Raw genomic sequence first — 49,835 nt, forward strand, 5'->3', positions numbered from 1 at the left:
TAATACCCACTAATCAAAACATTCCCGGCCTGGAGCCGACCGAGAACCGACGGCCGGCGTCGTGACGGCATTTGCGAGGCTGTGGGGAACTGGGGCGATCTCAGGGAGATCGCGGATATGAATGCCTGCACCGGAGCAGACGATCGCCCCGTCACCGGGACGTTGGCTTCAGCTCGCCCCCTCTCGATCCCCCCTGCGGAGGCGGGCTCCTCTCTCGCCGGGATCACGGCAGGGGAGCCGCCGGCCCATACTGGGCGATGGCGGTCTCCCGGACTCGCCAGAACGAGGAACGCTTGCCTCGCTTCTGCTCCAGCCAGCCGTCGGAATAGAGCTTCCGGAAGGTGCCGACCGTAAACCCGGGGATCGCCCTCGCCTCCCTGAAGGTGAAGGGGAGGGTGCCGAATCGGGCGATCAGGTCGCGGAGGAACTCCACCTTGTAGGCACCCCCGCCCCGGAAGGCAGTCCGCATCAGCAGCCACCCCCGGGAGCGATCTTCGCGAGGTTGGCCGGATCGATCTCCACCAACCGCCATTTACCGGTTCTGATAAGCGTTTCAGCGACTTTTCTGTGCAGATCTGGCAGATGTTCCAGCTGCTCTCGAGTGATGATCTGGATACTCATACTCATCCATGAAACGTCACATTTTCCTCAGATAAATTCGATTTTGGACGATTCTTAGGCAGTTTTATCCAGAACGGGGCAGGATCCTGGACGAACGAATCCAGAGTCTTTATCAATCCGGACGATCAGATCCCTCTCCTGACACGGGAGCCCCTCCACCGTCCAGGTGGGGGTGCCCTCCCGGACGGCAGGAGAAGATCGATGCCCGGCGAAACCAGCCTCACGAATAATAGGATTGCAGTACAGAATGCTTCCCGAGCGCGCCGCCATGCGGCCAGGGAAATCGAAATCATCCGCCACCTGCTCGCCAACCCGGAGCTCACCACCCTCGAGATCGCCGCCCTCTGTGGGTTTGGCGCCCTCCCGGACGGTGGCCGCGACAACGTCCGGCGCCAGATGGATCAACTGGAGGGGGAGGGATATCTGGAGGTCGAGGAGCGGCTGCAGTCGGAGACCCGGCGGGTGGGCTACTACTGGATCCGACGCGATATCGGCGTCATCCGCGACCTCGCTGCCCGTAGAGAGTATCAGAACTACGCCGACGCGTTCCGGGAGAGCGGCTGGGTGCGGGACATGATACTCGATCAGGGGATCGATTTCGACCTCGGGGACTGCCGGGAGGACGCGAGGGAGATGCTCCGGGTCTCCCGCCGGTTCTTCGACTACTGCCTCCACAACCCGGTCAGAGACGACGATATTCTCGACTGGACAGCCCGGATCGAGTTCCCGGTTCCCTCGGCGCTCTGGTTCTCAGAACGATTCGACGTCGAGGAGGCACATCAGCCACGGCCGCACCTGATCTACGACCTCTTCACCTTCTGCATGTTCGCCGATCAGATCGAGACTCCCCTCGACCTGGAGTCCTACGTCTTTCTCACGACAATGGCGAGGAAAGCCGCCTGCTACCGGCAGACGGCGCGGGGGTACCGGACGTCCGTCGCGGTCATCGACGCGATCCTCGCCGTCCGGGACGCCTGCGATGAGAACGAGGGCGCCTTCCCCGAGGCCCTGGCCGAGAATCTCGACACGTACGAGGAGTTCCGACGGGTGTTTCTGCGCACGAAACAGCCCCTGCCCGAGCTGCGAGAGGAGCTGGATGAGACCTACAATGCGATCGCCGCCGACCTCGGTCTCGCGACCGTCCGGGGTGAATGCGAGATTGCATTCGAGGATTTCCGGATCGATGCCCCCGACGGTGTCGTCATCACCTACAAGGATATCCTGGCGATCGTCGAGCGGGAGTACGATGCGGTGTTTGACGAGATCGAGCGGGAGAATGCCGCTGCCGCCGACCAAAAAGAGAAACCGTGAGCGAGCAGGCGCTCACCGCGCCTCGCCCAGCCGCTGCTCGATCATGCTCCAGACCGCCTTGAACTCAGGGGTCTGCTCGATCTCGCGGCGGACGCCCTCCAGGCCGATCCGGACCTCGTCGGAGAGCGGCTGGCCGCACTGCATGCAGAACTGGTGCGTGGGGGCGTTGATCGTCATGCAGTTTGCGCACTGGTGGGCGGTCATCGACCCGGTCTGCCGCTCCTCCTCCCGCCGGATCCCCATCCGGGTCAGGATCTCGGTGTCGATGTCCCGGTTGGTCAGGTGCATGTAGGTGTCGAGCATCGTCGTGTTGACATCGCCCCACATCACCTGCTTGATGATCGACTCGTTGTAGTTGCTCCGGACCATCTCGGTGATCCGGGAGTGGCGGAAGAGGTGCGGGGTGACGTGCTTCGGCACCCCAGCCCGGTGAGCGATCTTCCGGAGTTGCGCCGCCACCCCGGCGTAGCGCAGCGGGCGCCGCTGCTGGGAGAGGAAGACCAGCGCCTCGCCGGCCGGCTCGAAGGGGTAGTCGTTCCGCCAGGTGGCCAGATAGGAGGCGGTGGCGATCAGCCGGACGTAGCGGGGTTTCTCAGTCTTGACGTCGACGTTGACCACCACCCCGTAGTTGTCGAAGAGGACCTGCTCCCAGGTGAGCTCTCCCACCTCCTTGACCCGGAACCCGCCCTCGTAGAGCAGCGAGACTATTGCCCGGTCACGGGACGACTGGCACACTCCGATCATCGCCAGGACGTGATCCTCGGTGAGGAGCTGCTCGGCGGTCTTGGTCATCTTGTCGGTGCGGGGGACTTTAATCTGCTTAACCTTGTCGCGGGGCACCCGGGAGAGGTCGTTCTCGATCAGCCAGAGGTAGAACCGCTTCAGGAAATTCAGAAAATCCCGCATCGTGTTCTGCCGGTAGGGGTGGCCGTCGACCCGGTGGTTCCGTAGGGCCTCGATCCCGCGGTAGAGATCGTAGATCGAGTTCTCGGCATAGGGGCCGATGAACTGCCGCAGGCTGACCAGAGTGTAGGTGATCTTGTTCGCCCGCGAGGTGCCGATGCCTTTCGATGCCCGGATCTCGGTGATAAAGTCCCGGATCAGGTCGGCATCTTGCGCCGTGAGGGTGCCCTGCTCCACTCCCCGGCGTAGGGAGTTCTCGGCGTATTCGGGCTTAATGTTGTGGAATGCGCGATCGTGGACAGTCGGTGCTTTTGATCGTGATTTTACTGGCATAAAACAGTCTTTTTGCCGCGTACTTATAAGCGTGACGGCAGGGCTTTTGACCTCAGGAAAGGATGCTGCTAAGGGGATTCGAACCCCTGTCGTAGGAGTGAGAGTCCTACATGATTGGCCGGTCTACACTATAGCAGCGCATGCACACCATTGTGCTCTAAATTATTAGAGCTCATTTTACTTAAACCTATTCCAGGCCGTCCTCTCTCCGCTCCTGCTGGGAACCGGCTAATTGGAGCCTGATCCGGGTTCGGATCTCCTCTCCGCTCCACGATTTCCATCACAGACACCAATAAGTAGCTTCCCAGCATACGTGTACCGGCAGCAATGAGCAGTGTCGAAGAGCAGATACGGGAACTTGAGGACGAGCTCAAAAACACCCCGTACAACAAGGCGACCTCCAAGCATATCGGCCGCCTCAAGGCGAAACTCGCGAAGATCCGTGACGACGCAGTAACCCGGGCCATGGCCTCCTCCGGAGGGGGTGAAGGGTACTCCGTAAAGAAGTCGGGAGACGCCACTGTTGTTCTGGTCGGCTTCCCGTCCGTTGGAAAAAGCACGCTGCTCAACCAGCTCACCGGCACTAACCTGAGTGAGACGGCGGCCTATGCCTTCACGACCGTCTCCGTGATCCCGGGCTCGATGGAGCACCGGGGTGCAAAGATCCAGATTCTGGATATCCCCGGCCTGATCGCCGGTGCTGCCATGGGCAAAGGGCGCGGAAAAGAGGTGATCGCCGTCGTGCGGAGCGCCGACCTGATCCTCATCCTGCTCGATGTCTTCAACGAGAGGCATGCGGATGTTCTCCTCCGCGAGCTCCACGACGCCGGTATCCGGATCAACCGACGAAAACCCGATATCACCATAAAAAAGGCCGCAAACGGTGGTATCCGGCTGAACACCGTCGGCGCCACCGACCTTGATATCGAGGATGTCCGCTCAATCCTCGCAGAGAGCAAGATCGTCAACGCCGATGTCCTGCTCCGCGGCGGAGCAACTCAGGACGACCTCATCGACGCCATGATCGGCAACCGTGTCTACGTTCCTGCGTTCATCGCGGTCAACAAGGTCGATCTGGTGAGCGAGAATACAAGGGCAGAGATCGAGGGTGAGTTGACCGGGCGGTTCGGCGAGCCGCCCATCATGATATCGGCGCACAGCGGGTACCATGTTGAAGACCTCAAAGACGCCATATTCGATAACCTGGAGTTCATGCGGGTCTATTTAAAGCCCCTCGGCGGACCTGCGGATATGGACGAGCCGCTGATCATCCGGAGCCCCGCCACGGTCGAGGATGTCTGCAACCGCCTTCACCGGGAATTCGCGGATAAGTTCCGGTACGCAAAAGTCTGGGGCGAATCAGCCAAGCATGACGCACAGCGTGTCGGAATAACCCACACGCTCGCGGACGGGGACGTCCTCTCCATCGTCACCCGCCGCTGATCACTTTTTCAAGGACCGGGAGAGGAGCATCGGTCTTTATGGCCGTTCCGGAGTAGTGCGCGCGGCTTGCCCGGTATCCGAGGGCCGAGAGGCGCTCGATGACGGTCCCGATGCCGCCGGGGGAGACCCGCAGCGATTTTGCGATGACGTGGTAGTCGTAGTGACTCGATGTCTCCAGTTCCAGGCGACAGGTCTCAAGCAGCCGCGCGATCCGTGAGCCCGTCCCGGCCGTGACCGCGGTGAGCGCCTCCTGCATCTCCAGAAGTGTGCGGTCGTCGTTGATGCCCCCTGTCCAGAGGGGGCCGACCGGCACGAGGTCCGCGCCGCAGAGTGCGCACTCCTCCGGTTCAGGGAGCATCCCCGCCTGCTCTGAGCGGTAAAAGCAGTGCGGGCACTGCATCACGTAGCCGAGCCGCGCAAGCGTCCGGTCGGCCGCCGCCGCCCCGTCCCGGAGTCTGAGGTGCAGGCGGTGAAAGTGCTCGTGCGCGTAACAGAAGAGGGGTTCGACGCCCCGGTCATACTTGATCACCTCGCGCACAACAAATCCTAGAAGCGTCCGGAGGCCGACCTCGGCGTGGTATTCGGTGTTTCGGGGACGGGAGAAGTAGCGGCGCATACCGGCTTTCAGGTGCGCTCCACAGAGGGGCGCGGTGTCGGTGGCGGTGACGAAGAGGTAGGGCCCGGCGCTCCGGGCCGCAGAATCGACGAACGGTGCCGGTGTCCCGAATGGGTCGAGGTCGACGGCATCGAACTTTCTGCTGCTCATAAGAGCGTTCGCGTCCTCCCTGGTGATCTCGGCGGTGAGGCCCAGCGCCTCCACGTTCTGCCGGATCAGGTTGACCGCCGTTGCGCTACGGTCGTTGATCGTCACCGGTATGCCGACTTCATGTGCCACCCGGAGTCCCCGGACACCGGATGCTCCCATAGCGTCAAGGTAACTCCCCGGCCGCAGGACGGAGAGCAGGAGGACGGTAGCGTCCCGGTTCAACTCCATGCGCGAGTTGTAAAAGACCGGGCCGCTTCCCGGCGGGAACTGGAGGTGAGGATCCTGCCTCGGCACAAAAAACCGGGTCTTTCCTTCAGTAACCTCAACAACGTCCATGCTTCTGGAAAAGGTGGATGCTCGATACCCTTATACCTTCTCATGAGTAATACTCTTACTCCGATGTATGGGCTTGTGGCCTAGCCCGGACATGGCGTCAGCCTCCTAAGCTGAATGTCGGGGGTTCGAATCCCCCCAAGCCCGTTGTTTTTCAAATGCCGCCTTTCGGCTGACCCTCTGGTTATTTATCTTCACCGCTTCAACCTACCTCTTCAAGAATGAGCGCCTCCGCCTTCGTCAGGATTACCCGCCCGCATAACGCCGTCGTTGCCGGCCTTACGGCGCTCCTCGGGTACCTCATCGCCACAGGAACCCTCACGCCGCCGTCGCTCCTGCTTGCCGTGGTCGTCGTGCTCATCACCGCCGGCGGGAACGTAATAAACGACATCTATGACGTCGAGATCGACCGGATCAACCGGCCGGACCGGCCCATACCGTCAGGAGAGATCAGCCTCTCCGGTGCAAAGATGTACACAGTGGCGCTCTTTGCCGGCGGGATTGCCTTTGCGACCCTGACGACGGCGCTCTGCCTTGCAATCGCCCTCATCAACTCGGTTATTCTGGTCGCCTACGCCATCTGGCTGAAACGGATCCCTGGCCTGGGCAACGTGGCTGTCGCTTACCTGGCTGCCAGCGTATTCCTCTTCGGCGGGGCGTTTGCGGGCATCGGAGGACTCGTCCAGAACATATCGCTTGCGGCGATTACGTTCCTTGCCACCGTCGCGAGGGAGGTCTTGAAAGACGCAGAGGATGTGGACGGGGATGCGGCAGGGGGGGCACGCACCCTCCCGATGATCATCGGTATCCGGCGGGCAGGAATGCTGGCGTTCGCCTGTGCCTGCGGTGCCGTGCTCGCAAGCATACTCCCCGTCGGCGACTGGTGGGGTCCCTTCTACCTGACCGCCATAGCCGTCGTGGATATCGTCATCCTCTTCGGGGCCTCCCGGGGCCTCTGGTGCACGACATCGGACTGTGTCCGGGGGTCCGGTGCGACGTCGATCCTGCGGACGGGAATGTTCGCCGCCCTCGCAGTGTTTGCGGTTGCCGCGGTAATATAACCGAAACTCCGCCTGCTGAAGTGTCCTATCGAGACCCCCGTGGCAGATCCAGATTCGCCCCTGTGTCCTCATCGGCCGGGGCAAATGACCAACACCGCCTCGCGGCATTGAAAAATGCCACTGATAATTTTATCTGGTTACGGGCCGAGCTGTTATCCCGGGAGATCTTCATGAAAATTTACCGGCACGGGGACACATACATAGCACCGAAAGGTTCCTTTTTTGACGGAAACGTGAAGATAGATGGGAACTTCATCACCCCTGCGGAGACGCACATCTGGGGCAACATAATAGTTGGCGGCTGCCTTGAACTCGGGCCACACTCAACGGTCGGCGGTTACGTCGAGGCGGAGAGCATCGTCATCGGCCACGATGTCAGGATCAAAGGGCCGCTTCATGTCCTGGAGACCGCCACCGTCTGCGATAACGCGTGCCTCCACTCCATCCGGGCGGGAGGGAACATCACCCTCCGGCCGGGCGTCAGGGTCGGTGATGTGAACAGCGCCGAGACGATCTTCGTCTATGGAAAGGTCACCAGTGAGCGGTTATTCGGCAGGGCCGTGAAAGTCTACGGGATCTGATGGCAGCTCGATGCCGAGCAGGGCGGCATCCCTCACCGCGGTCCAGTCCGCGATCGTCTCCACGCACCCGTCTTTTAAGTTCACAACACCGAGAGCAGTAAGCCCTATCCGGTCACCCATATCGATCCCGTCCTTCACCTCCATGAGGCAGCCGACGCCGATGATCGCCCGCGGGCGATACTTTTTGACCATCCGCTTTATGAACGTCGAGCCCGGGACGATGAAGACGCGATACCCGATACCCTCCAGCCACGCTGCATTCTCACCGACCGAACAGCGGCCGCATTTCCGGCATTTCAGGCCTTCCGGCGTCAGGTGTGCCGGACACTGCGCCGACCGCAGGCACTGGGGCAGGAAGACCGCTCGCTGCTCCACCGGTGTCTCGGCGAAGGCCTTTGAGTTCATGGTGTTCCTGAGCGTTATGAAGAACGTTATGAGATCCTTGTCATCCAGCCCGAGGAGTTTGCAGAATGCTTTCACCAGCCCCTCCAGGAGGACCATACCGGGTATCAGGATCCGCGGGAGGTAAAACTTTCCTCTCGTGATCGAGGCGGTGGCGATGATTGCGAGGGCTACCGCCGCAAGCAGCATACCGAGGATGAGGAAGAACGTAACCTCGCCGATGAGGGTCATCAGCCCGACCCAGATCCCGGAGTCGAAGAACGTCACGGTCAGGCCCCCTGCCCCCGGCGATGAGCCGGATTCCCGACCAGCCGGAACGATTCGCTATACGGCGGCCGGAGCACCCCGATCTCGGTGATGATCGCATCGACGAGGTCGAGGGGGGTGGCGTCGAAGGCGTAGTTGAGCACGTTCACGCTGTCGGGCGCGAGCTGCCGGTCGCCGCAGTACGCGAGTTCGGCCCGGTCCCGCTCCTCGACAGTGATCTCCGACTCCGTCCGGGCAAGGTCGAACGTGGAGAGGGGTGCCGCGACATAGAACGGTATCCCATGGTGGCGGGCGGCAACGGCGTGCATGTAGGTCCCGATCTTGTTGAAGACCGCGTCCTTTGTTATCCGGTCCGCGCCGACGATGACGAGGTCGATCGCTCCCTTCCGCATAAGGTATGCGGCCGAAGAGTCGGGGATGAGGGTCACGTCGATACCGTCCCGGGCGAGTTCCCAGCAGGTGAGCCGGGACCCCTGGTTCAGCGGCCGGGTCTCGCAGGCGATCACCCGTACGTCCTTTCCGGCCGCAACCGCCGACCGAATGACCCCGAGCGCCGTTCCCCAGCACCGGCAGGCGAGCGCTCCCGCGTTGCAGTGGGTGAGCGCCGTGCACGCGGTCGGGAAGAGTTCTTCGCCGAACGCACCGAGCCTCCGGCAGGTCAGTTCGTCCTCTTCGGCGACGGCGTTTGCTTCCGCGACCGCGAGCGCCTTCGCCTCCACGACCGATGCGGCCATTGCAACCTTCCTTGCCACGCGGTCGATCCCCCAGGCGAGGTTCACCGCGGTCGGGCGAGTGCTCCTGAGCAGGTCCGCGGCCCGCCCGACATCTGCGAGGAACCGGCCGAGATCCGCCTCGGTGCTCCGGACGGCCGCGAGCGCCACGCCCATCGCACCGGCGATGCCGAGCGCCGGTGCCCCCCGGACCTCAAGCCTCCTGATCGCCCGGGCGAGGTCCTCGACGGTGGTGCACCGCATCTGCTCGCACCTGCCGGGGAGGAGGGTCTGGTCGATGTAGACGATGCTCCCGGTCTCTCTCTCCCAGGCGATGGTGCAGAGTTCTTCTCTCTCCGGCATGCTCATCCCACCCTGACTGCGTCGAGATACGCCCGCATCGCCGCCGCCCCGCCCATGGCGACCGAGTCCGGTATATCCCTCGGCGCGGTGGCAGTCCCCGCCACGTAGATCCCGGGCTTCACCGTGAGAACGGGACCGGTCTTCTGGTCGGCAACGCTGAAGAACCCGGTCTCATCTTGCGGGATGCCGAGCATCCGGCCGATCGCCTCCGCTCCTCCGGCAGGTTCAAGCCCAACGGAGAGCACCACCAGGTCCGGGTGAAACGTCTCCACCTCGCGTGTCTCGGTGTTCTCCGCGATCATCATCAGGTGGTCGTTCTCCTCAAGCACCTCGCCCGGGAACCCGCGGACGAACCTGACCCCAAGACTCCTCGCCCGCTCGTAATACTCCTCGTAACCCTTGCCGTATGCCCGGACGTCGTTATAGAATATAGTGACCTCGATACCGGGATTCTTCTCGCGGATGAGCATGGCGTTCTTCATCGCATACATGCAGCAGACCCCCGAGCAGTAAGGGCGGCCGGCGGCGATGTCCCGGGAGCCGACGCACTGTACGAACGCTATGCTCCGGGGCTGTTTGCCGTTCGAGAGGCGCTTCAGGTTACCGCCCGTCGGGCCGCTTGCGTTGATCATCCGCTCAAACTCAAGGCTCGTGATCACGTCGGGGATGGTGAGGTAGCGGAAGTGCGCCTTGTTTCGGGCATCAAACGTCCGGTAGCCGGTCGCGACAATGATGCTTGCTGCCGGGATATCGATCACTCGCTCCTCATCTTCGGCGAGGATCGCCTCCTTGCCGCAGACGTCGTAGCAGAGGCCGCACTCGATGCAGTGCTCTTTGTCCTTGATGACGATATCCGGGACTGCCTGGGCATGGGGTTTATAGATCGCCTTCCGGACCCCGATGCCGGCATCGAACTGGTTGTAGACCTCCACCGGGCAGATCCCTGTGCAGTCCCCACACCCGTTGCACTCGCTCTCGATGATATACCGGGGATGCTTCCTGATCCGGATCCGGAAGTTCCCCACCTCTCCCTCGACCGACTCGACCTCTGAGCAGGTGTGGATCGTGACGTTTGGGTGCCGGGCCACCTCCACCATCTTCGGCGAGAGGATGCACATCGAGCAGTCGTTGGTCGGGAACGTCTTGTCGAGTTGGGCCATATGCCCGCCGATGGTCGGTTCGCGCTCGATGAGGTGCACGTGGATGTTGTGGTCGGCGAGGTCGAGCGCTGCCTGGATGCCGGCAACCCCGGCGCCGATGACCGCGACGTCAGCCATGGCGGTACCTGCCTGCGAGTTTGACGTATTCGCGCGCGTTGTGGGCGATGCCCTCCTGCTGCTCGGGTGTCGTCTCCCTGACCACTTTACCGGGCACGCCGAGGACCAGCGAGTGCGGCGGGATCTCCTTCCCTTCGGTGACCACGGCGCCGGCGCCGATGATGGAGCCTTCCCCCACCACCGCGCCGTTCAGGACGACGGCGCCCATCCCGACGAGCACCCGATCACGGATGGTGCAGCCGTGCAGTATGGCGCCGTGGCCGACCGAGACCTCCGACCCGATACTGACCGGGAACCCGGGCGTGGTGTGGACGACGGCGTTGTCCTGGATGTTTGAGCCCGCTCCCACCGTGATTGTATCCCTGTCGGCCCGGACAACGGCGCCGAACCATATGCTCACATCGTCGGCGAGCGTCACGTCTCCGATGACTGTTGCGTTCTCCGCAGTAAAGACGCGGTCCCCCACAACTGATCCGCTCTCCATAGTATGTCTACTATTAGTCACGGCGATACAAAATGCTCTCCCTTGATGGCAGGGGAGGGGCTATATGCTCCCGGTCAGCGGGCCGGTGGGGCCCCGGGGGGAAGGGGAGATCGCTCCGGAGCCGGGCACCGGGTGCGCGGGCGCCCAGACCGGGATGCCCGCGGCATCCCGGGCCGATCACTACCCATAAAACCCCCCACAGCAAACCCCTCCTGATGAGAGTCATGGTCGGGGGGACGTTCGATCCCCTCCATGCCGGGCACAGGAAACTCCTCTCCCGTTCCTTTGAACTGGCAGGGCCTGACGGTGAAGTGATCATCGGGCTGACGACCGATGAGTTTGCCGGAGCAAAGGTGCACCCCGTCCGCCCGTACCAGGAGCGGCTCGCAAACGTCGCGTCTTTCATCAGGGAACGCGGCTACACTGCAGCCTGGAAGGTCGAGCCGCTCTCCGACCGCTACGGCAGTGCTCTTGACACGGACTTCGACATACTCGTCGTCTCCGAGGAGACCTTCCCGGTCGCCGTAGAGATCAACGAACTCCGGCGGAAGCGGGGAAGAAGAAGAGTGGATCTCCACGAGATATCATGTGTCCTTGCCGAAGACGGCCGGCGGATATCGAGCACACGGATCTGCCGGGGAGAGATCGACCGGCACGGACGCCTGATCAGATGATGTAGTTTGCTATATCATCCTTGATCAGCCAGTCGCAGTAGAGGCAGTGCAGCCCTTTTTCGAGCACCTCGAAGGTGCTCTCCACCGGCTCGCTCGTGTTCGTGATGCAGCCGGGGTTCGGGCACCTGACAACGCCTTTGAGGACCTTCGGGATCTTCACACCCTTCTTCTCCACCACCTGGTAGTCCCGGATGATGTTGATCTTAGCCTGCGGTGCAATCAGGGCGATCCGATCAACCTCCTCTTTGCAGAGTTCCCGGTTCTCTATCTTGACAATATCCTTCTTCCCGAGCCTCTTACTCTCGACGTTTGTCGCAATGCTCAGGCACTCCCGGGTCGACCCGGTGATGCCGAGTATCCGCAGAACGTTGAGCGCCTCACCTGCCGTGATGTGGTCGATGACGGTGCCGTTCCTGATAGGGCTGACGAGCAGCCCCCCTGACGGGTCTTTTCTGCTCATTTCATCACCTCGTGGAGGAGCGCCATCCTGACGGGCACACCGTTCCTTGCCTGCTCAAAGTAGCGTGCATGCGGCGTGCGGTCCACCGCCGGGTCGATCTCCCCGGCGCGTGGGAGGGGGTGGAGGATCATCATGTGTTCCTTGACGCCGGTAAGAAGATCGGGCGTGATCCGGTAACTGGACGCGACGTTGTAGTAGGACGCCGAGTCCGGGAACCGTTCGCGCTGGATCCTCGTGACATAGAGGACGTCGAGATCCCGGATCACTTCCTCGACATCCGCATGCTCGATCACCTCCGTGCCGCGCTCCCGGAGTTCGAGGGTGATATTCGCCGGCATCTCGAGCCCTCCTGGCGCGATCGTGTGGAGCGTGACGCCGTAGAGGGAGAGTGCAAGCGCCAGCGAGTGTGCGGTCCTCCCATAGCGCAGGTCCCCGAGGAGCCCGACGCTGATTCCGTCGATCGGCATCGACTGCCTGATGGTGTAGAGGTCGAGCAGCGTCTGGCTCGGGTGCTGCCCCGCGCCGTCGCCGGCGTTGATGACCGGCACCGTGGCGAACTCGCTTGCCAGCCGCGCGGCCCCCTCCTTTGGGTGGCGGAGCACGATGGCGTCCGCATAACCGCTCAACACCCTGATGGTGTCTGCGAGCGTCTCTCCCTTGACAATGGAACTTGCCTCGACCGAATCGACGCTGATCCACCTTCCGCCGAGCCGCGCCATGGCCGTCGCAAACGACATCCGTGTCCGGGTGCTTGGTTCAAAGAAGAGGAGGGCTGCAAGTTTATCCTCAAGCATCCGGGGCCGGTACCCTCCGGTGTCAAACTCCCGTGCCCGGTCCAGCAGGTAATCGAGATCGCTCCTTTCAAAATCGCGGATAGAGATAATATGGTACATCGTGTGGCTACCTTCCGGGGTTTTTAGTTCTGCTGGCGGGAGCGGCTCCCGAATCACCCTCCTCCCGCCGTGGTACGGATAAAACCCCTCTTCTCTCCTGAATACTGGTTCGCCCCGCACCCACTAATACTTTTTTTCCGGACCCCCGGTCGACCCTCATGGGAACCTTTGTCTGGTTCGCCCGCCTCATACTACTTTGGGAGGAGATATCGTGTCCGAACCGAAGGAAGAGTATGCCCCGGAGGTTTGTTGCCACTGCGGGGGGCTTGGATGTCTGTACTGCAATAAAAAGGGCACCGTGATGGTGCCGCAACCCTCGCAGAAGTGCCATCACTGCGACGGTGATTGCTGCATCTACTGCGGGTACACCGGGTGGGAACGCCCGCTGCGGGAGTGACCCCCTCTATCTGGCGGGGCTCGTCGGCGGCATGATAAGGAGGACTCCCTCCGCACGGGGGAGGTGAGAGCGGCGCCCTTTCGTCAGGCTCACGTTCACCCCCCGCGGCGTACCCTCATGCCGGAGGCGGGTTAACATGACTGTATCGTATGCTGCGAGTCACTGTTACCGGCTGTACCCGACCGAGGGACAGAAGATTCTGATCGCCAGGGTTGGGGGAGGGTGAGCGCCCGGTCCCTGCAGCAGTCGATCGACCACCTTTCTCGTCTGTTCACGAATTACCTCAAGGGGTCTTCGCCGAAGAACGAATCCCATCATGTGCAATGGTATTATAAAGGATGATACTGTTCTGGGCTGTGGTGAAGATCATGATGTTTGTGGCTACTCTCGTACATTCGCCTGAACTCTGTCTTGCAAGGAAGGAATTTAGTCCTGAAACCAAGCTCTGGATTGATGGAATGGAGGATTCAGCGAAGAAACTCGGCGTAAAGGTTCACGGAGCGTATTCCTGTCCGACTGAGCATACATTCTACTTTTTACTTGAATCAGACGATTTCAAGTCCATTACTGAATTCTTCTCGGGCATAATGCTTACCAATAATAATGGACGAATATCCCCCGTAAATCCCATTAAAGTATCTGCTGAAATTCTTATCAAGTGAAGCAGGTTCTCCAGGTTGGAAAAAGAACGAATTTTATTTTTCACCCGCTTTCACTCTGTCCACACCCGGTCCCAATCACATTCTCCCGAATCAGCCCCGGTGATGGGTGATCTCTGGGTGCGGTGTCCCGATGCGGGTTCCGGTGGACCAAGAAGGAAAAATAGGAAGCCCCGCCCAGAAAGGGCGGGGCAGTTCACTTTCGTGCAATCGTGACGTAGCCGCTGTGGGCGACCCGGGTCGACGGGCGGGTTCCCCGGGCGGAGCGTGTCAGTTCCCGCTCCATGCACTCGTAGCAGTGGACGTCGCGGAAGAGCGGCGTTGCGGCATCGAGCGCGACGAACGTATGCTCGAGGAACGGTGTGTAGCATGCCAGGTAGCCGCCGGGCCGGAGGAGCGAGAAGGCGTGCTCCACGTGTGCCGGGGTTATCATCAGGTCCAGGTGGACGACGTCGAAGATACCGGTTGCCTCCAGTATATCGGCCGCGATCACCTCGACGTTCTCAAGGCGGGCGTTCCTGATGTTCCGCTCCGCGAGCCGGGCGAACTCCGGGCGCACCTCGTAGGTCTTCACCTCGCGGGCGATATTCCCGAAGTAGATTGCGGCAACGCCGCTCCCGGTACCGGCGTCGAGGACAACGTCCTCGCGGTTCATCCCCGTGTAGGCGATCACGATCCCGATATCCTTCGGGAGCATGGGTGCCCCGCTCCTCTTTGCGTGGACAAAGAAGTCGGTCGGCCGGGGGCGCAGGACCGTAAACGGGACGTCGAGGTGGGTCCTGATCTCGTCCCCGGGGTTCATACCTGCGAGCGCTCCACGGTCGATCATTCCCCGGTCGGTGGAGAACTGTCCCTCTTCTGCCTTCACGAAATACTCGCGGTCCTCACCGACGAGCAGGAGGTACTCACCGGTCTCGATCATTGTTGTGCGAGTCTCAGGATCGCTTCGGCGATGTCGCCGCGAGTCTCGATGAGGGTCGCCCTTGCAACCTCCCCGGCAACGCCGGTCTGGGATACGACGAGGGCAACGTCTTCGTCGGGGATCTCCGGGGCCGCCCCTTCAAACCGGGCCTCTCCGGTGAGCTGGTAGGTGGTGACCCCCTGCATGGTGGTTGCGACGACCTGGGCCTCGTCAAAGACGTAGTTGCCCGCGGGCGTGTAGATAACTACCTTCTCCACGCCCTCGATCTCCTCCATCTCCATGCCCATCTGCTTCATCATCTGTTTCATCTTTTTTGGGTTTACTTTGCCTGGAAACATTCGGATCCTCTCCCCTGTCGTACTTTTACCGCTACACCGTAATTAAATGCCAGCATCTCCCGGCCGGAGAGCAGGGCTGCGCCGGTGGCAAGGAGCACGTCGTCCCCGGTCACCACCAGCACCTCGTCCCCTGCACGGATGCCGTCATCGGCGGCGACGACATGCTTTGCCATCGCATTCTTCCCATCCGCAATGAACGCTGCTACGTCCTCCTGTACCGCCACCCGGTAGGCCGGGGGAGCAAGGACGGCCGCGAGACGCGCCGCTCCGGCGACCCCGAGGGTCAGGCGGCCATCCTGTGCTCTGACAGTGGCAAGCCTCTCTTTTCCGAGCCGCACCTGGCGGATGCGCCCTGTCGTGGAGAACTGGAAGGTGCATTCATCGGGGAATACCGCAACTCCTGCCCCGGCGCCGAACTGGAAGTCAGCTATGACCCGGATCCGCTGAAGCAAACTGTCTTTTGAGTATTCGGTTGACACTATCAACAAACTCCTCTTCTCTATCGTGGGGAATAAACGCACCGGCCGCAATCCGATGTCCGCCGCCTGCGCCGCCCACCTCTGCCGACGCCTCGACGAGCGCCTCCTGCAGGTCGACTCCCCGGGCGAGCGCCCACTCGTTGGTCCGCATCGAGACCTTGGTTACCTCCGGTTCGTCCACCATCGCGGCGAGCACCATGATCGGTTTTCTCCAGTTCAGTTTGGAGAGCGCCATGCCCGCCCCGATCCCGACGATAGTGTCGGGGAACCGGTCGCCGGTGTGGACGTACTGGAGGTGCGAGAGCTCGGTCACCCCGGTATCAAGGATGTACTGGAGCAGGTCCCGGATGACCGAGCGGTGGTGAGCGAGCATGTACTCCGCCTCGCGGTAGGCGTCCCCGCGGTCCCCGCGGCAGATGCTCCCCCCGACCCTGGGCTTTGCCCACCGGCCGCAGGCGTTGAGCAGGGTGGCGTACTCGGAGGCGTTCCGGAGCGGTGTCCGTTCCGGCTCGTCGGGGAAGATGTAGGTCTCGGCGAGGAGGCGGTCGGTCTCCCTCCCGTGTGCGATGAGTTGCTGGGCAAGGGCGCTGATGATCGTGCGTCTGTCGTCGAACGGGAGTTCTTCCCAGACGAGCCAGCCTCCCCGGGACGACTTCAACTCGACGCCGAGCCTCTCAAGGAACCTGAGCGCCCCGCTCGTGCTGTTCGAGATCCCGTCGATGTAAGGGTCGTCGCAGTAGCCGAGGCAGACGTGGACGGGGCGGGTGGACGTCCCATAGCAGTTCAGGTCCGGCTTCTGCACGATGATGTTGCCATACTCCACGCCGTCCTGGACGATATCGCGTGCCGGGCCGACCAGCCCGCAGTTCTCCCGGGCCATCATATCTCCGACGTTCCCGACCACGGCGAGCTTCGCGAGGTCGGTGCTCGCCGGATCGATCGCTTTTGCGACCAGGTATGCTATGCCTGCGGCGCTCATCCGGGTAACGCCGTGGTCCAGGCAGTTCACCTGGGGGTAGGCTGTGGGGCAGGGCTGGCTGACGTGGTGGTCGAGGATCAGGACGTCGTCCGCACAGAGACCGTGCTCCGCGAGAAGGTTCTGCTGGCCGGCCCCGAGATCGGTGAAGAGTTTTAAGGAGTCGTCCTTCGGGATGTGGCGCATCGCCATCGGCTCGAGCTGGCGGACGAAGACCGAGTCGACCGGTATGCCCTCACGGATGAGCGCCTGCGCAAGGATAGACTCCGTGCTGATGCCGTCGGCGTCGATGTGGGAGATGATCGTCACCGACTCCGCTTCGCAGATACTATCTGCCGCTCTCCGCAGATCGTTTTCGAGGCCCATCTCCATAGTAGTGCGTCGCGGATATCAATAAACCATGCGAGCGTGAGGGGAAACGGGGAGTAGTCGAATCCCCCTCCATCTATCCTGCACCTTTGAGTGTGTGTGCACCTTTGAATGTGTGGTTTGAGTCTTCGAGTGACGGATTGCATAGTCTCCACTCCTCGGCGCTCATATTCCCTTCTATCGCATGTACCTGTAAACAGATTTCAAGTGAATATCGCCCCGCAGGGGGGGTGGGGACAGGGGAGGAGGGTTGCTCCCCCCTCCGCGTCAGCCCCTTCCCCCAATGGCGATGTCTCCACGGTCCACCGTACCGGGCTTTTGCCGGTCCCAGCCATTCTATCTAACGCAACCTGCGCTCATTACCTCTCTGGTTAGAGAAGGTTGCCACCTTCGACCATTCAACCTCTGTCGATGATCGTGCACACATCCTGCCCACACGCTGGCTAACTCCCCGCAAATCCCCTTCAAAAACTATCTAAGAAAGAAACGCCATAGCACCCATCAGGCAACCTTCCGGGAGGGGGACAGATGACAGTAAACGAAATGCGGGAGTTTCTGGAGACCGGCGTGATCAGCGCCGGCCGGATGCGGGCGGTCGAAGAGAACGCAGCGGCGTTCGGTCTTTCCTCGCTTCTGATGATGGAGAGCGCCGGCCGGGCACTCGCGGATGCCGTCCTCGCCTATAACCCCTCCCGTGTCCTCGTCCTCTGCGGGAGGGGGAACAACGGCGGCGACGGAATGGTGGCAGCCCGGTACCTCCAGCACCTCGACGCGGTCGATGTCGTCTACCCGTACTGCGGCTCAATGACCCCGGAGGCCGCAGCCCAAGCATCCCTTCTCCGGCACTCCTCCGTTGCCCTCCATCCGGTCAGGTGCGCGGCCGACGTCGAGCCTCTCCGCCGCCTTTTTGAGGAAACAGAGATCATAATCGACGCTATGCTCGGGACCGGGGCCTCGGGCGCGGTGCGGGAACCGCTCGCGACCCTTGTTACCCGGGCAAACGCAAGCCCGGCGCCGGTCGTCGCCGTCGATATACCCACTCCCGGCATCCGGGCGAGCCGGGTCATATCGTTCCACCGGCCCAAGGCGGAGGGCGCAGACGTCGCCGATATCGGCATCCCGATCGAGGCGGAGGTCTACACCGGCCCCGGCGACCTCACGCTCGTCCCGGCCCGGGCGCCCGGGGCCCACAAGGGTGCCGGCGGAGAGGTGCTGGTGGTCGGGGGCGGGCCCTACCAGGGGGCGCCCTACATCGCGGCCATGGGAGCACTCCGCGCCGGGGCCGACATCGTGCGGATCGCCTCCCCCGCCTACATCCCTATGCCCGACCTGATCTACGAGCGCCTGGAAGGAGACGCGGTCACGAAAGATCACCTGGAGACGATCCTCCGCCTCGTCGATCGGGCTGACGTGGTCGTCTGCGGCATGGGCCTTGGGAAGGCGAGCCACGGTGTCGTGCTCGCCATCGCGGAGGCGGCAGAGAGAGCGGTCTTTGATGCCGATGCGCTCGCCAGCCCCCTGCCGGTAGCAAAGGAGACGATCTATACCCCACACGCCGGCGAGTTCGCCCGGATGACCGGGACCGAACCCCCGGCGGACCTCGTAGCGCGCGGCCGGTGCGTGAAGGCTGCCGCAACGACGGGGACCGTTCTGCTCAAAGGTCCGGTCGACGTCATCTCCGACGGGGCTCGGGTCAGGTTCAACCGGACCGGGACCCCGGCCATGACTGTCGGGGGGACGGGCGACCTGCTCGCCGGTGTCGCCGGAGCGCTCTTCTGCCACCTTCCGGCGTTCGAGACAGCCTGCGTAGCGGCGTACGCGAGCGGGAATGCCGGTATGCGGGCCGCAGAAGAGCGGGGGTGCGGTATGCTCGCCACCGATATGCTCGACTACATCCCGGAAGAACTCTTCCGGCGGAGAGCGCCGGAGTAGCCTGCCGGCCCGCCCCACGGTGGCCCGGAGGCGCCCTCTTTTATCCCCAAAAGAACAGAAGATCTCTTGATATACATGAACAAGTCCGGCGAACATGGTGAAAGCCCGGTCTTCACCCACATAGAGAACGACCGCGCGCAGATGGTGGATATCTCGGGAAAGACCGAGGTCATCCGCGAAGCAGTTGCGAGCGGTAGAATCTACCTGCGGAGCGCGACGCTCCGCGCCATCCGGGAAGGAACCGCGGTCAAGGGCAACGTGCTTGCGACCGCGCGGGTGGCGGCTACCCTCGCGGTGAAGGACACCCCACGCATCATTCCCATGTGCCACCCCATACCGCTCGGGGGCATCACCATTGATTTTGAGGAGGGAGACGGCTACATCGAGGCGACCGCCCGCGTGAAGTCCCACGGGAGGACGGGTGTCGAGATGGAAGCCCTCACCGGTGTCTCCGTTGCTCTTCTCACCGTCTGGGACATGGTCAAGTCGGCGGAGAAAGACGAGAACGGGCAGTATCCGGTCACCAGGATCGATGCCATCCACGTCGTAGAGAAGCGGAAGGGGATCTAGGTTCTCCTGCGGGCACGGCGCTGGGAAAAAGGAATTCTTTATTAACGCTCTCGTCAACCTGTTAGGAACCACGGGATACGTCCCGGAAAGGCATGTGGCGGAAACGCTGAACCTGAGGTGATCTGAAAAATGGCGAAATCAATGTATGCCTACGTTCGGGAGGCATGGAAGCGGCCTGATAGGTCGGAAGTGAAAGGTCTCCTCTGGGAGCGCCTCCAGAAGTGGCGGCGCGAGGGGAGTGTCGTGCGTGTGGAGCATCCGACCCGGATCGACCGGGCCCGCTCGCTTGGCTACAAGGCCAAACAGGGGATCGTCGTTGTGCGGGTCAAGGTCCGCCGCGGCGGCCGGAGGAAGCCCCGGTACATCCGCGGGCGCAGAACCGCACGCATGGGCATGCGCCGGATGACCCCGGCAAAGAGTCTGCAGCGTATGGCCGAAGAGCGTGCGTCCCGCAAGTTCCCGAACATGGAGGCCTTAAACTCCTACTGGGTCGGGGAGGACGGACGGTCCAGGTGGTTTGAGGTGATCCTGGTCGACGGTCATCACCCGTCGATCCGGAGCGACCGCAACCTCGCATGGCTGGCTGACCCCGTTCACCGGGGTCGGGCAGAGCGCGGCAAGACCTCTGCCGGCATGAAGGGCCGCGGCATGCGGACGCGTGGGCGTGGGACCGAGAAGACCCGCCCGAGCATCCGTTCCAATGCAAACCGCGGCAAATAAATACCCCTTTTTTGCATACGGCCTGCCCACGATGAAGATCACAGATGCCAGCGTATGTCCCTATCCTGACGGTGACTCTACGCTTGCGCGGATGGCGCTCGAAGCAGCAGAACTCGGGTTCGATAGCATCGTAGCCATCGGCGAGGGGGGGCACCGGGTCCCCGGACTGGAGGTTCTCCGGGGTACCGTGATCAGTGCCTCGTCCCAGAAGGACGTCATCAGGCAGGTGCGCGGGCCCGTCGCCCGGCGTGCCGACGTGGTCTTTGTCAACGCAGGGGATACCTCCTTCAACCGGGCCATCGTCTCGGTGAAAGAGGTGCACGTCGTCAGGAACATCCATAACGCCCGGAGGAACGCCTTCGACCATGTCGCTGCACGGTCGGCAGCAGAGCATAGCGTGGCGGTGGACGTCTCGATGGCTCCCATCATACAGTACCGGGGGACCAGACGCCAGAGGGTGCTCCAGCGGTATGCGGACATCCTTTCGCTCCAACGGCGCTATGGCTTTCCGCTGACGATATCGTCGGGCGCATGCTCGATACTTGGGCAGCGGCCCGTCCGCGACGTCCGGGGCCTCTGCGCGCTCTTCGGCATGACCGGGGGGGAAGTGAGTGAGGCCCTCGGATCCATTGGCCGGCTTATTGAACCCGAGCGGCCTGTGAGGGTGGTCAGATGAAGCCAAGGCCCCCGGCGATGCGGACAAAGCGACGTTACATCCTGGCGCGGATCCTCCCTTACGGGATGAAGGTGGACCAGAAACAGGTGTATCTCTCGGTCATCGAGGCCGCGACGTCCCTCTGGGGGGATGCGGCTACCGGTCTTGCGCAGCCGGCGGTGGTCTTCTGCGACGGCGGGTATGCGGTGGTCCGGTGCCGCCGGGGAACAGAGAAGGATATCGCCACCGCTCTTGCAACGGTCACCGCGATCGGGGACGAGCAGGCTGCACTCCGGACGGTCGCCACCTCCGGGACCATCCATGCACTACGGCGCCGGATAAAGCCGATCCGGCTCCTCTCCGAGACCGGGGAGATGAAGCTCGGGGAGAATTATTTTACGGTGTACCGCTATCCCCGTCAAAAGGTTGATTTGGTTGAAAAAGGTATTAAGCATCAGATGTCATTGTTTTTCACCGAAGCCGATTTGGAGGAACGATAATGCAACCACAATATCAAATGGGATATGACCGGGCGATCACGGTATTCAGCCCGGACGGAAGGCTCTATCAGGTTGAGTACGCCAGAGAAGCAGTGAAACGGGGCACAACGGCCGTCGGCATCAAGTGCAGCGAAGGCGTCGTGCTGATTGTTGACAAAAGGGTGACGTCCCGTCTCCTCGAACCGGTGTCCATCGAGAAGATCTTCAAGATCGACACGCACATCGGTGTGGCGTCCTCCGGTCTCGTCGGCGATGCGCGGTCCCTTGTGGATAGGGCACGGGTCGAGTCTCAGATCAACCGGGTCTCCTACAACGAGCCCATCAACGTCGAGACCCTGGCCAAGAAACTCTGCGACCACATGCAGACGTACACCCAGTTCGGCGGTGCGCGCCCCTACGGAACTGCTCTCCTGATTGCAGGGGTCAGCGACGGAGAGGCCCGGCTGTTTGAGACCGATCCAAGCGGCACGCTGCTCGAATACAAGGCGACCGGGATCGGCACAGGCCGGCCTGCGGTCATGAAGGTCTTCGAGGACGAGTACCAGGAAGAGGCGGACTTCACCGGCGCCATCAAACTCGGTATCAAGGCCCTGCACGCCGCAACAGAAGGCAAGCTGGATGTGAGCGCCATCGAGATCGGCGTTGTCTCCATCGCGACCCGGGAGTTCCGGAAGCTAGGGAAGGACGAAGTGAAGACCTACGTTGATCAGTTCGAAGAGTGAGCGTTACCATCCATGATACCCCTGGACCAGGCCGTTGTAGCGCGGCTTGAGAGTTACGGAGAACGGTTTGAGGTGCTTGTCGACCCTGATCAGGCTATGCGTATCCGTCAGGGGGATGACGTCGAACTGGAGGAGGCGGTTGCAGCCGACTACGTCTTCTCGAACGCCGCTCATGCTGAGCGGGCCTCAGACGAGGCCCTCCTGAAGGTCTTCAAGACGACCGAGTTCGAGCCGGTCGCACTCAGGATCATCCAGAAGGGCGAGATCCATCTCACCTCCGAACAGCGCCGCCACCTTATCGCCGAGAAGCGGAACCGTGTCGTCACGTTCATATCAAGGAACGCCGTCAACCCGCAGTCTGGTTTCCCTCACCCGCCGCAGCGTATCGAGCTTGCTATGGAAGAGGCGAGGGTGAACATCGACCCCTTCAAGTCCGTGGAGGAGCAGGTCAAAGAGGTAGTCAAGGCACTCCGCCCCCTTCTCCCCATACGGTTTGAGGAGGTCCGCATCGCTGTGAAGATCCCCGCGGATTATGCCGCGAAGGCCTACGGGGAGCTCCAGACAGCGGTGACGCTCGAGCAGAACGAGTGGCAGAAGGATGGTTCCTGGATTGCCGTCGTCAGAATTCCGGCGGGTATCCAGGAAGAGTTCTATGACCTGATCAATAAAATCTCCAAGGGGAATGCAGAGACCCGGATTGTCGAACGCAAGTCGTGAGTAACTATATTAATCGACAGCACAAAAATTAGAGGACATACAAGAGGTACGCGAAATGGCAAGTCGCAAACAGAGGGCCAAGGGCAGGGTAGTTGGAAGTGCCGGGCGTCTCGGCCCGAGGTACGGCCGGTTTATCCGGAAGAGAGTAAACCAGATTGAGCAGGTCTCCCGCGCACGTCACGCCTGCCCCCGCTGCGACCAGGAATCGGTCCGGCGTGAAGGAACAGGTATCTGGACATGCCGCAAGTGCGGGTTTAAGTTTGCAGGTGGCAGCTACGTCCCGGAGACTCCGGCGATGCGCGTGGCTGTGAGGAGCATCGAGCGCTCGCTGCAGAGGGAGGGCTAATCAGTCTTGGCTGCCTATAAGTGCGCTCGTTGTAAACAGAAAGTGGAGATCGATGTAAATATACGCTGTCCCTACTGCGGACACCGCATCCTCTTTAAGGAACGCGGAGCCGGAATAAAAGATCTGAAGGCTCGATGACGGTCGTCACGACGTCACGCAAACCGCTCCCCGAGGTGCGCTCCCTCTCCCGGGATCTGGCGTTCGCGATCGGCGGGGAGTATATCACCCGTGGCAAGGCGGGCATGGGTGATCTCTTCTCCCTTGATGAGTCGATTGTGATCGTCTCCAAATCAGGTCCTCTTTTTCTCATTCAGGTCTTCTCGGACGTAGAACCAGTGGCGGAGATCTCCGTCAAGTCGTTTGCCGTCGAGAAGCGTGCCGGAGAGATTACCCGGGGGCTTTTCGTCTCGGACCGCCCCGTATACGAGGCGCTCAAGGATCAGCTCAACGTCGTTTTTGCCGGTGAAACTCTCTCGGAGCACCGTATCGTCTTCGACGGGACACAGCGGAAACGCTACACCCTGAAGGTTGTCCCGTGAAGCATACGGCAGCGTTCCGGTTCACGACCGCCGATGCCCGTGCCCTCTACCTCTCCGTCTGTCAGGAGATGGGTGACGTGGGGGACCGGTCGTCCGCCCGAGTACGGCTCGCGGGGGACGATACGCTCATCCTCGAGGTGACTGCCGCCGACATACCGGCGCTCCGGGCGGCCCTCAACACCTGGCTGCGACTTATCAACATAGCAGTCGAGGTTCGGGAGATCGCCGTCCCATCCGGGTAATGCCGGGGCGAGCCGATGGCAACCGTCCCTTTCCTGGTACCGCGGGTTTCCCCGGGAGCGGATCGTTCTCCTTCCCCGGGCACATGATGGGCCGGGAATGGGCGTGACGAAGTTCTCTTTCCCGAACCCTCACATTTTATGGGTTCCACGCCCCTATCATGTAGAGAATGGACAGAGGGTCGGGAAGGCCCACTGTCCGCCACCCCAAATATTGTTACCCATCTCCGCCCCATTCAATGAGGATTGATGAATATGGAAAATATTCCACCGAAAGTCCAGAACCAGCTGGCGATGCTCCAGCAGATGCAGCAGCAGCTGCAGACTGTAGTCTCACAGAAAGCACAGTACGAACTGACGATCCGCGAAGCCAGGCGGGCGGTCGAGGATCTCGCTGACGTCTCTGAGGATGCGGCGGTCTTCATGAACGTCGGCAGCGTGATGATGCAGAAGAGCAGGGAACAGGTACTCGCCTCCTTAAACGAGCGCATCGAGACGCTCGAACTCCGGGTTAAGTCGCTCGAAAAGCAGGAGAAGGCCCTGCAGGGCAGGTTTGAGCAGTTGTCCTCACAGATCCGGGGAGCACTGGAAGGGAAACAGCAGCCTCCCGGCGCTACCTGAACCCCGAATTCATTTTTGCTGAGTGAAAAAGGGGTGAGGTGTTCACTCATCCCGCTTTCTGTCATTCTTTCGTGTCCGGCATACGAGGTTGATCGCGTTGATCACCGCCTCGACCGATGCGAGGATGATATCGTCGCTTGAGGCGCTGGCATCAAAGACCCGGCCCCGCTCATCCTCGACGGCGATGGTGACGTGCCCCAGGGCATCGGTGCCCCCGGAGATTGCCTCGATGTTGAACTCCTTGAGGTGAACCGGGGCCGGGATGATGCCGAGGATCGCTCGCACGGCCGCATCCACCGGCCCGTTGCCGACACTCGAGAAGATATGCTCAACTCCCTCGACGGTCGCCCTGACACTGGCTGTCGGGATAACGTGGTTGCCGGTCATAATGGCGACATCCTGGAGTATCAGGGTCTTCTCGTCGGGCGCAAGCTGCATGACGCTTCCGGCGATCTCGTAGAGGTCTGCATCCGTCACCCGCTTGCCCTTGCCGGCAATCCCCTTCACCCGCAGGACGATCTCGTCCAGCTGGGCATCGGCGGGCTCCATGTGCACCTCGGCGAGCATCTGCCTGACCGCATGCCTGCCGGCGTGTTTGCCGAGTTTCAGCCTGCGCCGGTGACCGACCATCTCCGGCGTCATGATCCCGGGTTCGAACGTATCCGATCGGGTGATCACGCCGTGGGAGTGGATCCCGCTCTCGTGAGCAAAGGCGTTCTCGCCGACGATCGGCTGTGTAGCGGGGATGCTCATTCCTGCGTAGCGCGAGACAAGCCTGGAGGTCTCGACAAGGCTCGTCGTCCTGATTCCGGTATCGATACCATAGATGGACGATAGGACCATTACAGTCTGCGCGAGGTCGGCGTTGCCCGCCCGCTCGCCGATGCCGTTCACCGTCACCTGCACCTGGGAGGCGCCGCTCTCGACCGCCGCGATGGTGTTTGCCACCGCAAGCCCGAAGTCGTTGTGACAGTGGACGTCGATAGGGCAGTTCACCTCCCGGTCGATCCGGGTGATGAGGTGTTTCATGGCCGTCGGTGTGATCACCCCGACCGTGTCGGGGACGTTGATGATCGTGGCCCCGGCGTCCACCGCAGTGCGGTATACCTCTATCAGGTAATCCGGATCTGTTCTCGTGGCGTCCATGGCGGAGAACATGCACTGGCCGATATGGTCCCGGGCATACGCGATGATGTCGCCGGTGGCCTCAAGGACCTGCTCGCGGGTCTTTCTGATGGTGTACTCGCGCTGGACATCGGACGTCGGGATGAAGACATGGACCATATCGACGTCGCAGTCGATACACGCATCCACATCGGCCGCGAGCGATCGCGCGAGGCCGCAGACCTGCGTATCCAGGCCAAGGCCCCTGATGGCCTTGACGATCTCACGCTCGGCATCGGAGGATGCGGGAAAGCCTGCTTCGATGGTGTGCACTCCGATCAGGGAGAGTTGCTCAGCAATACCGAGTTTCTCTTCACGCGTGAATGAGATGCCCGGTGTTTGTTCACCGTCGCGCAGTGTGGTGTCGAAAACAGTGACGTTACTTTTCGCACGGCTATCGGTGAAGAAGACAGTACGCTTCAGCGTTCCTGGGTGCATCAGCGTTTGTAGAGTTCATATTTACTCATTATCGGAGGTTGTATATAAAGAATAACACCTGGAGCGTGCAGTGCCCGGAGGATTAGGCGAAATCTATAATAACAACTCCCGCTAACATTATTAGAGCAGAGACCCGCCTTAACTCAGACTGGTAGAGTGCGCGGCTGTAGTATAGTCTTCGCTCTCGGGCGAACTGCGCGGCTACCGCGATGTCCCCGGTTCGAATCCGGGAGGCGGGATCCTCATCAACAAAGAGTGCCCAGGTAGTGTAGTGGCCTATCATGACGGCCTGTCACGCCGTCGACACGGATTCGAATTCCGTCCTGGGCGTAATTTCCTCCCATTTTCCCTGAATGCAGCGGAGCGTATCTCCATCGCTGATGGAGGAGAAATTACTCCCTGACGGCCAGGAATACGCCGGGAAGTGCCGTAGGTTTGCCATAATCTCTAACTGCTACAATCCAGTAATTGGGATAATTGAAAGTTATTATATACCGGATTTTAATTTTATTTCTCAGATAAAATATATATACCTGAATGCAGTATCCGGTGTCATGCACGATCTGGCAAAATGGATTGAGAGTGATCCCGTATTCCACACTCTGGGGACGCTCATCATCGGGACTGGTATTCTCGTTCTTGCAGGTTTGATACTATATACCTGCGGGTTTCTGATCTGACGGCGGATCGCGATCGCCGGGGTAGTGTGCTACGGCAGGCCCCGGCGGCCTGAAGTATTGTCATGCGACGGTGCCCTCTGCCCTTCTCCTGAAGTGTTATTCAGTCCTGTGCCACCGGGACCGGGGGTTCACCCTTGCGGCCCCTTACCTGCATGAGGTGCCGAGGGCACCCTGCCCGCTGCTCGCCGCCTGAAGGCGAATGATCAACTCTTATTATAAATCCCCCTTAACGTGTGATACGAGCAGTTATGCTGCGGATGTGACATAAGATGAACCACAATGTGCTACCAGAGGTTGGAGACGGTTGTTTGAACGGGCAGGTCCCTGACACTCTGCTGGCCGGGCTCTCCGATCCGGATAAGGCGGTGCGGGCGGAGGCTATGCACGGGCTCGCAGCGATTGGAAGACCGGCTGTACCTGCCTGTATTGCCTTACTACAGGACGGCGACTGGAAGGTGCGCTACCGGGCGGCGGAGGCCCTTGGCCTGATCGGTGACGGTGAGGCGTATGCACCCCTCACTGCAGCCCTCGGCGACGGAAAAGACCATGTCCGCTACATGGCGGCGAAGGGGCTCGGGCTGCTTGGCGATCCCCGGGCAGTTACGCGCCTTGGAGCCATGCAGCGCGACGAGAACGAGTTTGTGCGGCGGAGTGCTGCCGGTTCCCTCGGGAAGATCGGCGGCGAGGAGGCGATCGGGATGCTCCGTGCGGCTCTCAGGGACGAGGCGACCGAAGGCGTCCGTGCGGCGATCCATGCGGCGCTTCATGATGCGGGAGCGGATGGGGCTTAACACTCTCCCCATACCCATCCATCCGTCGCACTAAGGGCAGTCGTTTCTCACGACGATAACGGTGATGTTGTCGGTGCCTGCCGCGTTCCTGGCGGCATCGATCAGTCTCCGGCATGCCGCGTCGGGCTCGCTCGCCATCACGATCTCCCGAATCATGCTCTCCGGGACGTAGTCGTGGAGCCCGTCCGAGGTGATCACCAGGACCGCCCCGGCGATCTCCATGAGGTCGAGGTCGACCTGCACCCGTGTCTCAAGCCCGAGTGCCTGCGTCAGGATGTTCTTTCCCGGATAGAGCATCGCTTCGGCAGGGGAGAGTACTCCTGCGTCCACCAGACCCTGAACGTAACTCTGGTCGCGCGTATGCCAGACGGATGACGGTGTCACGATGTGAGTCCTGCTGTCGCCCACCGTGCCGATCCAGCACCTCCCTGACTCGCTGACGATCGCCGCCGAGAGCGTTGTTGCGGCGTTCAGGCGCATCTCCCGGTTGTAGGCGTACACTGCGGCGTTTACGCGCTGGAATGCATCTTCGAGCACTGCGGCAGGTCCGGCCTCAGAGAGGCCCTCGCCCGCAGCCTCTGCGAGGACCGCGACGGCCATCCTGCTCGCAACGTCTCCGCAGGCATGCCCACCGAGTCCGTCGGCGACGGCGAATACATGATATCCGTCCACCCGACCCGCAAAATATGCATCCTCATTCCGTTCCCGCCCCCCGAGGTCGCTCATCGCTGCGTACCGGAGTCCTGACTCTCCCCTCACCTGCTCTGCACCCAGGAATCCTGGGGCGCCTGATCGAATATTCTTTTGGTGGCGGAACTTCCCGCCCATTACTTAAGGAAACCCGCGATGCAGCCCGTTCTCCCTGGCGCAACCAATGGCATACCCGTACTCCCGCGCCGTGATCGGGCGCTGGAGCGCCGCAAGCACCGGGCTTCTCCCTCCCTCAGCCGCCCTCCACGCCGGATGGTACTGGGCCATGATGTTCACGTAGGAGTCCCGCGAGATCTCCTCGGCGATGAACTGCATCACGATCTCGCTGTTTGCGAGGTTCCCCGGGAGCACCAGGTGACGGATGATCATGCCCCGCACCGCAAGACCATCTCTGACCACCAGGTCCCCGACCTGCCGGTGCATCTCCGCGAGCGCGGCCTGCATGCGGGCGGTGTAGTCGGGGGCATGGGAGAGTTCCCACGCCACATCGTCCCGTCCGTACTTCGCGTCCGGCATGTAGATGTCGATGACGCCGTCAAGGAGCCGGAGAGTCTCCACGGAGTCGTAGCCCCCGCTGTTGTAGACCAACGGGATATTGAGGCCGCGATCGGCGGCGATGGCGACCGCACGGAGGATCTGGGGGACGATATGCGAGGGGGAGACAAAGTTGATGTTGTGACACCGGCGTTCCTGCAGGCGGAGCATGATCTCGGCGAGGTCTTCACACGGGACTCCAGAGCCGACCCCGCACTGGCTGACCCCAAAGTTCTGGCAAAACTCGCATCGCATGTTGCAGCCTCCGAAGAATATCGTCCCCGACCCGTAGTTCCCCACGAGCGGCGGCTCTTCACCGAAGTGCGGGCTGTAACTCGAGACCATTGGGAGGAGACCGGTCCGGCAGAACCCCAATTCGTCTTCAATACGGTTCACATGGCACTCCTGGGGGCAGACGACGCAGTCGCGGAGCATCTCATGCGCCCGCCGCGCCCGGTCCTCCAGTTCGCCGCTCCCGGACAAGCGTATGTATCCGGGCAGCTGGGTTTGTTCTGCTTCGACCATGATCCACCCTGGGCCTGAAGCAGAAGAAAGTTTACCCCCTCCCCCTGCAGGGCTCATCCCCCGGTGGAGGATACGACGGCGGGACACCTGTCCGGGGTGGCGGAAGGGTCGACGAAGAGTGCCGGGCGGACGCCTCGTGCTCACCCGGCGAGCCTCCTAGCAGGCTCCCGGCTACGGTGTCGAACATCGGCATCACGGTTCGCCTCGAATACTATTTCCCTTTACCCCCGCCCGGCAAAGAATGATTTTGACAACGTTTATATTCCGCGTGAATAATTCTTCATTATCGTATGCCCGGCGAACGTAACCGTGCGTGCAGTCGCACACCGCGCAGAACCCCTCCTGGCGGGGTGATCATCGTTCTCGTCATCATCGGCATAGCCGTCATATGGGGTGGAGACATCTATTCGTCGATCGGGGCGCTGGTCGCCGGGCCGTCGGGCACACCCGCCTCCCTTCAGGTCGCCCCAGAAGACCTGGAGACGGGAGAAAAAACCATCAATTACCCGTATGTTCTCCGCGGTAAGCCGGGCCTGATCCGGTTTGATGCCTACCGGGGCGTCAACGACTATCTCTCCACGAAGTACCCTGTCTCATACGATGATGAACGCGACTACTGGCTTCAGTTTGTCGACGAGAGCGTCCAGGACCGATACCTCAAGCAGCTGGCTGAGAACATCCGGGCGGCGGAGGAAAAGCCCGACGACCAGGTGCGGGCCGCGATCAGCATGGTGCAGAAGATCCCCTACATCGATTACTCGTTCGATACGCTCGCCAAGTACCCCTACCACGTGCTCTACCACCAGAACGGGGACTGTGACGAGAAGTCGCTCCTGCTTGCGCACCTCCTCCGGGAGCTGGGGTACGGCGTTGCGGTCTTGCACTTCGGGCAGGAGCAGCACATGGCCGTGGGCATCAAGGCTCCTGCCCGGTACTGTTACGGGAAGACGGGCTACGCGTTCATCGAGACCACCGTGCCGGCCATTCCGACCGATGCTGGAGGGGACTATGGCGGGGCCGGAAGGTTGAGGTCGGCCCCGGAGGTCTTCGTCGTGGCGGATGGGGACGCCTTTGAGGGGATCTGGCGGGAGCATACCGACGCTGCCGAGTGGAACAGGATCCGGGGCATGGGCAGAGAGTTAGACCAGTACACCTACGGGCGGTACCGGAACCTGGCCCAGTGGTACGGGATGCCGTATTAGGGGCCGGCCGCCGGGTGCCGTGAAGAGGGCACCGAAACTTCCTGCAGGGCGCTGGAACGTCTCTCCGGACGACCGCGGCCTCTCGCACACCCATGCCACGCTCCTGATGGTCGCCATCACGGTCATCCTCGCCATCCTCCTCCTCCTGATTCTGCTCGGGATGATCCCCTCCTGGTCGTGGGCGGAGCCTTCGCTGCCCCCGATCGTCATCACCGAGATCGTCCACACGAGCGGGGCTACCGGAGAACTGACCTATGCAAGCAGGGTCTACCTCCTCAACAACGGCAGCACAGTCTACGAGAACGATTGCCTGAGGGCGGTCTTCTACCGGGACGGCCAGAGGACCTGCACCGTCCATACCCTAAACGGCCACCTCCTCATACCGTCACACCATTACGGGGTGCGGTACCTCAAAGGCGCGGGTTGCCGCTCCCCTTACTGGAACCCGGGCGAGGAGATGGAGGTCGACCTTGCCGACGAGACGCTCGTTCCGGGTGTAGAGATCACCGTGGAGATCGTGGACAAACTGACGGGCAAGGTGGTATCGAAGCACACCGTCCGGGCATGACCGCAAAGACATGTATTTGTACCGGCACGCGTCTAAAGGAGAATTATGTTCAAGACGATACTTTCGGCGGTCGACGGGTCGGAGATCAGCCGCCGTGCGCTCGAAGAGGCACTGGACGTTGCCCGCGCGATGCAAGCCTCCGTACATGTCGTGCACGTCATTCAGGCCGGCACATATCCTGCACTGCCCCTCAACGAATTCGAACCTTCTGATATAGCAAGGCAGGCGCTCCTGGACTCGCTTGAGCGGGAGGCGGACGAGACCCTCGCTGACGCACAACAGCGTGCAGTCGTTGCCGGCCTCCAGATAATCGTCCACAAGTGCTGGGGCCACCCGGGAGCCGAGATCACCGCACTGGCCCGGGAACTCGGTGCCGACCTGACGGTGGTCGGGTCACACGGCAGGGGCCGGCTCGACCGCTTCTTCCTCGGGAGCGTCAGTTCCTACGTCGTCGATCACGCAACATCAACGGTCATGGTCGTCAGAGGCTGACGACCCCGCTACATTCGGACGACCGGACGATGCCCCGGGCGATGAGCCGCGCCACCCTGATGGGCTCGGGCACCCTCCCTTCATGCGTGAAGTCGTTGCAGAGCCTCGCAGCATCCTCAGGGGAGAGGCCGTAGGGGCGGATGAACAGATCATATCCGGTGTGCAGCCGAACAGGAATCCGGTCGCCGAGTCGCCGGTATGCTGCGAGCCTGCCGGCATCGTCCGGGAAATGACGACGGATATCCTCTGCGAGCCCCTCTGACTCCTCGTAGGTGGCAACGATGATGGGGAGATTGGTCGCCTCCTGCACCGCCGCCGGATCGATGATGTTGTACCAGGCGATGATGCTCCCGCCGACCATCAGGAGGTTGATGTCCCGGCGCCCGAGACTGCTGAAGAGCCGGATGACCGCATCGGTCGCATCCGACCCCCCGACGGTTACCCGGGCAAAGGCCACCCCATCAATCAGGAGGTCCTTTCGCATGACAGCGCCGGCAAGGGTGGATCGCTCCCGTCCGGAATAACTCTCGGCGATACCGAGAGCCCGGAGCCCCGATTTGGCTACGTGCATGCGAAGCCCTTATGATACTAAATTGGATATAGTACACCGATGAACATCGAGCGAGATGAGGTATGCATCTTCATCCCCACGTTAAACGAGGCCCCGACGATCGGCGAGTTGATTGAGGGGTTCCGGCAGCGCGGTTTTCAACATATCCTCGTCATGGACGGGAACAGCACCGATGGAACACCCGATATCGCACGATCTGCAGGAGCTGTTGTCCGGACACAGACGGGAAAGGGAAAAGGCAACGCCATCATCGAGGCCGTGGAGATCATCGATGAGCCCTACGTGCTTATGCTCGACGGTGACGGCACCTACTCACTGGACGACGCGGATAAGATGCTCAATCCCCTCAGCCTCGGGTTCGACCACGTCATCGGCGACCGCCTCGTCAACCCCGAGGGAGAGGCATTCACCCGGTTAAACCTCCTCGGCAACCAGCTCCTTAACCTCCTGTTCAAGATCGCGCACGGCCGGGATCTCTGTGATATCCTCTCCGGCTACCGCGCCTTTACCCTCCACTCGATCCGGCAGATGACCCTCAAAGAGTCGGGGTTCGAGATCGAGACGGAGATGGCGGTCGAGGCGGTGAGAAACGGGCAGCGAATCACGGTCGTCCCGGTCCGGTATATCGCGAGGCCCGGCACGGTCACCAAATTAAACCCCCTCCAGGACGGCGCGAGGATATTCTCGACCATATACCGGCTCGCAAAGATGAACAACCCTATCTTTTACTTCGGGATCATCGGTCTCTTCATATCGCTTGCAGGGGGCGTCACCGGCATCTACGTCATCCTCGAATGGTTCAGGAACGTCGAGCACCTGCCGCTCACCATCCTCACGGTCCTCCTGATCACCATAGGCTTTCAGATCTTCATGTTTGGGGTGATCAGCGACATGCTTCTTGGGTTCCATCGCGAGACCACCCGCCAGATCGAGCAGTTACAGAACCCTGCCGAGCCGCCCCGTTAAGAAGAGGATCCGGCAGGCGTACTCGGCGATCGAGGTGTAGATATACGCCTCGTCCAGCGTTTTTCCGGCGGCAAACGTCCCGTGACCGCGGACGATGACGATATGGCCGCCCCGGAGCGCCTCCGCAACGTTGTGCGCAATCTCGTCGGTCCCCGGATTCCCGGGAACAACCGGGATCTCCGGGCAGAGCATCCCGCCCTCGCTGTCGGCCGGCCGGACGATATCGGCGTCGAGCGATGCGGCGACGGCGTGGACCGGGTGGGCGTGGACGATGGTGCGGTGCGGCGTCTCCAGGTAGACCTCCCGGTGGACCCGGTACTCGCTTGATGCCTCACGCGGGACATCGCCTGCCTCAGGCACAAACGCCGGCATCTCCCGGGCGTCCAGGTAGGCGCCGGTCCGGGTGATGAAGAACCCGCCTTCAGTGCGCACACTCATGTTCCCAAAATTCGCTCCGACAAGGCCCTCGAGGAAGAGCCGCTTCCCTATCCGTTCAAATTCCTGGTCCAGCATCTTCTGCACCCAGACTTCCTTACAGAACACTTCGACATGCCCGGGGATATGTGCTGCCCCGGGGTTATGCCGGGGGCATGAGCGTCCGGATACATCGTGCCCTCCCGAAAAGAGCAACCTTGCCGGGCACCGGGGGAACCGGGCACGAGCCCCGGGAAGACGCAAACTGAAACCTGTGCGGAAGTGAACGCGCCGTCCCCCTACTCGCCTCCCGGAGGCGGTTTTCCGCCACCGGGCAAGCCCCCTCACTCCTCCACACGGATCCAGGAAAATAATGTGACCTTATACAAATTTGACGCCTACGTCCCTCATCCTGTTAAAGCGGGCGATGTTGAGGAGGAGGGGTGTGACGCTCTCGACGATGGATGCTGCCGCAAGCGGCCCCGCATCGTAGGCGCGGAGGCTTGATACGCTGTTGACGAGGTCCATGACCTTCTGTTTTGCACCGTCGTCATCACAGCAGACGGCGACGGAGTAGTCGAGTTCCTCATCGAGCATCTGCCACTTGTTTGCGGCGACGTTGTTGAACGCCGCACAGACGGTCGCGCTCGGAGGAAGCATCCCCTTGATCATCATCGCCGCGGAGCCCTCCGGCGGGGGGGCGTAGTAGAAGTAGGTCGTTCGTTCGATCGGGTTGACAGGGCTGACGACGATCTTATCCTCAAACCCGGTCAGGGCCTTCAGAGTCGGGGCCACATGCTTGAAGGGTATCGCAAGGACGACGATATCCGCCTCGTCGACCGCGTTCTGGTTGGTGACGCCGGCGAGGCTGCACTCCAGCCCCCGCACCTGCAAGGTCTCCCGGCAGGTATCACAGGTTGCGATCGCCTTTGTCTCCTCACGCGACCCCACAATCACGTCGTAGTTCGGAGAGAGCCGGAGCGCCATGCCCTCGCCGATATCGCCGGTTCCGCCAACGATGCCGATCTTCACTGCCCCACCAGCGGCTTTAAGATGCTCTCAAGGCTTTTGAGGTCCTGAACGCCCACCAGTTTCTGGACGAGCTTCCCGTCTTTCTCGATGATGAGCGTGGGTACGAACTGGATGTCGTATTTCGCGGCATACTGTCGTGTCTGTTCGGAGTCGACACCGACATCGATCTTTTTGATCTCGACCTGATCGCCCATTCTCATTTTGAGCTCATCGATGATCGGTGACTGCTGGTGGCACGGACCGCACCACTCGGCAAAGAAGTCCATTAAAATCGGTTTTCCCATAAGGCTGTACCCCATTCACACATTGTGTGTGAACGGGGCAATAAATGTTGTTGTAGGGTTGTTATTTTGAGAGGATCGCCATGATAACCTTCCCGTACGCGGGCCTTGTGACCAGGATACCGATCAGGACACCGAGCATGGTAATGATGGCAAAGCCTCTGAGGGTGGAGAGGTCCATCAGCGCCAGCGGGAGCATGGCAATGAAGACCGTCGCTGCAGACACGGCGATGATCCCGAGGGCTCGCCCATACCGCTTCATGTAGAGGTTCTGCGACGGGACACGCCCTTCGTGGAGAACCTCGTCCGTGATGATGACGAGCTGGTCGATGCCGGTGCCCACCACGGCTATCAGGCCGGCGATGGCGGCGAGATCAAGTTGCTGGATGAACCGGGCAATGCCGAGCAGGATGATGATCTCAGCGAGGTTGATGGCGAGCATCGGGAGTACGATCAACGGCTCGCGGTAGCGGTAGTAGACGACGACCCCGACGGTGAGCAGCGCGAGCAGCCCGGCAAGGACGACCGTTGTCTTGAAGTGCTCACCGAGCGCCGCCGGGACGGAACCGGACCCGACCACATCCACTTTCACCGGCAGAGCACCGGCCCGCAGGTGGATCTCGAGCGTCATTGCGTCATCAAGCCCGGCATCGCCGGTTCCGGTGGTGGCCGAGAGCGACCTGACCGGGCCCGACCGGAGCTGTGCTGCGAGGTCCCCGGCGAGGGGGGCGCTGTAGACGGTCTTGTTGTCGAGGAGCATCACGAGATGGTGGGCTCCCGGGTTATCGACTGCCCCCTGTTTGAGGGCAGCCTCACGGAACGCCTGGGCGCCCGCCTCAGTGAGCGCGAATCCGACGCCCCATGTCTGGTACTCGGGATCCCTCTGCGGCACGCCGACGCTGGTGATCTGGTCGCCGAAGAGGACATGCTCGGTCTCGTTTCCTGTTGTCTGGATCCGGATCTCGAACATACCCTGTTTGCCGACGATCTCCTGCGCTGTCTCCATATCCACGCCGGCAAGTTCTATCCGTACGTACTGCGGGTACTCGCTTCCCGTCGGGGTGAGCAGGTTGATCCTTGCATCCTGCATGCCGAGGGCGTTCACCTTATCGTTGAGGATCCGTTTCACCTCATCCGCGGTGAAGGAGGAAACGCCTTCCTGGTAGCCGACGATCTTCGCACCCGATGCCGCGAATAGCGGTTCGAGATCGGCACGCGAGACGCTCTTTCTGATCTCCAGATGGTTCTGGTCGATCTGGATGACATCTGCTTCCAGGCTCTTCTGCAGATTATCTACGAGGTCTCCGACCGGCTTATCGGTCGAATAGGCAACGATTACAGACTGGAACTCCATCTGCAGCCAGGAACCGCCCTGGAGGTCGAGGCCAAACTGGAGGTTCCCCTCAAGCCCCTTCTGCAGGTCCGGGGGGGTCAGGTAGATGCCTGCGAGGGAACCGATGACCAGCACGAGCAGCAGGGCAACCCGCCAGTCCTTGACGAGGTTTATGATGGCTTCTCTATTCATTTCTTACCGCCCCGGAGGATGTACTCCTTGAGAATCCCGGCGTTCAGCATCCAGGTGTTCATCATATCGACGAAGAGCCCGATGAGGAGGACGCTTGCGATCTCGCTGATGATCTGGACCTGCCCCGCCGTGGAGACGACCCACATGGCAGCGATAGCCGCAAGCGTCGTCGTTGTCATGATGATCCCGGTCCTGAAGGCCCCGGCGAGTTTCTCGTCAAGTTTCCCCTTGCGCTTCAGGAGGCGCGTGGTCAGCAGGATGTCGCTGTCCACGGAGTACCCTATCAGCATCAGCAGGGCTGCCGTTGTCCCGAGGGAGAGCGGAATGCCGATGACCTGCATGATCGCGGCGGTGACGGCAATGTCGGCGAAGGCCGCAAGGACGACCGCCCCCGCCGGCACCAGGTTCCTGAACGCTATGAGAACCACGATGGACATCCCGATGAACGAGAAGAGCAGGGCGAGGAAAGCCTGGCTCTGGAGCGTCTTTCCGAACGTCTCGCCGATCTGGTCCACCTTCGCATCAGGATACTTCTCGTTGATGAGCGCAACGAGGCTCTGGTACCGGGCGTCGTCCATGGGGCCGAACTGGATGTACTTCCCGCCGCCGATCCCCTCGCCCACCGATAAGAGTGGATACCCCGAGAAGGTCGCCTCTATTGTCTCTCTGCTGTCAGAGGTGAATGCGGTGACCGCCGTTCCTCCCACAAAGTCGATGCCCGGTTTTAAGGGCAGGCCGGTGGTGAGCGTGGTGTAGCCAAGCAGGATCCCGGCAAGGAGGAGAAGAACGAGGGGCAGCGCTACCATCTGCCGCGGAGAGTATTTGTTGATGTCATATCTGGCAAATTCCATGCTGTATCAGTGTACGATTGTGAAAGGTTAAAGGGTTACTCATGGATATTAAGCAGGAATTGGGTTTCTCCGGATAAAGTTGCAGCGTCCCGTGATCACCCCGCGGAGGAGCGAACTCGAAAGTCCCGGGTGCTCCAAAACTCCTGCCGTCAGTCCATCGCTCGTGGTAGGTGGGGGGGCAGCACTGCACGGGAAGTGTACCGGGGAGGGACCATAGAGGTGGGCATGTACTTCCTGTGCAGGAGATCACGCCCTGTAATAGTCCTTTCCAGGATAATGGAGTTTCAACGTCTGCCGATATCCCATTTCGTCAGACAATTGTCGTCCTCCTGGCATAATCTCCGATTAAATGACTGAAAAGAAAAGATATATATAAAATACCGAATCACAAGCACATATGAGATCACCCTATGAGCTCAAAAAAGAGATAGAAACTCGACTCAAAGGTTATCTCTCACGGGACCGGGACGGAATCCGGCATGAACTGCTCAACCTCTTCGTAAAAGTGAAATCTCTGACCATACCCCAGATCTACGAGAAGTTGCAGGAGCAGTTCTCCACCAGTTACCACTCCGTCGCATCCATGGTAGGCATCATCGCGTCCCGGATAGGCATCCTGCATGTGAGGCGAAACGCAGAGGGAACAAACACCATCTACGAGTTGAAAGACCAGTACGTGGACGTGGTGGCAAATATCCTGGGAACGACGTAAACTCAAAAACCATACCTCTTTTTTTACACCCAGAACCAATATGAAGGACTACCATGCAGAGCGATACAAGGGAGCCAGAACCATCACGGAGCATATATGTCACGGATGACGTCCGATCGTATGTTCTCCAGAGAAAACGCGACTTCAGGGTGAGCACAGCCTGCAGCGGCCCAATCCTCCTTCCGACATCAGTAAAACCGCCGAAGGCGACCGACCTGCAGGTTCCTGTCGGCGATTATACCGTCTATATATCGAAGTACCAGGCCCGCTACATCGACTCCATCCACAGGGGAATGATTCCCATATTCTATGAAGATTTCTAAACCATGAGTTTCGAAGAACTGGACCATACCGCCGACGTCCTCATGCGGGTGCGGGGCACAACCATAACCGAGGTCTTCTCCGATGCAGGCCGGGCCCTGTTCCATGTTATGTACGGCCCCTGCGAGGACCGGGGCATCGAGAGGCAGATCTCCCTCGCAGCGGAGGACCTGGAGTCCCTCCTCATCGACTACCTCTCGGAGCTGCTCTTCATCACCGACGTCGAGAACATCGTTTTCTGCACCTTTGACGTCGATATCCAGGGCACCCGGCTCTCCGCTGCCATCAGGGGCGAGCCCTTCGACCCCGCGCGGCACTCCGCGGGGGCGCTCATCAAGGGTGTATCCTACTTCGGGCTCGAAATCGTTAAAGAAGAAGAGGCCTATGTCGTGGACATTATCTTCGATATCTGAGGGATCGATATGCTTGAAGGAATCAACCAGATTGGAGATCTCGAATGGGAGGTCCCCGTTGGATATGTCCCCAATATGCGGGTACCGGGGCGTTTCTTCCTCTCCCGGGCCCTCGCGGAGACACTCGAAGAGGGGGCCGTCCGCCAGCTCGCTAACGTCGCAACCTTGCCCGGGATTGTGAAGCATTCACTTGCCATGCCCGATATCCACTGGGGATACGGGTTTCCCATCGGCGGTGTCGCCGCGTTTGACATGACCGAGGGGGTCATATCTCCCGGGGGGGTCGGGTTCGACATCAACTGCGGCGTCCGGTTGATCACGACACCCCTGACCGAGACCGATCTCGCCGGCAGGAAACGGGATCTGATCGAGAGGCTCTTTGCTGCCGTGCCGACGGGTGTGGGTGCAAAGAGCACCCTGCGGGTCTCGAATAAGGAGCTGGCTGATATCATGGTGAGCGGCGCGCGGTGGGCGGTTGAGCGCGGGCTCGGTACCGGGGCGGACCTCATCCGGTGTGAGGAAGAGGGCGCGATGCCGGGCGCAGACCCAGGAGCCGTCAGTGCCAAAGCGCGCCAGCGTGGCCTGCCGCAGCTCGGGACGCTCGGCGCGGGAAACCACTTCCTGGAGGTCCAGGTGGTGAGGGAGATCATCGATCCGGAAGCGGCAAAGGTCTATGGGATCACTGAGGGGCAGGTCTGTTTCATGGTCCATTGCGGCTCGCGGGGCCTCGGCCACCAGGTCGCCACCGACCATTTACGGCTACTCGAGCGCGCGCTCGGGAAGTACGGGATACTGCTCCCCGACCGGCAGCTTGCCTGCGCTCCGATCGACTCCCCGGAAGGCCGCGCCTACTACGGCGGCATGGTCTGCGCTGCAAATTATGCCTGGACAAACCGGCAGGTCATCATGCACGAGGCCCGGAAAGTGTTCGCGCAGATGTACGGGATCGACTACGACGAGATGCGGCTCATCTACGATGTCGCGCACAACGTCGCCAAGTTCGAGCGTCACGACGTCGACGGCGCGTCGATGGAGGTCTGCGTCCACCGCAAAGGCGCGACGCGGGCGTTCGGCCCGAATGCCCCGGGTATCCCCCACGAGTATGCCGCGGTCGGGCAGCCGGTGATCATCCCCGGGAGCATGGGGACGTCCTCCTACCTCCTCCACGGCACGACGATCGCAATGCAGAAAACCTGGGGGAGCACCTGCCATGGCGCCGGCAGGGTGCTCAGCCGGTCGCAGGCGAAGAAAGAGGTCAGGGGAAAAGAACTCCGGGAGCAACTCGCAAAAGAAGGTATCCTGGTACGCGCTTCCCACGACTCCGTCCTCGCGGAAGAGGCGCCCGAAGTCTATAAGCCGAGCCATGAAGTGGTGCGCGTCGTGCACGAAGCGGGCCTCTCGGGTATTGTCGCCCGGCTGGACCCGCTTGGGGTGATCAAGGGGTGACCTGCAGAATCGGGCTGCTCTGGGACAGCCCCCTCATGTTCTCGCGCCTCATCGAGGACTGCGGCGCCTGCTGCGAGACGGTCAACCCCTACATGCTCGCCTCCCCCTTCTGGCGCGGGAGGTTTGTTGCGCTCATCGTGCCGACGGGGTTTGCAAATCCGGCCTACTCGAACCTCCTCCCGGCGCTCCGGGCTGCAGAGAGGCGCATCCGCCGTTTCGTCGAGAACGGCGGGCGACTGCTGGTCTTCGGCGCGGGGTGCCCGCGAGAGGACGCCTACGACTGGCTCCCGTTCCCGGTAACCTACACGTTCGCGTATGGGCCGCGTGCCGTCCGGTTCACCAGAGAGAGTAACTATTCATCCCTCTTCGCCGGGTATGACCATACCGCTGTCGAGTGCGACGGCTCTTTCCCGGCCCACGGCGGGGAGACGCTTGCCGTCTCGGCTACCGGCGAGGCGCTCCTGATTGGAAAGGCGATCGGTGACGGCATGATTCTGGTCTCCAGCATCCATGAATACCCGTCACGCGAATTCCTCAAGGAGTTCTCCTGCGGCGAGAGGGAAACCTTATTCTAGCTATAACATGATGAAAAATATAGATATGACCATGGAGCAATACGTCATCTCTGCCTCCTCGACAGCGCGCGATCTCGCTCCCGTCATGATGTGCATCCATGATCTGCTCGGCCATCTGCCTGTCACGGCACGGTCCCGTGACCATCCGGGGATCAGGATCGAGGACGGAAAGGTTATCGACGAGGCCTACACGGGCCCCATTCTCGAAGAAGTCCTGGTTGAGAACGCCACATTGAGGGTCAGGCCTCCAGCGGGCCCTTACCAGGGTATCCCGGTGGTGGTAGCGCCGGTGAGAGACGGCAAAGGCGGGGCTATCGGTGCGATCGGCATCGTCGATGTGACCGGCATCTTTGATCTGGCGGGTTTCATGGAGCAGAGCGCGGAGATCCGAAGACAGGTATGCGGCAGGGATCCCTGCCCGCTCCCGACTGAGTCGCCTGCAGCGAAAAGGTAATGTACGTCAACTACCCCGCCCTGAAGTGCGGGGCTTCGCGAACGGCTCAGCGAGACCAAACAGTAGACTAGGAGGCAAGCAATTGCAGCAGCGTTACGGGCTACAAGAACGGCAGAGTGTCTCCCTAGCTCTGCCCTCTTCCGGGCACGCCGAACCCGACGTACCTCTCGGGGTACTAAGCCCGTCTCGCCCCTCCGAAGGGAAATGCAACCCCGGTTTGACCGGGAGGAGATAATCTCATGCGAGTACCAGTTATGGACACGCACAGGACGCCGTTGATGCCGACCACTCCCACACGAGCTCGCCTGCTCCTCAAGCAGGGGAAGGCGAAACCGTACTGGAACAAGCTCGGCATCTTCTGCATCATCCTGACTTACACGGTTGAGCCTGACAACCGGTCGCTGGTTGTCGGGATCGACCCCGGCAGTTCCTTCGAGGGCTGGTCGGTGGTCGGGACCAAAGAAACCGTCTTGAACGGGATGTCGGAGGCCCCCAAGCATGTCAAGAAAGCAGTTGAAGTACGGAGAACCATGCGTCGAGCCCGGCGGCACCGGAAGTGCTGGCGGCGCCCCGCCCGGTTCAACAACCGGTCGAGAAACAAGGAGGCTCTCCCCCCAAGTACATTCGCCCGGTGGAACGCCAAGATCCGGATCCTTGAGCAACTGCGCAAGGTCCTCCCGATCACCGATGTGGTCGTAGAGGATGTCGCTGCTGGAACAAAGAAGAACTGCACCTGGTGGAACACAAACTTCTCCCCGCTGGAGGTCGGGAAACAATGGTTCTATCGGACGATCCGAGATCGCGGACTCGATCTACACCTGCATGCAGGGTATGAGACAAAAGAACTCCGTGAACGGTTTGGCCTGAAGAAGACCCGGCAGAAGAGCAAGCAGGTTTTTGCCGCCCACGCGGTCGATGCGTGGGTGATGGCAGCCGACGTCTCGGGTGCGGAGCACCCAACTGAACGGGGATTGTACTACTGGGCACCGATCCGGTTCTTCCGCCGGCAGTTGCACCGGTTGCAGCCGGAGAAAGGAGGAAATCGTAAACCCTACGGGGGAACCAGATCTCTGGGGTTTTCCCGGGGAACGCTGGTCCGGCACATCAAACATGGGTTGACGTACCTTGGAGGAACCCTGAAAGGAAGGGTATCGTTGCATAGCGCGGTCACCGGGAAGCGGGTGACCCAGAACGCAAAGGTAGAGGATTGTACGATCCTGACTCGTATCGCCTGGAGAACACAACTGTATGCCGGGACAGGCAGACGGCATTCCTCCCCGGCCTGAAGACCGGGATCTCCTGCCTGAAAGAAGATGAAGGACACGGCAATCAACGTACTGAAGATTCTCGAAGAATCCCCCGGCCCGATCTCGGGCGAGCGGATTGCAGAGCAGCTGGGTGTCACCCGTTCGGCCGTCTGGAAACAGATACGCGAGCTCCGGAGATTAGGATACGGCATATCGTCGTCCCGGGCAGAAGGCTACCGCCTCGAGGTGACGACCAACAAACTCCTCCCATACGAAATCAATAAGCGGCTCCGCACCCGGTCCATCGGTAAGCAGATCCGCCACTTTGATCGCACTGCTTCCACGAGCTGGATCGCAAAGCAGCTCGCGAACGAGACCGATCCTGAGAAACTGCACGGCATGGTGATCGTCGCCGAAGAGCAGACCGGCGGGGTCGGAAGGCTCGGGCGCGCCTGGGTCTCACCTGCCGGCGGCATCTGGGTTACCATCATCTTAAAGCCGAAGATCCCGATGGATCACCTCTTCATGCTCACCATGGCCGGGTCGATCGCGATCGCCCGCGCCATCAGAAAGGAGTACAACATCAGTGCGCTCATCAAGTGGCCCAACGACATCTTCGCCGGGGATAAGAAGGTCGGCGGGCTACTCCTGGAACTCGCCGCGGAGGCGGATACCGTCCATTACGGCCTTCTTGGGATAGGGATCGACGCAAACATATCGCTTGTCGACCTCCCGCCGAATCTGAGAGGGACGGTGACCTCACTCCAGGCGGAGGTCGGTCACGAAGTCGACCGCGTGGCGCTTCTCGTCCGGATCCTGCGGGAGTTCGAACTGCGCTACCAGCAGCTCGAGGATGGAGAGTATGATTCCATCATCCGCGAGTGGAAGAGCCTCTCCCTGACGCTTGACCAGCGGGTGGCCATCAGGACAATCAACAAGACCTTTGAGGGGGAGGCTATCGATATCGATAGTCACGGCGCCCTGATCATCCGCAAGGACGACGGAAGAATAGAGCGGGTTATCGCCGGCGACTGCTTCCAGCTCTAGAGCGCCGGGAGTATGTACACCACCCCATAATTTTTGGTTGACAGGGTTTTTATCGTCAACCCGCCAATTTAAAAGGGTTGACATGAAACACCGCGCTCAGATTCTTGCCTACAGCGGCACATTCATCGCGCTGATCGCTGCCGGAAGCTGGATATCCATACCGCTACCTCCGGTCCCGCTCACGCTCCAGACCCTCTTTGTGCTTCTTGCCGGGATCGTCATGCATCGGTACGCCGTGATCCCTGTTGGCCTCTACGTGCTCCTTGGGGCGGCAAACCTCCCGATCTTCCATAACGGGACGGCGGGCCTCGGGGTGCTCCTCGGTCCCACGGGAGGGTTCCTGCTCGGCTTTGTCCCGGCCGCCCTCATCGCCGGGCTCGCCTACGAACAGCAATCGGCGAAGTGCCGGGCCGCAGGGCTGATCGCGGCGACCGGTGCGATCTACCTCTTCGGTGTCGTATGGCTTTCATACTCGGCGTCGCTTTCGCTCCTTCAGGCGGCCCTTCTCGGTGTCGCCCCGTTCATCATCGGTGATGCAGTGAAGGTCCTGGCGGCATACACCATAGGAAAACGGGTGGCATGATCCGTATCGTCAATCTCCGGCACCGTCTCATCGACATCCCCGACCTCACGGTAGATGCGCGTCATATCGCCGTGATCGGGCCGAACGGGAGTGGCAAGACGACGCTTCTTGCGGTCTGCTCCGGTATCGAGGAACCGCGGAGAGGAACGGTCCAGCTCCTCGGGAGGCCACCGTCCGCCGTGAGGATCGGGTGGGTGGGGGAGTTCCCCGACCGGACGCTCCTCTTCTCCCGGGTATACGACGAGATCGCGTCATCTCCCCGGTTCCATCATCGCTCCTGCCGGGAGACCGACGAGCGGGTCAGGGCGGCCGCCACACAGGTTGGAATATCGCACCTCCTCGAAAAGAAAGTCTCGGCCCTCTCGGGGGGCGAGAAGGCCCTCGTTGCGCTGGCTGCCGCCGGCGTCGATGACCCCGAGGTGCTCATCCTGGACGAGGCCGACTCGCACCTGGACGCCGGGACGGCAGCGTGCGTCCAGAGTGCCGTGCAGAAGAGCACGGCGGCCCACACACTCTGGTGCACACAGTCGATGGATACTGCGGCTCTCGCGGACTACGTCCTCTTTATGGCGGGAGGTGTGGTCCGGCACCACGGCACGCCCGAAGAGGTCTTCACGAGGCTCGAGGAGACGTGCTTCTACCCCACGATGTGGAGGATCCGCCGGTGAGGGTAGACCTCGAGGATCTTCTCTTCTCCCGGGGCCCGTTCACCCTCCGGGGCAGTGGAACCTTCGGTGAGGGCGTTCACCTGGTCAGCGGGCCGGTGGGGAGCGGGAAATCGACGCTGGCCCTTCTGCTCGCTGAACTGAGCCGTCCTGATAGCGGGGCGATCCGGCGGCAGGGGATAACGTCAGCCCTGCTCCTGCTGCAGTTCCCCGAATACCACATCACCTGCCCGACCGTTGCCGAAGAGGCCGGGTCCTGGGGATTCGCGCCGGACGACGTGCTCGCGCGGGCGGACCTTGCCGGGCGCGGGGACACCGATCCGTTCCACCTCTCCCGCGGCGAACTCAAAAGGCTGACCCTGGCCTGCACGGTCATGCGGAACCCGGACCTGCTGATGCTGGATGAGCCATTCAGTTCGCTCGACTGTGCCGCCAAACGGAAAGCCTGCAGGATGATCGATGAGAGAGATGAGGGTATCACCATCATCTTCTCGCACGAGCGCGCGGTCCTCCCCCGGGTGGACACCATCTGGGAGATGGAGGGCGGGACTCTGACCGCCCTCGGCAGCGTGCCCGGGGCGATTTCCCGGTGGCGGCACGCTCCGCCGTATCTTGCGTATGCTCTGGAGCAGGGCGCCCGCCCGGAGAACATCAGGCTTTCCGATGCACAGGAGGCGTTATGCAGGACCCAAGGCTGAGACTTCTATCCACGGCGGTCCTCTCGCTCGCTGCGTTTGCGAGCACGACGGGCGCCGTCGCCGCTCTGATCTGGTGGCTCGTCTTCACGCCGCGCACAAAGGCTCTCCCGCGGCCCGGCGTGCTTCTTTCCCTCATTGCGATGATCGCCGTCACAGCGCTCGTCTCCTGGTGGGGAGGCGGCCCGGGTGTCTCCTACCTGGTCAGGATGGTCGCGGTCCTGTTCCTTGCCGCGTGGGCGTATGCCGAGACTGAGGAAGGAGAGATGCTTGCCGTGGCTGTCTGGGCCCTCGGTGACCGGATCGGGTTCGAGATCGGGCTCATCGCAGAGATGGGGCTTACGGGGCTGGCGGTGATCCGGCAGGACATCGACCAGATACAAGTCGCACTTGCGCTGAAGGGGATCCGAATCGGCGCTCGCTCGATCGTGCCGATCGCTGCTCTGCTCATCGTCGCCCAGATCCGGAGGGCCGATGAAATGGCCAGACTGCTGGTGGTACGGGGATACACGCTCGGAGGGCGGATATGTCCCCTGTTCAGAACAGACTCGCGAGACATTCTGGCATCCCTATCGGCGGTGATACTCGGGCTTTTATCCTGCCTGCCAGTTCGAGACGTTTTTATATTATTACAGTGAATTTTTTAGAGGCTTTATTGCAATCTCCTCAGCCCTTCGAGGTGCAAAATTCGATGTGTGCTGCCAAATCTGATACACTCTATATCACCGATACCACGCTTAGGGACGCGCATCAGTCGCTCATCGCCACCAGGCTCCGGACTGAAGACATGCTCCCTCTTGCCCGCGCCATTGATAACGTGGGTTTTTTCTCCGTCGAAGCCTGGGGCGGGGCGACCTTTGACAGCTGCATCAGGTTCCTCAACGATGATCCCTGGGATCGCCTCCGGATGCTGAAGACCGAGCTTCGGCGAACTCCCATCCAGATGCTCCTGCGGGGCCAGAACCTCGTGGGCTACCGGCATTACCCCGACGACGTGGTGGAGAGGTTCGTAGATGCATCTGCGCGGAACGGGGTTGATATCTTCCGGGTCTTTGATGCGCTCAACGATATCCGGAACATGACCAAAGCGATGGAGGAGGTCAGGAACGTCGGGGCGCACCTGCAGGGTGCGATCTCCTATACGACAAGCCCGGTCCACTCCGTCGCGACGTTCATCGATATGGCGGAGGACCTCTACTCGCTCGGGTGCGACTCGATCTGCATCAAGGACATGGCGGGGCTGATCATGCCCCACGATGCCCGCGATCTGATTTCGGGGATCAAGAAGGCGGTAGACATCAAGGTCTGCCTCCACTCCCACTGCACGAGCGGCGTCGCGCCCCTGAGTTATCAGGCGGCGATCGATGCGGGTGTGGATATCCTCGATACGGCGATGTCGCCGTTCGCGCTCGGGACCTCCCAGCCCCCGACGGAGAGCGTTGTCGCAAGTGTCTCCCGAACGTCGCGCGATACCGGCATCGACCTGATAGCGCTCCGGGAGGTGCGCAACGTCTGCCGGGAGGTGCGGGAGAAGTACGAACCGCTCTTTTCCGCCATCGCAGACAGGGTCGACTCCGACGTGCTGATCTACCAGCTCCCGGGCGGCATGATATCCAACCTCATCTCCCAGTTAAAGGAGCAGGATGCGCTCGACCGCCTGGAAGAGGTGTTCCTGGAGATCCCCCGGGTGAGGAAGGACCTCGGTTACCCGCCGCTTGTGACACCGACGAGCCAGATCGTGGGCACCCAGGCGGTCTTTAACGTCCTCATGGGTGGGGAACGCTACCGGAACGTGACGACGGAGGTGAAGGACTACGTCCTCGGCCTCTACGGGCGCCCTCCCGCCCCGATCAGCCCCGAGGTGCGGAAGTTGATCATAGGCGACGAGGAGCCGGTCACGGTCCGCCCGGCGGACCTTCTCATGCCTATATACGAGCAGATGCGGGGGGAGGCTGTGGAGCAGGGCCTGGTCACCAGGGAGGAGGACGTCCTCACCTACATCCTCTACCCGAGCATCGCTCCGTCGTTCCTGAAGGGCGAGCGCCAGGCTGAAGTGATCTCGAAACCGTCAGCCGAATCGGCGAGGACTGCGGAGATTCCGAGTTCCATGGAGGTGGAGGTGGACGGCGAGATCTTCTCGGTCCGGATCGTCACCGTGGAGGGGAGTTCGGTCACGGTCCCGATGGCCGCCCCGGCCGCCAGGGAGAGGATCCCTCGAGGGGATGTCGCCGGCGGCGTTAAGAGCAACATGCAGGGCATGGTCCTGCAGGTGCTGACCCAGAAGGGGAACGCCGTCAGGAAGGGGGATACACTCATTGTCCTTGAGGCGATGAAGATGGAGAACCCCATCCGCAGTCCGCGTGACGGCACAGTCGAGGAGATCTTTGTGAATGCCGGGGACGTCGTGCAGAATGGCGACGTGCTGATGATTATTGAATGAGGCCCGCCCCGGGTTACCAGAAAGAGAACTTGCGTGATGAAGTATTTTGACAAGATCCTGATCGCCAACCGCGGCGAGGTCGCCATCCGGGTTATGCGCGCCTGCCGGGAGCTGGATATCGATACGGTTGCGATCTACTCCGAGCCTGATAAGAATGCGCTCCACGTCAAGTACGCCGATGAAGCCTTCTGCGTCGGTGAGGCACACCCGTCCAAAAGTTACCTCAACAAGGAGCGGATCTGCGATATCGCCCGGAAGTCCGGGGCTGAGGCGATCCACCCGGGATACGGGTTCCTCGCTGAGAACTATCGGTTTGCAAAACTTGTCGAGGATGAAGGGCTGACGTTCATCGGGCCTTCGTGGAAGACGATCGAGGCGCTGGGCTCGAAGATTGGGTCGAAGCGGATGATGCACGAGGCCGGTGTTCCGGTCCTTCCCGGCACGCCGGACGGTGTCACCTGTCTCGATGAGGCGAAGAAGGTCGCCGCCGAGATCGGCTACCCGGTGGTCGTGAAGGCGAGCGCGGGCGGCGGCGGTATCGGTATGCACATCGTCGAGTGCGAGGAGGAACTCGAGGAGGCGATCGACATGGGGATGCGGATCGCGGAGTCCGCCTTCGGGGACCCGACGGTCTTCGTGGAGAAGTACCTCGCGAAACCACGCCATATCGAGATCCAGGTCCTTGCCGACGCGAAGGGACACACCCTCCACCTCTACGACCGGGAGTGTTCCATCCAGCGCCGGCACCAGAAACTGCTCGAGGAGGCGCCCTGCCCCATCATGACGCCCGATCTCCGGGAGCGGATGACGGCGTCAGCCATCACTGCCGCAAAGGCGGCGAACTACAAGAACGCCGGCACGGTGGAGTTCCTCTACGCGAACGGCAACTACTACTTCATGGAGGTGAACACCCGGCTGCAGGTGGAGCACACCATCACGGAGTTCATCACGGGGATCGATATCGTGAAGCAGCAGATCGCTGTCGCCGCCGGTGAGGAACTCTCGATGGACCAGGAGGATGTCAGCATCCGGGGGCATGCGATCGAGTGCCGGATCAACGCGGAGGACCCGTTGAACAACTTCACCGCCGATCCGGGCAAGATTGTCCGCTACCGGTCTCCGGGAGGTCCGGGGATACGGGTCGACTCCGGCATCCACATGGGCTACACCATCCCTCCGCATTACGACTCGATGATATCCAAACTCTGCGCCTGGGGGTCCAACCGTGAGGAGACCATCCAGCGGATGCGCCGGGCCATCTACGAGTATGTCATCCTCGGCGTGAAGACGACGCTTCCGCTCCAGTACGCAATCATGCACAACGCCCACTTCATCGCCGGCGATACGCACACGCACTTCCTGCAGGAGGAGCACATCGGAGCGAGCCTGCGCCGCTACCTCCGCGAGGAGGAGACGCGCATGCAGACGCTGGCGGCATCGCTCCGGCAGGGGAAGGAAGTGGCGGCGATCGCCGCGGTGGTCGATGTGTATCTGCGGAAAAACATGAAGTGACCCCTCACTTCATGTTTCCGGGATGCATAAGGTTTATTTGCCAATACACCATTGTTATAATGCACTTTGTGTGCTGCGGTGGCCTAGTCGGTTAGGGCGCCAGACTCATAGGGTTTTCGAGAGAAACGGTGCGTCCAAGCCTGGGACATCTGGAAATCGTGGGTTCGGATCCCACCCGCAGCATCTTAACGGTTGATTTAAAATCCAATTCTGAAAGAACGTTTTTCTTTTGAGGTTGCTCTCTCACGGTCCTGCCCTGCTCCCGGGATAAAGAGTTTTTCAAGAGCGCGATACCGCGCTGATCGGGGCACCGTGTGTGGAGCATGATGGGATCTTTCTCCATCACGTGCCCACAAACAGATCAAAAAGATAGAACCTGAACTCCCGGCAACCTTAG

General features: G+C 61.2%; 61 protein-coding genes and 5 tRNA genes. 43 read left to right on the forward strand and 23 right to left on the reverse strand.

Features of this window, described 5'->3' with window-relative positions; translation table 11 throughout:
- Positions 1–223: 223 nt before the first annotated feature.
- On the reverse strand, positions 224–469 hold the full coding sequence (locus BP846_RS04905) for a hypothetical protein (RefSeq protein ID WP_292393023.1): 246 nt from the start codon (positions 467–469) through the stop codon (positions 224–226).
- Positions 470–822: 353 nt separating this feature from the next.
- On the opposite strand from BP846_RS04905, the gene BP846_RS04910 reads away from it, so the two are divergent.
- Positions 823–1,932, forward strand: a complete 1,110-nt coding sequence (locus tag BP846_RS04910; RefSeq protein WP_292393025.1) for a hypothetical protein — start codon at positions 823–825, stop codon at positions 1,930–1,932.
- A 12-nt stretch (positions 1,933–1,944) separates the two neighbouring features.
- On the opposite strand, the gene BP846_RS04915 is transcribed toward BP846_RS04910, so the two are convergent.
- Positions 1,945–3,168 carry a site-specific integrase gene (locus BP846_RS04915; protein WP_292393027.1) on the reverse strand — a complete coding sequence of 408 codons (1,224 nt, stop codon included), beginning with the start codon at positions 3,166–3,168 and terminating at the stop codon, positions 1,945–1,947.
- A 63-nt stretch (positions 3,169–3,231) separates the two neighbouring features.
- Positions 3,232–3,306: transfer RNA gene (locus BP846_RS04920), tRNA-Glu, on the reverse strand.
- A gap of 189 nt (positions 3,307–3,495) precedes the next feature.
- Here BP846_RS04920 and BP846_RS04925 point away from each other — a divergent pair.
- Positions 3,496–4,611, forward strand: coding sequence for an OBG GTPase family GTP-binding protein (locus BP846_RS04925; protein WP_292393029.1), 1,116 nt, complete (start codon positions 3,496–3,498; stop codon positions 4,609–4,611).
- On the opposite strand, the gene BP846_RS04930 is transcribed toward BP846_RS04925, so the two are convergent.
- Positions 4,598–5,713, reverse strand: a complete 1,116-nt coding sequence (locus BP846_RS04930) for a tRNA (guanine(10)-N(2))-dimethyltransferase (RefSeq protein ID WP_292393031.1) — start codon at positions 5,711–5,713, stop codon at positions 4,598–4,600. The two genes, BP846_RS04925 and BP846_RS04930, sit on opposite strands and share 14 nt — an antisense overlap.
- Before the next feature lie 69 nt (positions 5,714–5,782).
- Between BP846_RS04930 and BP846_RS04935 the strand changes: the two genes are divergently transcribed.
- The 3 genes from BP846_RS04935 (at position 5,783) to BP846_RS04945 (ending at position 7,352) form a co-directional block, all read left to right on the forward strand.
- A tRNA-Arg gene (locus BP846_RS04935) sits at positions 5,783–5,857 on the forward strand.
- Between the two features lie 74 nt (positions 5,858–5,931).
- Positions 5,932–6,771, forward strand: coding sequence for a geranylgeranylglycerol-phosphate geranylgeranyltransferase (locus tag BP846_RS04940; protein ID WP_292393033.1), 840 nt, complete (start codon positions 5,932–5,934; stop codon positions 6,769–6,771).
- Positions 6,772–7,004: 233 nt separating this feature from the next.
- Complete coding sequence (locus tag BP846_RS04945) at positions 7,005–7,352, forward strand: polymer-forming cytoskeletal protein (protein ID WP_292393034.1); 348 nt, start codon at positions 7,005–7,007, stop codon at positions 7,350–7,352.
- On the opposite strand, the gene BP846_RS04950 is transcribed toward BP846_RS04945, so the two are convergent.
- Genes BP846_RS04950 through BP846_RS04965 form a run of 4 tightly spaced genes read right to left on the reverse strand, consistent with a single transcriptional unit; the run spans position 7,317 to position 10,855 of the window.
- On the reverse strand, positions 7,317–8,021 hold the full coding sequence (locus BP846_RS04950; protein WP_292393036.1) for a DUF116 domain-containing protein: 705 nt from the start codon (positions 8,019–8,021) through the stop codon (positions 7,317–7,319). The two genes, BP846_RS04945 and BP846_RS04950, sit on opposite strands and share 36 nt — an antisense overlap.
- A gap of 2 nt (positions 8,022–8,023) precedes the next feature.
- A complete protein-coding gene (mtnA, locus tag BP846_RS04955; protein WP_292393038.1) occupies positions 8,024–9,094 on the reverse strand; it encodes an S-methyl-5-thioribose-1-phosphate isomerase in 1,071 nt (356 codons plus the stop codon).
- A 2-nt stretch (positions 9,095–9,096) separates the two neighbouring features.
- Positions 9,097–10,371 carry a CoB--CoM heterodisulfide reductase iron-sulfur subunit A family protein gene (locus BP846_RS04960; protein WP_292393040.1) on the reverse strand — a complete coding sequence of 425 codons (1,275 nt, stop codon included), beginning with the start codon at positions 10,369–10,371 and terminating at the stop codon, positions 9,097–9,099.
- Positions 10,364–10,855: a gamma carbonic anhydrase family protein gene (locus BP846_RS04965; RefSeq protein WP_292393042.1), complete on the reverse strand. Its 492-nt coding sequence runs from the start codon at positions 10,853–10,855 to the stop codon at positions 10,364–10,366. The genes BP846_RS04960 and BP846_RS04965 overlap by 8 nt, the downstream gene beginning before the upstream one ends.
- 215 nt (positions 10,856–11,070) lie before the next feature.
- On the opposite strand from BP846_RS04965, the gene BP846_RS04970 reads away from it, so the two are divergent.
- A complete protein-coding gene (locus tag BP846_RS04970; RefSeq protein ID WP_292393044.1) occupies positions 11,071–11,529 on the forward strand; it encodes a phosphopantetheine adenylyltransferase in 459 nt (152 codons plus the stop codon).
- Here BP846_RS04970 and pyrI read toward each other — a convergent pair.
- Together pyrI and pyrB are read right to left on the reverse strand one after the other, a co-directional pair.
- A complete protein-coding gene (pyrI, locus tag BP846_RS04975; protein WP_292393046.1) occupies positions 11,522–11,989 on the reverse strand; it encodes an aspartate carbamoyltransferase regulatory subunit in 468 nt (155 codons plus the stop codon). The genes BP846_RS04970 and pyrI overlap by 8 nt on opposite strands.
- Positions 11,986–12,882 (reverse strand): aspartate carbamoyltransferase, encoded by an 897-nt coding sequence (pyrB, locus tag BP846_RS04980; protein WP_292393048.1) that lies wholly within the window; start codon positions 12,880–12,882, stop codon positions 11,986–11,988. Before pyrB ends, pyrI begins: the two co-directional genes overlap by 4 nt.
- 533 nt (positions 12,883–13,415) lie before the next feature.
- On the opposite strand from pyrB, the gene BP846_RS13110 reads away from it, so the two are divergent.
- Both BP846_RS13110 and BP846_RS04985 read left to right on the forward strand, forming a co-directional pair.
- A complete protein-coding gene (locus BP846_RS13110; protein ID WP_394339957.1) occupies positions 13,416–13,505 on the forward strand; it encodes a helix-turn-helix domain-containing protein in 90 nt (29 codons plus the stop codon).
- 142 nt (positions 13,506–13,647) lie between these two features.
- The gene (locus BP846_RS04985; RefSeq protein WP_292393156.1) at positions 13,648–13,941 is read left to right on the forward strand and encodes a hypothetical protein; all 294 of its coding nucleotides are present in this window, start codon (positions 13,648–13,650) and stop codon (positions 13,939–13,941) included.
- A 193-nt stretch (positions 13,942–14,134) separates the two neighbouring features.
- On the opposite strand, the gene BP846_RS04990 is transcribed toward BP846_RS04985, so the two are convergent.
- The 4 genes from BP846_RS04990 to BP846_RS05005 are packed head-to-tail and all read right to left on the reverse strand — an operon-like array spanning position 14,135 to position 17,019.
- Entirely contained in the window at positions 14,135–14,860 is a 726-nt protein-coding gene (locus tag BP846_RS04990; protein ID WP_292393050.1) for a methyltransferase domain-containing protein, read from the reverse strand.
- On the reverse strand, positions 14,857–15,198 hold the full coding sequence (locus BP846_RS04995; protein WP_292393051.1) for a nascent polypeptide-associated complex protein: 342 nt from the start codon (positions 15,196–15,198) through the stop codon (positions 14,857–14,859). Before BP846_RS04995 ends, BP846_RS04990 begins: the two co-directional genes overlap by 4 nt.
- A complete protein-coding gene (locus BP846_RS05000) occupies positions 15,180–15,677 on the reverse strand; it encodes a PUA domain-containing protein (protein ID WP_292393053.1) in 498 nt (165 codons plus the stop codon). The genes BP846_RS04995 and BP846_RS05000 overlap by 19 nt, the downstream gene beginning before the upstream one ends.
- Positions 15,622–17,019, reverse strand: coding sequence for a single-stranded-DNA-specific exonuclease RecJ (locus BP846_RS05005; RefSeq protein WP_292393055.1), 1,398 nt, complete (start codon positions 17,017–17,019; stop codon positions 15,622–15,624). The genes BP846_RS05000 and BP846_RS05005 overlap by 56 nt, the downstream gene beginning before the upstream one ends.
- A gap of 531 nt (positions 17,020–17,550) precedes the next feature.
- Between BP846_RS05005 and BP846_RS05010 the strand changes: the two genes are divergently transcribed.
- From BP846_RS05010 to BP846_RS05065, 12 genes are all read left to right on the forward strand, one after another.
- Complete coding sequence (locus BP846_RS05010) at positions 17,551–18,954, forward strand: NAD(P)H-hydrate dehydratase (RefSeq protein ID WP_292393056.1); 1,404 nt, start codon at positions 17,551–17,553, stop codon at positions 18,952–18,954.
- Positions 18,955–19,029: 75 nt separating this feature from the next.
- Positions 19,030–19,524: a cyclic pyranopterin monophosphate synthase MoaC gene (gene moaC / locus BP846_RS05015; RefSeq protein WP_292393059.1), complete on the forward strand. Its 495-nt coding sequence runs from the start codon at positions 19,030–19,032 to the stop codon at positions 19,522–19,524.
- A 129-nt stretch (positions 19,525–19,653) separates the two neighbouring features.
- Positions 19,654–20,244 carry a 50S ribosomal protein L15e gene (locus tag BP846_RS05020; RefSeq protein WP_292393060.1) on the forward strand — a complete coding sequence of 197 codons (591 nt, stop codon included), beginning with the start codon at positions 19,654–19,656 and terminating at the stop codon, positions 20,242–20,244.
- A 31-nt stretch (positions 20,245–20,275) separates the two neighbouring features.
- Positions 20,276–20,920, forward strand: coding sequence for an RNase P subunit p30 family protein (locus BP846_RS05025; RefSeq protein ID WP_292393061.1), 645 nt, complete (start codon positions 20,276–20,278; stop codon positions 20,918–20,920).
- Positions 20,917–21,399, forward strand: coding sequence for an Rpp14/Pop5 family protein (locus BP846_RS05030; protein WP_292393062.1), 483 nt, complete (start codon positions 20,917–20,919; stop codon positions 21,397–21,399). The genes BP846_RS05025 and BP846_RS05030 overlap by 4 nt, the downstream gene beginning before the upstream one ends.
- The gene (gene psmA, locus BP846_RS05035; protein WP_292393066.1) at positions 21,399–22,121 is read left to right on the forward strand and encodes an archaeal proteasome endopeptidase complex subunit alpha; all 723 of its coding nucleotides are present in this window, start codon (positions 21,399–21,401) and stop codon (positions 22,119–22,121) included. The genes BP846_RS05030 and psmA overlap by 1 nt, the downstream gene beginning before the upstream one ends.
- 12 nt (positions 22,122–22,133) lie before the next feature.
- Positions 22,134–22,838: a ribosome assembly factor SBDS gene (locus BP846_RS05040; RefSeq protein ID WP_292393068.1), complete on the forward strand. Its 705-nt coding sequence runs from the start codon at positions 22,134–22,136 to the stop codon at positions 22,836–22,838.
- A gap of 55 nt (positions 22,839–22,893) precedes the next feature.
- A complete protein-coding gene (locus tag BP846_RS05045; protein ID WP_292393071.1) occupies positions 22,894–23,184 on the forward strand; it encodes a 50S ribosomal protein L37ae in 291 nt (96 codons plus the stop codon).
- Positions 23,185–23,190: 6 nt separating this feature from the next.
- On the forward strand, positions 23,191–23,322 hold the full coding sequence (locus BP846_RS05050) for a DNA-directed RNA polymerase subunit P (protein ID WP_011844513.1): 132 nt from the start codon (positions 23,191–23,193) through the stop codon (positions 23,320–23,322).
- Positions 23,319–23,723 carry a hypothetical protein gene (locus BP846_RS05055; RefSeq protein WP_292393073.1) on the forward strand — a complete coding sequence of 135 codons (405 nt, stop codon included), beginning with the start codon at positions 23,319–23,321 and terminating at the stop codon, positions 23,721–23,723. The genes BP846_RS05050 and BP846_RS05055 overlap by 4 nt, the downstream gene beginning before the upstream one ends.
- Positions 23,720–23,965, forward strand: a complete 246-nt coding sequence (locus BP846_RS05060; RefSeq protein ID WP_292393075.1) for a KEOPS complex subunit Pcc1 — start codon at positions 23,720–23,722, stop codon at positions 23,963–23,965. The genes BP846_RS05055 and BP846_RS05060 overlap by 4 nt, the downstream gene beginning before the upstream one ends.
- A 252-nt stretch (positions 23,966–24,217) precedes the next feature.
- Complete coding sequence (locus BP846_RS05065) at positions 24,218–24,583, forward strand: prefoldin subunit beta (protein ID WP_292393077.1); 366 nt, start codon at positions 24,218–24,220, stop codon at positions 24,581–24,583.
- 42 nt (positions 24,584–24,625) lie between these two features.
- On the opposite strand, the gene BP846_RS05070 is transcribed toward BP846_RS05065, so the two are convergent.
- Complete coding sequence (locus BP846_RS05070; protein WP_292393079.1) at positions 24,626–26,185, reverse strand: 2-isopropylmalate synthase; 1,560 nt, start codon at positions 26,183–26,185, stop codon at positions 24,626–24,628.
- A 132-nt stretch (positions 26,186–26,317) separates the two neighbouring features.
- On the opposite strand from BP846_RS05070, the gene BP846_RS05075 reads away from it, so the two are divergent.
- From BP846_RS05075 to BP846_RS05090, 4 genes are all read left to right on the forward strand, one after another.
- Positions 26,318–26,424, forward strand: a tRNA-Tyr gene (locus BP846_RS05075).
- Between the two features lie 18 nt (positions 26,425–26,442).
- Positions 26,443–26,515, forward strand: a tRNA-Asp gene (locus BP846_RS05080).
- Between the two features lie 50 nt (positions 26,516–26,565).
- The gene (locus BP846_RS05085; protein WP_292393081.1) at positions 26,566–26,865 is read left to right on the forward strand and encodes a hypothetical protein; all 300 of its coding nucleotides are present in this window, start codon (positions 26,566–26,568) and stop codon (positions 26,863–26,865) included.
- A gap of 308 nt (positions 26,866–27,173) precedes the next feature.
- Positions 27,174–27,656 carry a HEAT repeat domain-containing protein gene (locus tag BP846_RS05090; RefSeq protein ID WP_292393083.1) on the forward strand — a complete coding sequence of 161 codons (483 nt, stop codon included), beginning with the start codon at positions 27,174–27,176 and terminating at the stop codon, positions 27,654–27,656.
- Positions 27,657–27,686: 30 nt separating this feature from the next.
- Here the strand turns inward: BP846_RS05090 and BP846_RS05095 are convergent, their stop codons facing one another.
- Together BP846_RS05095 and BP846_RS05100 are read right to left on the reverse strand one after the other, a co-directional pair.
- A complete protein-coding gene (locus tag BP846_RS05095) occupies positions 27,687–28,415 on the reverse strand; it encodes a PP2C family protein-serine/threonine phosphatase (protein ID WP_292393084.1) in 729 nt (242 codons plus the stop codon).
- A gap of 72 nt (positions 28,416–28,487) precedes the next feature.
- Positions 28,488–29,426, reverse strand: a complete 939-nt coding sequence (locus BP846_RS05100) for a radical SAM protein (protein WP_292393086.1) — start codon at positions 29,424–29,426, stop codon at positions 28,488–28,490.
- Between the two features lie 290 nt (positions 29,427–29,716).
- Here BP846_RS05100 and BP846_RS05105 point away from each other — a divergent pair, with 290 nt between their 5' ends.
- The 3 genes from BP846_RS05105 to BP846_RS05115 are packed head-to-tail and all read left to right on the forward strand — an operon-like array spanning position 29,717 to position 31,688.
- Entirely contained in the window at positions 29,717–30,628 is a 912-nt protein-coding gene (locus tag BP846_RS05105; protein WP_292393087.1) for a transglutaminase domain-containing protein, read from the forward strand.
- 19 nt (positions 30,629–30,647) lie between these two features.
- Complete coding sequence (locus tag BP846_RS05110) at positions 30,648–31,196, forward strand: archaellin/type IV pilin N-terminal domain-containing protein (protein WP_292393089.1); 549 nt, start codon at positions 30,648–30,650, stop codon at positions 31,194–31,196.
- A gap of 45 nt (positions 31,197–31,241) precedes the next feature.
- A complete protein-coding gene (locus BP846_RS05115; protein ID WP_292393091.1) occupies positions 31,242–31,688 on the forward strand; it encodes a universal stress protein in 447 nt (148 codons plus the stop codon).
- Here BP846_RS05115 and BP846_RS05120 read toward each other — a convergent pair.
- A complete protein-coding gene (locus tag BP846_RS05120) occupies positions 31,678–32,259 on the reverse strand; it encodes a DUF99 family protein (RefSeq protein WP_292393093.1) in 582 nt (193 codons plus the stop codon). The genes BP846_RS05115 and BP846_RS05120 overlap by 11 nt on opposite strands.
- 39 nt (positions 32,260–32,298) lie before the next feature.
- Here BP846_RS05120 and aglJ point away from each other — a divergent pair, with 39 nt between their 5' ends.
- Positions 32,299–33,225, forward strand: coding sequence for an S-layer glycoprotein N-glycosyltransferase AglJ (gene aglJ, locus BP846_RS05125; protein ID WP_292393096.1), 927 nt, complete (start codon positions 32,299–32,301; stop codon positions 33,223–33,225).
- On the opposite strand, the gene BP846_RS05130 is transcribed toward aglJ, so the two are convergent.
- The 5 genes from BP846_RS05130 to BP846_RS05150 all read right to left on the reverse strand — a co-directional run bounded on the left by BP846_RS05130 (position 33,196) and on the right by BP846_RS05150 (position 37,328).
- Positions 33,196–33,738, reverse strand: a complete 543-nt coding sequence (locus tag BP846_RS05130) for an aldolase (RefSeq protein ID WP_292393158.1) — start codon at positions 33,736–33,738, stop codon at positions 33,196–33,198. The genes aglJ and BP846_RS05130 overlap by 30 nt on opposite strands.
- A gap of 282 nt (positions 33,739–34,020) precedes the next feature.
- Positions 34,021–34,671: an NADPH-dependent F420 reductase gene (gene npdG, locus BP846_RS05135; protein ID WP_292393098.1), complete on the reverse strand. Its 651-nt coding sequence runs from the start codon at positions 34,669–34,671 to the stop codon at positions 34,021–34,023.
- Positions 34,668–34,955 (reverse strand): thioredoxin family protein, encoded by a 288-nt coding sequence (locus BP846_RS05140; protein ID WP_292393160.1) that lies wholly within the window; start codon positions 34,953–34,955, stop codon positions 34,668–34,670. Before BP846_RS05140 ends, npdG begins: the two co-directional genes overlap by 4 nt.
- A 61-nt stretch (positions 34,956–35,016) precedes the next feature.
- Complete coding sequence (locus tag BP846_RS05145; RefSeq protein ID WP_292393100.1) at positions 35,017–36,477, reverse strand: preprotein translocase subunit SecD; 1,461 nt, start codon at positions 36,475–36,477, stop codon at positions 35,017–35,019.
- On the reverse strand, positions 36,474–37,328 hold the full coding sequence (locus tag BP846_RS05150) for a protein translocase subunit SecF (RefSeq protein WP_292393102.1): 855 nt from the start codon (positions 37,326–37,328) through the stop codon (positions 36,474–36,476). The genes BP846_RS05145 and BP846_RS05150 overlap by 4 nt, the downstream gene beginning before the upstream one ends.
- A gap of 397 nt (positions 37,329–37,725) precedes the next feature.
- Between BP846_RS05150 and BP846_RS05155 the strand changes: the two genes are divergently transcribed.
- The 15 genes from BP846_RS05155 to BP846_RS05225 all read left to right on the forward strand — a co-directional run bounded on the left by BP846_RS05155 (position 37,726) and on the right by BP846_RS05225 (position 49,621).
- Positions 37,726–38,040, forward strand: a complete 315-nt coding sequence (locus BP846_RS05155; protein WP_292393104.1) for a DUF2551 domain-containing protein — start codon at positions 37,726–37,728, stop codon at positions 38,038–38,040.
- A gap of 53 nt (positions 38,041–38,093) precedes the next feature.
- On the forward strand, positions 38,094–38,363 hold the full coding sequence (locus BP846_RS05160; RefSeq protein WP_292393105.1) for a hypothetical protein: 270 nt from the start codon (positions 38,094–38,096) through the stop codon (positions 38,361–38,363).
- A 3-nt stretch (positions 38,364–38,366) separates the two neighbouring features.
- Entirely contained in the window at positions 38,367–38,774 is a 408-nt protein-coding gene (locus BP846_RS05165; RefSeq protein ID WP_292393107.1) for an archease, read from the forward strand.
- 9 nt (positions 38,775–38,783) lie between these two features.
- Positions 38,784–40,220: an RtcB family protein gene (locus BP846_RS05170; protein WP_292393109.1), complete on the forward strand. Its 1,437-nt coding sequence runs from the start codon at positions 38,784–38,786 to the stop codon at positions 40,218–40,220.
- Positions 40,217–40,795 (forward strand): hypothetical protein, encoded by a 579-nt coding sequence (locus BP846_RS05175; RefSeq protein ID WP_292393111.1) that lies wholly within the window; start codon positions 40,217–40,219, stop codon positions 40,793–40,795. The genes BP846_RS05170 and BP846_RS05175 overlap by 4 nt, the downstream gene beginning before the upstream one ends.
- 31 nt (positions 40,796–40,826) lie before the next feature.
- Positions 40,827–41,249: a DUF2111 domain-containing protein gene (locus tag BP846_RS05180; protein ID WP_292393162.1), complete on the forward strand. Its 423-nt coding sequence runs from the start codon at positions 40,827–40,829 to the stop codon at positions 41,247–41,249.
- A gap of 239 nt (positions 41,250–41,488) precedes the next feature.
- Complete coding sequence (locus BP846_RS05185) at positions 41,489–42,535, forward strand: RRXRR domain-containing protein (RefSeq protein WP_292393113.1); 1,047 nt, start codon at positions 41,489–41,491, stop codon at positions 42,533–42,535.
- Positions 42,536–42,562: 27 nt separating this feature from the next.
- Positions 42,563–43,543 carry a biotin--[acetyl-CoA-carboxylase] ligase gene (locus BP846_RS05190; protein WP_292393115.1) on the forward strand — a complete coding sequence of 327 codons (981 nt, stop codon included), beginning with the start codon at positions 42,563–42,565 and terminating at the stop codon, positions 43,541–43,543.
- A gap of 82 nt (positions 43,544–43,625) precedes the next feature.
- Positions 43,626–44,126 carry a biotin transporter BioY gene (locus BP846_RS05195; protein WP_292393117.1) on the forward strand — a complete coding sequence of 167 codons (501 nt, stop codon included), beginning with the start codon at positions 43,626–43,628 and terminating at the stop codon, positions 44,124–44,126.
- Positions 44,123–44,794: an energy-coupling factor ABC transporter ATP-binding protein gene (locus BP846_RS05200; protein WP_292393118.1), complete on the forward strand. Its 672-nt coding sequence runs from the start codon at positions 44,123–44,125 to the stop codon at positions 44,792–44,794. The genes BP846_RS05195 and BP846_RS05200 overlap by 4 nt, the downstream gene beginning before the upstream one ends.
- The gene (locus tag BP846_RS05205; protein ID WP_292393120.1) at positions 44,758–45,489 is read left to right on the forward strand and encodes an ATP-binding cassette domain-containing protein; all 732 of its coding nucleotides are present in this window, start codon (positions 44,758–44,760) and stop codon (positions 45,487–45,489) included. The genes BP846_RS05200 and BP846_RS05205 overlap by 37 nt, the downstream gene beginning before the upstream one ends.
- Positions 45,471–46,124 carry a hypothetical protein gene (locus BP846_RS05210; protein WP_292393122.1) on the forward strand — a complete coding sequence of 218 codons (654 nt, stop codon included), beginning with the start codon at positions 45,471–45,473 and terminating at the stop codon, positions 46,122–46,124. Before BP846_RS05205 ends, BP846_RS05210 begins: the two co-directional genes overlap by 19 nt.
- Positions 46,125–46,177: 53 nt before the next feature.
- Entirely contained in the window at positions 46,178–47,926 is a 1,749-nt protein-coding gene (oadA, locus tag BP846_RS05215) for a sodium-extruding oxaloacetate decarboxylase subunit alpha (protein ID WP_292393124.1), read from the forward strand.
- A gap of 36 nt (positions 47,927–47,962) precedes the next feature.
- Entirely contained in the window at positions 47,963–49,438 is a 1,476-nt protein-coding gene (locus BP846_RS05220; protein ID WP_292393126.1) for an acetyl-CoA carboxylase biotin carboxylase subunit, read from the forward strand.
- Between the two features lie 72 nt (positions 49,439–49,510).
- Positions 49,511–49,621 (forward strand) — tRNA-Met (locus tag BP846_RS05225).
- Positions 49,622–49,835: the final 214 nt, after the last annotated feature.

The sequence above is a fragment of the Methanoculleus sp. UBA303 genome (assembly GCA_002501655.1).
Taxonomy (GTDB): Archaea; Halobacteriota; Methanomicrobia; order Methanomicrobiales; family Methanoculleaceae; genus Methanoculleus.

Bases quoted from the DNA above. Each gene is read 5' to 3' on its own strand.
- BP846_RS05045 (WP_292393071.1), top strand. From the start codon at position 22,894: ATGGCAAGTCGCAAACAGAGGGCCAAGGGCAGGGTAGTTGGAAGTGCC.
- BP846_RS05020 (WP_292393060.1), top strand. From the start codon at position 19,654: ATGGCGAAATCAATGTATGCCTACGTTCGGGAGGCATGGAAGCGGCCT.
- pyrB (WP_292393048.1), bottom strand. From the start codon at position 12,882: ATGTACCATATTATCTCTATCCGCGATTTTGAAAGGAGCGATCTCGAT.
- BP846_RS05025 (WP_292393061.1), top strand. From the start codon at position 20,276: ATGAAGATCACAGATGCCAGCGTATGTCCCTATCCTGACGGTGACTCT.
- BP846_RS05105 (WP_292393087.1), top strand. From the start codon at position 29,717: ATGCCCGGCGAACGTAACCGTGCGTGCAGTCGCACACCGCGCAGAACC.
- BP846_RS05070 (WP_292393079.1), bottom strand. From the start codon at position 26,185: ATGCACCCAGGAACGCTGAAGCGTACTGTCTTCTTCACCGATAGCCGT.
- BP846_RS04965 (WP_292393042.1), bottom strand. From the start codon at position 10,855: ATGGAGAGCGGATCAGTTGTGGGGGACCGCGTCTTTACTGCGGAGAAC.
- BP846_RS05190 (WP_292393115.1), top strand. From the start codon at position 42,563: ATGAAGGACACGGCAATCAACGTACTGAAGATTCTCGAAGAATCCCCC.
- BP846_RS04910 (WP_292393025.1), top strand. From the start codon at position 823: ATGCCCGGCGAAACCAGCCTCACGAATAATAGGATTGCAGTACAGAAT.
- BP846_RS05100 (WP_292393086.1), bottom strand. From the start codon at position 29,426: ATGGTCGAAGCAGAACAAACCCAGCTGCCCGGATACATACGCTTGTCC.
- BP846_RS05220 (WP_292393126.1), top strand. From the start codon at position 47,963: ATGAAGTATTTTGACAAGATCCTGATCGCCAACCGCGGCGAGGTCGCC.
- BP846_RS05085 (WP_292393081.1), top strand. From the start codon at position 26,566: ATGGAGGAGAAATTACTCCCTGACGGCCAGGAATACGCCGGGAAGTGC.
- BP846_RS05130 (WP_292393158.1), bottom strand. From the start codon at position 33,738: ATGCTGGACCAGGAATTTGAACGGATAGGGAAGCGGCTCTTCCTCGAG.
- BP846_RS05200 (WP_292393118.1), top strand. From the start codon at position 44,123: ATGATCCGTATCGTCAATCTCCGGCACCGTCTCATCGACATCCCCGAC.
- BP846_RS05150 (WP_292393102.1), bottom strand. From the start codon at position 37,328: ATGGAATTTGCCAGATATGACATCAACAAATACTCTCCGCGGCAGATG.
- BP846_RS05170 (WP_292393109.1), top strand. From the start codon at position 38,784: ATGCTTGAAGGAATCAACCAGATTGGAGATCTCGAATGGGAGGTCCCC.
- BP846_RS05155 (WP_292393104.1), top strand. From the start codon at position 37,726: ATGAGATCACCCTATGAGCTCAAAAAAGAGATAGAAACTCGACTCAAA.
- BP846_RS05115 (WP_292393091.1), top strand. From the start codon at position 31,242: ATGTTCAAGACGATACTTTCGGCGGTCGACGGGTCGGAGATCAGCCGC.
- BP846_RS05120 (WP_292393093.1), bottom strand. From the start codon at position 32,259: ATGCACGTAGCCAAATCGGGGCTCCGGGCTCTCGGTATCGCCGAGAGT.
- BP846_RS05195 (WP_292393117.1), top strand. From the start codon at position 43,626: ATGAAACACCGCGCTCAGATTCTTGCCTACAGCGGCACATTCATCGCG.
- BP846_RS04905 (WP_292393023.1), bottom strand. From the start codon at position 469: ATGCGGACTGCCTTCCGGGGCGGGGGTGCCTACAAGGTGGAGTTCCTC.
- BP846_RS05010 (WP_292393056.1), top strand. From the start codon at position 17,551: ATGACAGTAAACGAAATGCGGGAGTTTCTGGAGACCGGCGTGATCAGC.
- BP846_RS13110 (WP_394339957.1), top strand. From the start codon at position 13,416: ATGACTGTATCGTATGCTGCGAGTCACTGTTACCGGCTGTACCCGACC.
- BP846_RS05040 (WP_292393068.1), top strand. From the start codon at position 22,134: ATGATACCCCTGGACCAGGCCGTTGTAGCGCGGCTTGAGAGTTACGGA.
- BP846_RS05005 (WP_292393055.1), bottom strand. From the start codon at position 17,019: ATGGGCCTCGAAAACGATCTGCGGAGAGCGGCAGATAGTATCTGCGAA.
- BP846_RS05165 (WP_292393107.1), top strand. From the start codon at position 38,367: ATGAGTTTCGAAGAACTGGACCATACCGCCGACGTCCTCATGCGGGTG.
- BP846_RS05180 (WP_292393162.1), top strand. From the start codon at position 40,827: ATGGAGCAATACGTCATCTCTGCCTCCTCGACAGCGCGCGATCTCGCT.
- BP846_RS04990 (WP_292393050.1), bottom strand. From the start codon at position 14,860: ATGATCGAGACCGGTGAGTACCTCCTGCTCGTCGGTGAGGACCGCGAG.
- BP846_RS05185 (WP_292393113.1), top strand. From the start codon at position 41,489: ATGCGAGTACCAGTTATGGACACGCACAGGACGCCGTTGATGCCGACC.
- BP846_RS04925 (WP_292393029.1), top strand. From the start codon at position 3,496: ATGAGCAGTGTCGAAGAGCAGATACGGGAACTTGAGGACGAGCTCAAA.
- BP846_RS05055 (WP_292393073.1), top strand. From the start codon at position 23,319: ATGACGGTCGTCACGACGTCACGCAAACCGCTCCCCGAGGTGCGCTCC.
- BP846_RS05210 (WP_292393122.1), top strand. From the start codon at position 45,471: ATGCAGGACCCAAGGCTGAGACTTCTATCCACGGCGGTCCTCTCGCTC.
- BP846_RS04960 (WP_292393040.1), bottom strand. From the start codon at position 10,371: ATGGCTGACGTCGCGGTCATCGGCGCCGGGGTTGCCGGCATCCAGGCA.
- mtnA (WP_292393038.1), bottom strand. From the start codon at position 9,094: ATGCCGGAGAGAGAAGAACTCTGCACCATCGCCTGGGAGAGAGAGACC.
- BP846_RS05140 (WP_292393160.1), bottom strand. From the start codon at position 34,955: ATGGGAAAACCGATTTTAATGGACTTCTTTGCCGAGTGGTGCGGTCCG.
- BP846_RS04985 (WP_292393156.1), top strand. From the start codon at position 13,648: ATGATGTTTGTGGCTACTCTCGTACATTCGCCTGAACTCTGTCTTGCA.
- aglJ (WP_292393096.1), top strand. From the start codon at position 32,299: ATGAACATCGAGCGAGATGAGGTATGCATCTTCATCCCCACGTTAAAC.
- BP846_RS04995 (WP_292393051.1), bottom strand. From the start codon at position 15,198: ATGTTTCCAGGCAAAGTAAACCCAAAAAAGATGAAACAGATGATGAAG.
- BP846_RS04970 (WP_292393044.1), top strand. From the start codon at position 11,071: ATGAGAGTCATGGTCGGGGGGACGTTCGATCCCCTCCATGCCGGGCAC.
- BP846_RS05145 (WP_292393100.1), bottom strand. From the start codon at position 36,477: ATGAATAGAGAAGCCATCATAAACCTCGTCAAGGACTGGCGGGTTGCC.
- psmA (WP_292393066.1), top strand. From the start codon at position 21,399: ATGCAACCACAATATCAAATGGGATATGACCGGGCGATCACGGTATTC.
- BP846_RS04915 (WP_292393027.1), bottom strand. From the start codon at position 3,168: ATGCCAGTAAAATCACGATCAAAAGCACCGACTGTCCACGATCGCGCA.
- BP846_RS04930 (WP_292393031.1), bottom strand. From the start codon at position 5,713: ATGGACGTTGTTGAGGTTACTGAAGGAAAGACCCGGTTTTTTGTGCCG.
- moaC (WP_292393059.1), top strand. From the start codon at position 19,030: ATGAACAAGTCCGGCGAACATGGTGAAAGCCCGGTCTTCACCCACATA.
- BP846_RS05160 (WP_292393105.1), top strand. From the start codon at position 38,094: ATGCAGAGCGATACAAGGGAGCCAGAACCATCACGGAGCATATATGTC.
- pyrI (WP_292393046.1), bottom strand. From the start codon at position 11,989: ATGAGCAGAAAAGACCCGTCAGGGGGGCTGCTCGTCAGCCCTATCAGG.
- BP846_RS04940 (WP_292393033.1), top strand. From the start codon at position 5,932: ATGAGCGCCTCCGCCTTCGTCAGGATTACCCGCCCGCATAACGCCGTC.
- BP846_RS05030 (WP_292393062.1), top strand. From the start codon at position 20,917: ATGAAGCCAAGGCCCCCGGCGATGCGGACAAAGCGACGTTACATCCTG.
- oadA (WP_292393124.1), top strand. From the start codon at position 46,178: ATGTGTGCTGCCAAATCTGATACACTCTATATCACCGATACCACGCTT.
- BP846_RS05065 (WP_292393077.1), top strand. From the start codon at position 24,218: ATGGAAAATATTCCACCGAAAGTCCAGAACCAGCTGGCGATGCTCCAG.